The organism is Hyalangium versicolor, from assembly GCF_020103695.1.
Taxonomy (GTDB): domain Bacteria; phylum Myxococcota; class Myxococcia; order Myxococcales; family Myxococcaceae; genus Hyalangium; species Hyalangium versicolor.
The window spans coordinates 230,180-275,570 of record NZ_JAHXBF010000020.1; the positions used below are offsets into that span (position 1 = coordinate 230,180).

Annotated in this window: 31 protein-coding genes, 2 tRNA genes and 1 pseudogene (1 of these 34 only partly in view); 18 read left to right on the forward strand and 16 right to left on the reverse strand. The window is 67.0% G+C overall.

What is annotated here, in order from left to right; genetic code table 11:
* From gltE to KY501_RS36285, 10 genes are all read left to right on the forward strand, one after another.
* Positions 1-124, forward strand: the 3' end of a protein-coding gene (gltE, locus tag KY501_RS36240; protein ID WP_373691679.1) for an adventurous gliding motility TPR repeat lipoprotein GltE. Its footprint begins 1,307 nt before the window's first position; only the last 124 of its 1,431 coding nucleotides appear in the window; its start codon lies beyond the left edge, outside the window; the stop codon is at positions 122-124.
* Between the two features lie 126 nt (positions 125-250).
* A complete protein-coding gene (gene cglF / locus KY501_RS36245) occupies positions 251-517 on the forward strand; it encodes an adventurous gliding motility protein CglF (protein ID WP_224368439.1) in 267 nt (88 codons plus the stop codon).
* A 72-nt stretch (positions 518-589) separates the two neighbouring features.
* Positions 590-2,557 (forward strand): adventurous gliding motility protein GltG, encoded by a 1,968-nt coding sequence (gltG, locus tag KY501_RS36250; RefSeq protein ID WP_224368440.1) that lies wholly within the window; start codon positions 590-592, stop codon positions 2,555-2,557.
* Positions 2,558-2,668: 111 nt separating this feature from the next.
* Positions 2,669-3,304 carry an adventurous gliding motility protein CglE gene (cglE, locus tag KY501_RS36255; protein WP_224368441.1) on the forward strand — a complete coding sequence of 212 codons (636 nt, stop codon included), beginning with the start codon at positions 2,669-2,671 and terminating at the stop codon, positions 3,302-3,304.
* Between the two features lie 12 nt (positions 3,305-3,316).
* Positions 3,317-5,278: a DEAD/DEAH box helicase gene (locus KY501_RS36260; protein ID WP_224368442.1), complete on the forward strand. Its 1,962-nt coding sequence runs from the start codon at positions 3,317-3,319 to the stop codon at positions 5,276-5,278.
* Between the two features lie 115 nt (positions 5,279-5,393).
* Positions 5,394-17,660: a tetratricopeptide repeat protein gene (locus tag KY501_RS36265; protein WP_224368443.1), complete on the forward strand. Its 12,267-nt coding sequence runs from the start codon at positions 5,394-5,396 to the stop codon at positions 17,658-17,660.
* Between the two features lie 136 nt (positions 17,661-17,796).
* Positions 17,797-19,845 (forward strand): adventurous gliding motility protein GltJ, encoded by a 2,049-nt coding sequence (gene gltJ / locus KY501_RS36270; RefSeq protein WP_224368444.1) that lies wholly within the window; start codon positions 17,797-17,799, stop codon positions 19,843-19,845.
* Positions 19,846-20,073: 228 nt separating this feature from the next.
* On the forward strand, positions 20,074-21,042 hold the full coding sequence (locus KY501_RS36275; RefSeq protein ID WP_224368445.1) for a hypothetical protein: 969 nt from the start codon (positions 20,074-20,076) through the stop codon (positions 21,040-21,042).
* Positions 21,043-21,257: 215 nt separating this feature from the next.
* The gene (locus KY501_RS36280) at positions 21,258-21,758 is read left to right on the forward strand and encodes a toxin-antitoxin system YwqK family antitoxin (protein WP_224368446.1); all 501 of its coding nucleotides are present in this window, start codon (positions 21,258-21,260) and stop codon (positions 21,756-21,758) included.
* 105 nt (positions 21,759-21,863) lie between these two features.
* Positions 21,864-22,964: a TIGR04552 family protein gene (locus KY501_RS36285; RefSeq protein WP_224368447.1), complete on the forward strand. Its 1,101-nt coding sequence runs from the start codon at positions 21,864-21,866 to the stop codon at positions 22,962-22,964.
* A gap of 85 nt (positions 22,965-23,049) precedes the next feature.
* Here KY501_RS36285 and KY501_RS36290 read toward each other — a convergent pair whose 3' ends face one another.
* The gene (locus KY501_RS36290) at positions 23,050-24,384 is read right to left on the reverse strand and encodes an Ig-like domain-containing domain (RefSeq protein WP_224368448.1); all 1,335 of its coding nucleotides are present in this window, start codon (positions 24,382-24,384) and stop codon (positions 23,050-23,052) included.
* A 192-nt stretch (positions 24,385-24,576) separates the two neighbouring features.
* Complete coding sequence (ffh, locus tag KY501_RS36295) at positions 24,577-26,214, reverse strand: signal recognition particle protein (protein ID WP_224368449.1); 1,638 nt, start codon at positions 26,212-26,214, stop codon at positions 24,577-24,579.
* A 100-nt stretch (positions 26,215-26,314) separates the two neighbouring features.
* Here ffh and KY501_RS36300 point away from each other — a divergent pair.
* A tRNA-Leu gene (locus KY501_RS36300) sits at positions 26,315-26,400 on the forward strand.
* 213 nt (positions 26,401-26,613) lie between these two features.
* On the opposite strand, the gene KY501_RS36305 is transcribed toward KY501_RS36300, so the two are convergent.
* From KY501_RS36305 to KY501_RS36320, 4 genes are all read right to left on the reverse strand, one after another.
* Positions 26,614-29,781, reverse strand: coding sequence for an efflux RND transporter permease subunit (locus KY501_RS36305; RefSeq protein ID WP_224368450.1), 3,168 nt, complete (start codon positions 29,779-29,781; stop codon positions 26,614-26,616).
* A gap of 15 nt (positions 29,782-29,796) precedes the next feature.
* On the reverse strand, positions 29,797-31,047 hold the full coding sequence (locus KY501_RS36310) for an efflux RND transporter periplasmic adaptor subunit (protein WP_224368451.1): 1,251 nt from the start codon (positions 31,045-31,047) through the stop codon (positions 29,797-29,799).
* Positions 31,044-32,276, reverse strand: a complete 1,233-nt coding sequence (locus KY501_RS36315; protein ID WP_224368452.1) for a TolC family protein — start codon at positions 32,274-32,276, stop codon at positions 31,044-31,046. The genes KY501_RS36310 and KY501_RS36315 overlap by 4 nt, the downstream gene beginning before the upstream one ends.
* Positions 32,277-32,638: 362 nt before the next feature.
* The gene (locus KY501_RS36320) at positions 32,639-32,968 is read right to left on the reverse strand and encodes a hypothetical protein (RefSeq protein WP_224368453.1); all 330 of its coding nucleotides are present in this window, start codon (positions 32,966-32,968) and stop codon (positions 32,639-32,641) included.
* A 287-nt stretch (positions 32,969-33,255) separates the two neighbouring features.
* Here KY501_RS36320 and KY501_RS36325 point away from each other — a divergent pair, with 287 nt between their 5' ends.
* The 3 genes from KY501_RS36325 to KY501_RS36335 all read left to right on the forward strand — a co-directional run bounded on the left by KY501_RS36325 (position 33,256) and on the right by KY501_RS36335 (position 35,106).
* The gene (locus KY501_RS36325; protein WP_224368454.1) at positions 33,256-34,437 is read left to right on the forward strand and encodes a bactofilin family protein; all 1,182 of its coding nucleotides are present in this window, start codon (positions 33,256-33,258) and stop codon (positions 34,435-34,437) included.
* Positions 34,438-34,564: 127 nt separating this feature from the next.
* A complete protein-coding gene (locus tag KY501_RS36330) occupies positions 34,565-34,864 on the forward strand; it encodes a hypothetical protein (protein WP_224368455.1) in 300 nt (99 codons plus the stop codon).
* A 168-nt stretch (positions 34,865-35,032) separates the two neighbouring features.
* Positions 35,033-35,106 (forward strand) — tRNA-Arg (locus KY501_RS36335).
* A 232-nt stretch (positions 35,107-35,338) separates the two neighbouring features.
* Here the strand turns inward: KY501_RS36335 and KY501_RS54395 are convergent.
* The 10 genes and pseudogenes from KY501_RS54395 to KY501_RS36385 all read right to left on the reverse strand — a co-directional run.
* Positions 35,339-36,445 (reverse strand): annotated as a pseudogene (locus tag KY501_RS54395) (tyrosine-type recombinase/integrase); the annotation flags it as partial.
* Positions 36,446-36,676: 231 nt separating this feature from the next.
* The gene (locus tag KY501_RS36345; protein WP_224368456.1) at positions 36,677-36,904 is read right to left on the reverse strand and encodes a helix-turn-helix domain-containing protein; all 228 of its coding nucleotides are present in this window, start codon (positions 36,902-36,904) and stop codon (positions 36,677-36,679) included.
* A gap of 2 nt (positions 36,905-36,906) precedes the next feature.
* Positions 36,907-38,178, reverse strand: coding sequence for a DUF3987 domain-containing protein (locus KY501_RS36350; RefSeq protein ID WP_224368457.1), 1,272 nt, complete (start codon positions 38,176-38,178; stop codon positions 36,907-36,909).
* Positions 38,179-38,312: 134 nt separating this feature from the next.
* Positions 38,313-38,633 (reverse strand): hypothetical protein, encoded by a 321-nt coding sequence (locus KY501_RS36355; RefSeq protein ID WP_224368458.1) that lies wholly within the window; start codon positions 38,631-38,633, stop codon positions 38,313-38,315.
* Positions 38,634-39,394: 761 nt separating this feature from the next.
* A complete protein-coding gene (locus tag KY501_RS54400) occupies positions 39,395-39,814 on the reverse strand; it encodes a helix-turn-helix transcriptional regulator (RefSeq protein WP_373691680.1) in 420 nt (139 codons plus the stop codon).
* The gene (locus KY501_RS36365; protein ID WP_224368460.1) at positions 39,705-40,340 is read right to left on the reverse strand and encodes a hypothetical protein; all 636 of its coding nucleotides are present in this window, start codon (positions 40,338-40,340) and stop codon (positions 39,705-39,707) included. Before KY501_RS36365 ends, KY501_RS54400 begins: the two co-directional genes overlap by 110 nt.
* A 143-nt stretch (positions 40,341-40,483) precedes the next feature.
* On the reverse strand, positions 40,484-40,678 hold the full coding sequence (locus KY501_RS36370; RefSeq protein ID WP_224368461.1) for a hypothetical protein: 195 nt from the start codon (positions 40,676-40,678) through the stop codon (positions 40,484-40,486).
* 35 nt (positions 40,679-40,713) lie between these two features.
* Complete coding sequence (locus tag KY501_RS36375) at positions 40,714-40,992, reverse strand: hypothetical protein (RefSeq protein WP_224368462.1); 279 nt, start codon at positions 40,990-40,992, stop codon at positions 40,714-40,716.
* Positions 40,993-41,085: 93 nt separating this feature from the next.
* Positions 41,086-41,391 (reverse strand): helix-turn-helix domain-containing protein, encoded by a 306-nt coding sequence (locus KY501_RS36380; protein ID WP_224368463.1) that lies wholly within the window; start codon positions 41,389-41,391, stop codon positions 41,086-41,088.
* A 112-nt stretch (positions 41,392-41,503) separates the two neighbouring features.
* Positions 41,504-41,818, reverse strand: coding sequence for a helix-turn-helix transcriptional regulator (locus tag KY501_RS36385; RefSeq protein ID WP_224368464.1), 315 nt, complete (start codon positions 41,816-41,818; stop codon positions 41,504-41,506).
* A gap of 178 nt (positions 41,819-41,996) precedes the next feature.
* Between KY501_RS36385 and KY501_RS36390 the strand changes: the two genes are divergently transcribed.
* The 4 genes from KY501_RS36390 to KY501_RS36405 all read left to right on the forward strand — a co-directional run.
* Positions 41,997-42,437, forward strand: coding sequence for a hypothetical protein (locus tag KY501_RS36390; RefSeq protein ID WP_224368465.1), 441 nt, complete (start codon positions 41,997-41,999; stop codon positions 42,435-42,437).
* A 216-nt stretch (positions 42,438-42,653) separates the two neighbouring features.
* Positions 42,654-43,238, forward strand: a complete 585-nt coding sequence (locus KY501_RS36395; RefSeq protein ID WP_224368466.1) for a hypothetical protein — start codon at positions 42,654-42,656, stop codon at positions 43,236-43,238.
* Positions 43,239-43,469: 231 nt separating this feature from the next.
* Entirely contained in the window at positions 43,470-44,978 is a 1,509-nt protein-coding gene (locus KY501_RS36400; protein WP_224368478.1) for an EVE domain-containing protein, read from the forward strand.
* 84 nt (positions 44,979-45,062) lie between these two features.
* Positions 45,063-45,391: hypothetical protein (locus KY501_RS36405; protein WP_224368467.1), on the forward strand; the 329-nt coding region annotated here is incomplete at its 3' end.

Below are 45,391 nucleotides of genomic sequence, written 5' to 3' on the forward strand. Positions count from 1 at the left end.
CGCGCCCGAGGATCCCACCGGCGATCTGCCGCCTCCGGACTCCGGCGCTCCGGCTCAGAAGAACGCCCCGGCGCAGAAGAATCCAGCCAAGGCGGATCCGAACGAGCCGACGGACGAGTTCTAGTCATCAGTCCGCGGTGTGGGAGCGGCTCGGGGGTAGCGGGGCCGCTCTCAATGATGCGAATCTAGGAAACCTGATTTACTGGAAGTGGTGGACGAGCGGGGCCTTCTGGCCCGCGAGGAGATGGTGATGCGGAACCTCTTGATGGTGTGCGTGATGCTGACGGTGGCCCCGGCCTTTGCGCAGGATGAGGCCAAGGGTGGTGGGGGAGGCGAGGGCAATGTGCGCTACAACAAGACGCAGACCATCGACTTCGAGGACGACACCATCGAGGGCGACCTCACCAAGCCGGATGGCGAGTACGTGGAGGCGCGCAAGAAGGTGAAGCACTCCAACCTCATCCGTGTCCGCGAGGACTTCCAGGACAAGGTGATGCAGTCGGTGGGCGAGCTGTAGGCCGGAAAATTCGCGGAACCTTCCGCCACGCACGCTGTCAGTCATCACGGGAAAGTCTACCGGGAGCCGTAAATGGCCGTTCCTCTGACACTCAAGGTCTTCAAGGGCGAGAGCCTTGTCAGCTCGAAGGATTTCGAGCGCGACATCATCAAGATTGGTCGTCTGTCCTCGGCGCACCTGTGCCTGGATGACGAGAAGGTCAGCCGCATCCACTCCGTCATCGAGGTGTCTCCCGACGGCTCTCTGTCGATCATCGACATGGGCAGCGTCGAGGGCACGTACGTCAACGGCAAGCGCGTCAACAAGGGCAAGGTCACCTTTGGGGACGAGATCCGCGTGGGCGGCACCACCATCAAGCTGGAGAACCCGGCCGCCGTGGCCGCGGTGAACCTGGCCGCCGCCGTGTCCAGCACGGACGTGACGACGAAGATCCAGCTGCCCGCGAGCGATGCGCCGGTGGCCGCGCAATTGGCGCAGGCCGCCGCGGCGCCGGTGCTGCCTCCCGCTCCGGTGACGGCTCCCTCCGCACCTGCCGCTCCGGTGGCCGTGGCCGCTGCCGCTGCCGCTCCGGCGATGGATCCCTCCTTCGCATCCACCGAGCAGAACGCGGTGGTGGCGCCGGTGGCCGAGGCTCCCGTCGAGGAGGCTCCTCGCGTGCGCACGGTGCGCCGCTCGAAGGACAGCGGCCCGCTGGGCGCGTCGGTGCGCTTCATGTGGGGCGACCAGCGCGTGGGCGAGTTCTTCCTGGCCCCGGGCAAGAAGGGCTCGCTCACGGCGGGCAGCGCCGCGGGCGTGGACTTCGTCATGGGCGACGCGAAGCTGGGCAGCCCGCGCATGGAGGTGGCGCGCACGGATGGCCAGGCCTTCACTGTCTGTTTCAACGGGAAGATGAAGGGCGAGCTCATCCGCAAGGGCGAGACGCTCGAGCTCAACACCGTCATCGAGTCCGGCAAGGCCAACAGCGACGGCGGGGCCTACTCGCTGACGCTGGAGACCGAGGACTTCTTCTGGGTGGACCTGGGCGGCGTGACGATGGAGGTCGTCTTCCAGCCGACGCCCAAGCGCGTGTACGTGCCGCTGGCGGACTCGGTGGACTACCGGGTGCTCAACATCTTCCTGATGATGTTCTTCGCGGGGACGATGTTCGTCATCAGCGCGATGAACCGCAGCGGCGACGATGAGTTCGCCGACGAGCTGAACGGCACCGACTCGCGCCTGGCCAAGCTGATCATCAAGCCGCCCGAGACGCAGAAGAACAAGTTCCTGGAGCAGCTCAACCAGCAGAAGGAGAAGAAGAAGGCGGGTGAGCAGGCGGCCAAGCAGCGCAATGAAGAAGGGCAGATGGGCAAGAAGGACAACACGCCCAAGACGCAGAACCGCACCGCGCCGCAGGGCCAGAAGGACAAGAAGGACGAGGCTCGCGCCCTGACGCAGAAGATCTTCGGCGGCGGCAAGGGTGGCGTCTCCACCATCTTCGGCAGCGCGGGCCTGGGCGGCGAGCTCAAGAGCGCCATGGGCAACATGTTCGGCGCCAAGGTGGGCAACTCGGGTGGCTTCGGCGGCCTGGGCATCAAGGGCAGCGGCGGCGGCGGTGGCGGCACGGGTGACACCATCGGCATCGGCGGCATCGGCACCAAGGGCCGTGGCGGCGGCACCAGCGCCTACGGCTCGGGAGTGGGCGTGCTCGGCGGCAAGCAGAGTGTGGACGTGGGCATCACCTCGTCCGAGCCCATGGTCATGGGCTCTCTGGACAAGGAGCTCATCCGCCAGGTCATCCAGCGCAACCGCAGCCAGATCCGGTTCTGCTACGAGAGCCAGCTGACCAAGTACCCGAAGCTGAACGGTAAGGTGGCCGTCAAGTTCGTCATCAACGCCGAGGGCAAGGTGGTCTCCTCCGAGGTGGCCCAGTCCTCCGCGGGCAATGCCGAACTGGAGAGCTGCGTGGCCGGTCGCGTGCGCACCTGGCAGTTCCCCAAGCCCAAGGGCGGTGGCGTGGTGATCGTCACCTATCCGTTCATCTTCAAGGCTTCCGGCGAGTAACGCGGGGCGGATGAAAAATTGTAGTAAGGCAGCGGGCGGGCTCGGCATCGGGTCCGCCCGCGTCGCTTTTTAGGCGCCATCCCCGTTTGGCGCGATAACGTGAAGAACTGCATGAAAGCTCTTGCGTCCCTTGCCTTGTTCAGCGTGCTCGCCGTGCCGACGCTGGCGCGTGCTCAGACTTCCTCCAAGACGGCCAACCCGGTGAAGGATCGGCCCGCCGAGACGTTCGACGAGATCGAGCGCGGCCTGTACTTCTCCGTGCAGGGCGGGCCTTCGTTCCTTGTCAATGCTCCCGCGGATACAGGCCCGCGGCCCTTCTCCACGGGGCAGGGCGCCCAAATAGAGGTGGGCATCGACATTGGCGAGCGCCTGTCGCTGGGCTTGTTCGTGCTGGGTACCCAGAACCGGGCCGGCTCGGACTACGTCGGCAACTCGGGCGGCGCGGCCTCTGGAGACTTCTCCACGCTGGTGCCGGGCGTGACGCTGAGGGCTCACCTGGTGGGCTTCCCGGACAGCCAGGACGTCAATCGGACCTTCATCTATGCGCGAGTGGGCGCGGGCTACGCGCTCTTCTCGCCCAAACTGCTCCTTCCGGACTCCGACATTCTGGTGTTCGCCGGGCCGGGAGTGGAGTACTACACGCGTTTGCGCCACTTCTCGGTGGGCTTCGAGGTGACAGGTAGCTACCTGGTCTCCTCGGGAACAGTTGGGTTCGCGCTCATGCCGAGCCTCAAGTACGCGTTTTAGCGGGAGACACACGTGCCTCAGGAGAATGGAAGCGGTGGGCCGCGCGGCGGTGGGCGCGGCCGGGACGGGGGGCCTGGCCAGGGCCCACGCCGTGAGGGTCCGGGTGGCTTTGGCGGTCGTGAAGGGGGCTTCGGAGGCCGCGATGGCGGCCGTGGCCGAGGCGATGGTCCTGGCCGTGGCCGCGGGGGCCGGGGACGGGACGACGAGCGGGCCAGTGGCCCGGGCCAGCGCGTCATCGTCGAGCTAGGCGTCCTCGAGAAGGCGCTGTCCAAGAACGACTTCGCGTCGCAGAAGGGGCCTCTCGAGGCCATCGTCCGCTCGCTGCGCCCCATGCGGCTCAAGTCGCTGGAGGATCTGGATCTCAACACGAAGGGTCGGCTCATCACCACGCTGCTGCGTGTGCAGCGCCAGCCCAAGCCGCCCGCGCCCGAGGCAGCGCCTGCCGCTCCGGCCGAGGGTGCACCCGCGGGTGAGGCAGCGGCTCCGGCTCCCGAGGCGGCTCCGGCGGAGGCTGCGGCTCCTGCCGAGGGTGCGGCTCCGGCCGAGGGCGCAGCGCCTGCCGAGGGTGCGGCTCCCGCGGCTCCTGCCGAGGGCGCGGCTCCTGCGGCTCCTGCCGCGGACCCGGTGCGCGAGAAGTTCGTCGCCTATTCGGATGTGATGTTCCTGGTGGGGCAGGTCTGGCGCGCCGCGGGGGATCGCGAGCGAGCCGAGGTGGCCTTCGCTGCCAGCGGCCGTCAGCCGGGCCCCGAGGCAGAGGAGCCCGTGCGCGCCGAGGCGGAGCGCCGCGAGCGTCCCGAGCGAGGCGATCGTCCGGAACGCGGTGAGCGTCGCGAGCGCGGTGAGCGCCGTGAGCGAGGCGATCGTCCCGAGCGCGGTGAGCGTCGCGATCGTCCGGAGCGAGGCGAGCGCCCCGAGCGGGGTGAGCGCCGCGAGCGTCCGGACCGTGGAGAGCGAGGCGAGCGTCCCGAGCGCAAGCCAGTGCCGGAGCTGACCGGTGACTGGTCCGAGCAGGCCAAGCAACTCGAGACCATGGGCCGCACGCGCGATGCGGGCCGGCTGCACGAGCGCAACAACTCCTTCACCGAGGCCATCCGGCTGTTCGAGGCGGGTGGGGACGTGAAGAGCGCGCTGCGGTGCGCCGTGGAGGGCAAGGATCTGGATGCGGCTCGACGCCTCGTGTCGGGGCTGCCCGCGGACCAGATTGCTCCCACGCTGGAGAAGGCCGGGGCGTACGAGCTCCTCATGGAGCACTACGTCGGCAAGGCGGACTTCGAGAACGTGGCGCGGCTGTACGAGCGGGCCCGGCAGTTCGACCAGGCCGCGCTCGCGTACGAGCGGGCCAACAAGCTGACCCAGGCGCGCAAGTCCTACGAGCGCGCTCGGGACATGGCCAGCGCCAACCGCGTCCGGGGCCTCGAGGTGAAGTCCCTGGTGGAGCGTGGCGATCGGCTGGGGGCGGCGACGCTCCTGGTGGCCGCGGGCCAGAACAAGGAGGCTGTGGAGGTGCTGAGCCCTCTGCCTCCGCCCAAGGCGTTCCACTTCATGCAGCGGCTCAAGCTCGACGAGGAGGCCAAGGCGCTGGCGAAGCGCGAGCTGGCCCGCGCCGAGGAAGAGAAGAAGCCGGCCGGGCGTGCACGGTGGCTCGAGCTGCTGGGGGAGGCGGCCGCCGCCGCGGAGGCCTGGGAGCAAGCAGGCCGCAAGGAGAAGGCGCTCCCGCTCCATGAGCAGTTGGGCAACCTGGCGCGTGCGGCACAGCTCGCCGAGGAGCTCCAACAACGGACCAAGGCCATCGAGCTCTACACGCAGCTCAATGATGCTGCGGGCTTGGAGCGGGCCAAGGCTCTCCCCGAGGCACCTCCGGCGCCTGCCCCTGGCGCTCCGAAGGATGCTGGCTCCGACTCCGAGTCTGGCTCCGATTCTCCTGCTGAGTCTGCTTCTCCTGCCTCCTCGCCTGGGGAGCAGGAAAGTCAATAGTTCTCGCCGGTTGGCGAGCTTTGCGCGATTGCCCGGGGACGCTCACGATCGCTAGAGTCGCAGGCTCTAGCGCCTCCGTGCGGTTGCGCTCCCTTTCCCGCGAGGCCCGCTCTTCATGGAACCATCCTCTTCTCCGCGCCCCTCTGTGCGTGCGACCGATGACCGGTCCTTCCTCGAAAACGAGGCCACGTTGGAGAAGGCCGGTCGTGTCGAGGACCTCATCCGGCTCTACGAGAGCCGGGGTCGTGAGGTCCCTGCTCCCGAGGCCGCGCGTCTGCTCGGCCGTGCCGCGGAACTCGCCCTCGAGCGACTCCGCAATCCGAACCGCGCCGAGGAGCTGCTGCGCCGCGCGCTGTTGCTGGCGCCCGAGCCGCTCCCCGTCCTTCGAGGGCTGAAGACGCTCTACGAGGCCAAGCAGGACGCGTCCGCACTGGCCGACATGCTGGAGCGGCTGGCCGGGGCCACCACGGGCAAGGAGAGCGCTGGCTTCTTCTTGAAGGCGGCAGATCTCTACGAGACGAAGCTCTTCCGGCGGGACCGGGCGGTGTTCTGCCTGCAGCAGGCGGCGCGAGCGGTGCCGGATCGGGCCACGTACAAGCGCCTGCGTCAGTTGTTGCTGGCCGAGGATCGCTTCCAGCCCGTCTTCGAGGCGCTGGAGCGCGAGCGCGAGGCACTGGGCCCCGAGGGCATGGCCGAGGAGTACGCGGCGGTGGCCGAGCGGCTGGTGGAGGATCCCACCGAGCACCCGCTGGCGCAGAAGGTGCTCGACGTGGCGCGCACGTTGGATGCGCAGAACGCGCGGGTGGAGAAGGCGCAGAAGTCGCTGCAGCGCTTCGAGCAGACGTGGCGCGATCGCGTGCGGATGCTGCGCAGCATGTCGCTGGAGGAGCGGGACCGGAAGAGCGCGGCGCGGCTGTCGCTGCTCGTGGCGAAGCTGTTCGCCTGGTACGAGCCGACGGCGGCGGCGAAGGTGAAGGAGGCGCTGGATCGGTGCTTCCTGCTGTGGCCGGGGATGCCCGAGGCGCTGAACCTCATCGAGCGGCTTGCCGAGCGCAGCGGGGACTTCGCCCCGGCGATCGCCCAGTTCGAGACGATGGCCACCGAGGCCAAGGATCGCACGGCGCAGGTGGATCTGTGGCTGCGCGTGGGCACGGGCCGGCTGACGCGGCTCAATGATCCTGCGGGAGCGCTGGCGGCCATCGAGAAGGCGGCGGCGGCGGATCCGTCGCGCGCGGACGCGGTGAACCTGGCGGCGGAGACGCTGATCGAGCAGGGCCGGGCGGCGGATGCCGTGGCGGTGCTCGAGCGGCATGCGGGCACGGTGAAGGAGCGCCAGGCGCAGGCCTCGCTGCGGATGCGGCTGGCGGAACTGTGCCTGGAGCACCTGAAGGACGGGGAGGCGGCCCGCGGACACCTGGAGGCGGCGCTCAAGAGCGATCCGTCGAACGCGCTGGCGGCCTTCCACCTGGCGCGGCTGTTGGCGGACGCGGAGCAGTACGACGCGATGGAGCCGCTGCTGGATCTGGCCATGCTGGCGCCGCGCCCGAAGGCCGAGCGCATTGCGTTCTGCGAGGCCCTGGCGCTCACGTTCGAGGAGAGCGGGGACGCGCGGCGGGCCTTCAGCGTGCTGGCGCGAGCGTTCGTGCTGGATCCGGCCCGGCCGTTGCTGCTGGGCACGGTGGTGGAGCACGCGGAGAAGGCGCAGGCGCAGCACGAGCTGGCGCTGGCGCTGAAGCGCGCGGTGTTGGTGGCACCGGAGCAGGTGGCGCTGGCCATCTGGCGGCAGTTGGCGCAGTTGCTCCAGGGTCCGTTGGCGGATCCCGTGGGTGCGGAGGCGGCATGGCGCGAGGTGCTGGCGCGTGCGCCGGGAGACTCGGTGGCCGAGGAGGCCGTGAAGTCGCTCAAGGCGGCGGCGGCGCTCGCGGACGATCCGCGGGTGAAGCTGGAGGGAGAGATCAGCCGCAAGGAGAACGCGAGCGCGCCTCCCGAGGAGATCGAGCCGCTGGTGCGTCAGTTGGTGACGATGGCGCCGGAGGAGCCCGGTCCGCTGCTGCGGCTCCAGGCGCTGTGCGTGTCGCTCTCGAAGTTCGAGGAGGCCGCGACGCTGGCGGGCAAGCTGTCGACGCTCGCCGAGACGCAGGTGGAGCGCAGTGACTGGAAGGCGCGGCAGGCGAAGCTCTACGCCGAGCGGTTGAACAAGCCGCAGGACGCGGCGCAGATCTTCTTGAAGCTGCTGGCGGAGAACGTCTCCACGGGCCTGGTGGTGGGCGGGCTCGAGCGGTTGGCGTCCGCGAACATCCGTACCGGGGAGATCGCCGAGGCGCTGGCGAACCACTACGGCCGCACGGGCGATCACCAGCGGCAGGTGGCCGCGCTCCAGCAGCAGTTGGATGCGACCACGGATGCGGCGGCGCGGCAGAAGCTGTTCACGCTGCTGGCGACGATCCACGAGAAGCAGCTGGCCGACAGCCGTGCGGCGTTCGATTGCCGGGTCCGCGCGCTGCGCGAGAACCCGAAGGACGAGCTGAGCCGCACCGAGGCGCTGCGGCTGGCGCATGACTTGTCCGCGCAGGCGGAGCTGGTGCGAGTGCTGCGCCGGCTGGCGACGGAGACCGAAGAGCTGGCGGTGGCGGTGCAGCTGCTCTCGGATTCGGCGGCGCTGGCCGAGCAGGTGGGAGCCCTGCCGGATGCCATTGACGCGCTGCAGGCGGCGCTGGGTCGAGCGCCCGATTCGCCCGAGTTGCTCCAGCGGCTGCTGCGGTTGCTGTGGCGTGCGGGGCGCGTGGCGGATGCGGAGAGCATGCTCCGCAAGCGCATCCAGACGGCGAAGGGCCCGGAGCGCTTGAAGTTGCTGCTCCAGTTGGTGGAACTCAACTCGCAGACGGGCCGCCCGGCGGAGGCGGCGGACGCACTGCACTCCGCGATCGCGAGTGGCGCCGAGGAGGGCAAGTTCCTGCCGCGGCTCGCCGAGCTGTACGAGAAGGCGGGGCGCACGAACGAGCTGAACGAGACGCTCGCGCGCATGGTGGAGCTGGCGGAGACGGCCGGAGACACCGAGAAGGTGGCGCGGCTGAAGCTCAAGCGCGCGCAGTTGCTCCAGGGAGCGCCGGGAGGCGATCAGTCGGAGGCGGTGCGCAGCTACGCGGACATCCTGCGCCAGCGCCCGTCCGATCCGGACGCCCTCACCGCGCTGGAGGGCATGCTCGCCTCCGGGTCGACGCGTGAGGAGGCAGCGCGGGCCCTGCTGCCGGCGTACGAGCTCACCAAGGATCACCGCAAGCTGGTGGCGGCGCTGGACGTGCTCGCCGAGGTGGCGAAGGACGACTCGGCGCGGGCCCAGGCGTTGCGGCAGGCCGCGCATGTGCACCTGACGCACCTGCGCCAGCCGGAGCTGGCCTTTGCCTCGCTGGCTCGGGCGATGCGCCTGGCGCCGGGGGACGCCGCGCTGCGGGCCACGGCGCGCCAGGCGGCCGAGGACGCGGACTCGCTCGACAGCTTCGCGGAGATCCTCGAGGAGCTGACGGAGGAGGGGAACGTCGGTCCGGCGCGCGGGGCGATCCTGCGCGAGCTGGCGGACGTGCAGGAGAAGAAGCTCGACGACAAGGCGGGGGCGATCAAGGCGCTGCACGCGTTGTTGGCGCTGGAGCCTGCCAACGTCGACTGCCTCAAGGCGCTGCAGCGTCTGCACCGTGCGGGCGAGCAGTGGGCCGAGGTGGCCGAGGTACTCGAGAAGCTGGCTTCCGTGTCGACGGAGACGGCGGAGCAGGTGGCCTACCTGCGCGAGGCGGCGCTGCTGCACGAGAGCAAGCTGGGCAACAAGGAGCGCGCGGCCGCGGCCTGGCGCGCGATCGCCGAGCGGGATCAGCTGCAGCGTGAGGCGGCCGCTTCGCTGGATCGGCTCTACACGGAGCTGGGGCTGGCGCAGGAGCTGTCGTGGGCGTTGGCGCTGCGGCGCAGTCAGGAGGGCCAGAGCCCGCAGGGGCGCGAGGTGTCCTTCCGGCTCGCGGAGCTGCTGCGCACGACGCTGAACAACCCGACCGCGGCGCTCAAGCTGTACGAGCGCATCCTGGCCGAGGATCCGGGGCACCCGGGCGCGCGCACCGCGCTGGAGGAGTGGGTGAAGTCGGCGCTGCCCACGAGCCGGGCGGCGCTGGAGACGTTGGATCCGGTGCTCCAGAAGCTGGGAGACCATGCCCGCCGCGTGGCCTTGCGCGAGGCGCGGCTGGAGTCCGCGCTCACGGTGGAGAAGGCGCAGCTGGCGGCGGAGATCCGCCGCATCTACGAGCAGGAGATGCAGCAGCCGTCGCTGGCCTTCATGGCGGCGGTGAAGGCCTTCGCGGCGGGAGTGGATCGCGAGGCGCTGCAGCCGGATCTGGAGCGGCTGGCGCGCGAGACGGGCTCGCACGAGACGCTGGCGGAGATCTACGAGGACGCGGCCACGGATCTGCCCTCGGGCGACGCGGCGGCCCTGGCGTTGCTGCGGCGCACGGCGGAGCTGCGTGAGCAGCTCAACCAGCCCGAGGAGGCGGCGCGGCTCTGGAAGAACCTGTTGCAGGAGGCGCCGCAGGATCGCCAGGCGCTGGAGGCGCTGTCCCGGCTGTACGAGAAGGGGCAGAACGCGAAGAACCTCTCCGAGGTGTACGCGAAGCAGGCGCAGCTCTCGACGGATCCGGAGGCGCGCCGGGGCCTGCTGCTCAAGGCGGGTGACGCCTTCGCGAGCGCGGGAGACGACGCGAAGGCCATCGAGGCCTACCGCTCGGCGCTGGCAATCAAGAAGACGCCCGAGGGGCTCGTTGCGCTGGACAAGCTGTTCGCCAAGGGGCACCGCGTCCAGGAGCAGGCGGACGTGCTGGCTCAGCTGGCGGAGCTGGCGCCGGAAGCCGAGTCCCGTCGAGGCTTCATCCTGCGCCGGGCGCAGTTGCTGGAGCTGGCGGGGAACACAGCCGAGGCGCTGATCGGCTACCGTGGGCTGTTGGAGCTGGTGCCGGGAGATCCGCAGGGCATCGCGGGCCTGGAGCGGCTGTTCTCGCAGGAGGGGCAGCGGCTGGAGGCGGCTCGCCTGCTGGAGCCCGTCTACCGGAGCATCAACGACACGCGGAAGCTGGTGGAGGTGCTGGAGGTGCTGCTGTCCTCTGCGCCACCGGAGCAGCGGCTGGAGCGCATCCAGGAGATTGCCGTCCTGCGCGAGGCGCTGGGGCAGACGTCGTTGGCGTTCGCCGCGCGCCTGCGGGCCTTCAACGAGTTCCCGCAGGAGCAGAGCGTCCTGGACGAGCTGGAGCGGCTCGCGGCGGACTCGGGCTCCTTCGAGGAGGTGGCGGCGTCGTACGAGGATGAGATCGACCGCGGGGTGAAGGAGCCTCTGGCGGGCGAGCTGTGGCGGCGTCTGGCGGCCATCTACGACGGGCGCATGAAGCGCTACGATCTGGCGGCGCGGGCGTTGGAGGAGGTCAGCCGACGCGACCCGTACAACAAGGACGTGCTGGAGTCGATCGCGCGGATCCACCGCAGGACGGGAGCGCACCGCGATCTGGCACTGGTGATGCGGCGGCAGGTGGCGGCGGACTCGAATGTCAGCTCGCAGATCAACCTGCTGTTCGAACTGGGCCATCTGGCGGAAGAGACGCTGTCGGACAAGGCGCTCGCCGCGCAGGCCTACCGTGAGGTCCTGGATCGCAGGCCGGAGAACGGCAACGCGCTGAAGCTGCTGGCCAAGGTGCTCACGGAGATGGAGCGCTGGCCGGAGCTGGCGCAGCACATCGAGCGGGAGATCCAACTGGCGGACGCGCGCAACGCGGTGGAGGAGGCGTCGGAGCTGCGCGTGCGCCTGGGCCGCCTGAAGTTCACGCGTCTGGATGATCCGCGCGGGGCGTTGGATCTGTACCAGGCGGTGCTCGCGCGCCGGGCGGGGCATGCGGGAGCAGTGGGTGCGCTGGAGGAGATGGCGCGCTCGGAGAGCCCGCTGCGAGGCGCGGCGGCCAGTGCGCTGGAGCCGGTGTTCGCGGGGGTGGGAGATCACCTCAAGCAGGTGCAGATGCTGGAGGCGCGGGCGTCGGTGGAGCCGGTGCCCCAGGAGCGCGCTGCGCTGCTGCGTCGCATCGCGGAGACGTACGCCGGGCCCATGCAGAACGCGGAGCTGGCGTTCGTGTACGCCGTCCGCGCGCTGCAGGATCTGCCGGATGAGCCGCGTTCGCTGGAGCTGTGCCTCTCGCTGGTGGAGCCGGCGGGGACGGCCGAGGAGCTCATCGAAGTCCTGAGCGGCATTGCTCCGAAGGCGAGTGATGCGGGGCGCGCGGAGCTGTACCGGGCGCTGGCGCGGCTGCAGGCGCGCATGGGCGAGGACAACGAGGCGCTGGCCGCGTGGCGCAAGGTGATGGAGGTGCGGCCCACGGACGAGGAGGCGCTCGAGAGTGTGGGTCGCCTGCTGGTGTCCGAGGGCAAGCCCAGCGAGCTGCTGGAGGTGCTGCGCCGGCAGTTGGCGATGGCCGAGGATCCCGTGCGCCGTGCCGGGGTGCTCTTCCAGATCGGCGTGCTGCAGGAGGATCAGCTCAAGGACAACCTGGGAGCTCTGGCGACGTTCCGGCGCTTGATGGAGCTCAAGCCGGACGACGCGGCGGCGCTGGCTCGGATGGAGAGCCTCTGCCAGAAGCAGGAGCGGTGGCCGGAGCTGGCGGATGTGCTGGCGAAGCGCATCGCGCTGATGCCGCCGGAGCAGGCGCTGGAGCTGAAGTTCAAGCTGGCGACGGTGCGCGAGGCGAAGCTGCTGGACAAGACGGGAGCGCTGTCGCTGTACGGCGAGGTGCTCGCGTTGCAGCCGAACCATGCGGGCGCGGTGGCGCGCATGGAAGCGTGGGTGACGCGCGAGCCGCAGAACCTGCTCGCGGTGGAGACGTTGCTGCGTGCGTTCCGGGCCAGCGGGGACATCGCCAAGCTGGCGCAGTACATCGAGACCCGCGTGGGCGTCTCGACGGACGCCTTCGAGAAGAAGGCGTTGTTGGGAGAGCTGGCCACGCTGCGCGAGACGCAGGGCGAGGCGGAGCTGGCGTTCCTGGCGCTCTTCCGGGCGTTCAAGGAGGACCCGAACGACGGCGAGCTGCGTCGGCGGCTGGAGAGCGCGACGGATGCCTCCAACACGTATGACGAGCTGGTGGCGGCGTACGAGGAGGCCCTGCCGCGCGTGGCCGAGGCTTCGGACGCGGCGGAGGTGTGCCTCAAGCTGGGTCAGATGTTGGAGACGCGGCTGAGGGAGCCGGAGCGCGCCATCACGTACTACGAGCGTGCGCGCAGCATGCACGCGTCGGTGGCGGAGAAGGCGTTGCTGGCGTTGGACCGGCTCTACGTGGAGCTGGAGGCGTGGCCTGAGCTGTCGGGCGTGCTGGAGCAGCTGGCTGCGGGAGCCACGGCGCCCGCGGACAAGGTGGGCTTCCTGTTCCGCGTGGGTCAGATCTTCCAGGAGCGGTTGGACAGCCTGGATCGAGCGGCATCGGCCTACGAGCAGATCCTGACGATCGATCCAAACCACCTGGCATCGGCGCGGCTCCTGGAGAGCCTGTACGAGCAGGCGGGAGCGTCGGACAAGCTGTACGCCATCCTCCAGCACGAGTTGGAGCGCGTCACCGGGCCTGAGAAGGAGCGGGTGCTCGGGAAGATGGCGCAGGTGTCGGCCGAGGGGCTGGAGGACCTGGGCCGGTCCATCGAGCTGTACCGCGAGCTGTTGGCGAAGAACCCGCGCAACGAGCAGGCGTTCAGCGCGTTGGAAGGGTTGCTGGAGCGAGCGAACCGTCCGGAGGAGCTGCGCACGTTGCTGGCGGATCGTTTGGCGCAGACGTTGGATCCGCGCGAGGTGGTGCGCCTCAACGAGCGGCTGGGCCGGGTGGTGTACCGGCTGTTGAAGCAGCCCGAGGCGGCGGTGCCGTACTTCAAGGCGGCGCTGGATCGCGACCCGCGTCACCGCGGCGTGCTGGACACGTTGCGCGAGCTGTACGAGGAGACGGGGCAGCGCGACGAGTTGGTGAGCGTGCTGCGTCGGCTCGTGCCGCTGCAGGAGTCCTCGGAGGGCGTGAAGGCGCTGCGCCTGCGCCTGGCCGAGGTGCTGGCGGAGATGAACCGGCGCGAGGAGGCGCTGGACGCGGCTCGCCGGGCGTTGGAGGTGGAGCCTCACACGGTGCCGGATCTGGACCGGGTGCATGCGCTGTTCGTCTCGCTGAGGGCGTACAACGACGCCGTGCGCGCGCTGGAGCTGAAGGTGCAGGTGCACTTGGCGGCCGAGGAGCGTGAGCAGGCGGTGGACGCATACTTCGCGGTGGCGGACATGTGGGAGGGCCCGGGTACGAAGCCCGAGCTGTCCGCGGGCGCGCTGGAGAAGGTGCTGGAGCTGGATCCGGCGAACCGGAAGGCGTTCGAGCGGGTGTCCACGTTGTACCGGGGCCACAACGACTGGCGTGCGTACGCCGGAGTGGTGGATCGGTACATGCCGCACCTCGTCACGGACGAGGAGAAGCTGTCCTGGCTGCGCGAGCTGGCGCGGGTGCAGGAGGAGCGGCTGGGGCAGAAGGACGTGGCGTTCCTGGCGCTCTGCCGTGCGCTGCAGATCGACGCGGCGGACGACACGCTCCGCGAAGAGGTGGAGCGGCTGGCGAACGAGACGGGTTCGCACGAGGAGCTGGCGGCGGTCTACGAGGAGGTGGCGGAGTCGCTGCCGAAGGGGCCGCTGGCCGAGCGGATGTACGCGACGCTGGCGCGAGTCCACGACGAGCGGTTGGACGACGCGCCTGCGGCGGAGGCGGCGTTCCGGAAGATCCTCGAGTTCGATCCGACGAACGCGACGGCGCTGGATGGGCTGTCGGCGATGTTCCACCGTCGCGGGCGGGACCGCGAGTACGTGGTGGCGTTGGAGCAGAAGCTGGAGGCCGCGGCGTCAATCGAGGCGCGCAAGGGCATCCTGAAGGAGATCGCTCGGGTCTACGACGAGACGATCGGGGATCCGCAGGAGGCGGCCACGGCGTTGCTGCGAGCGTTGGAGCTCGAGCCGGACGTGGAGACGCTGGGAGTGCTCACGGCGCTGTATCGGCGTCAGAATGCGCACCAGGACGTGGCCGCGACGCTGCTGCGGACGCGAGATCTGGCGGGGACGACAGAGGAGCGCGCGCGCATCCAGGTGCAGGTGGCGGGCGTCTACGAGCGGGACATCGGAGACGACGAGGCCGCGGTGGTGGCCTACCGGCAGGCGCTGGAGTTCGATCCGGAGAACCGCGAGGCGCTGGAGTCGCTGGAGCGGCTGCACACGAAGCTGGACCAGCCGGCGGAGTTGCTGGCGGTGTACGAGCGCATGCTGGAGTTGAGCACGGACTACCGCGAGCGGGTCCGTGTGCTGTTCCGGAGCGCGGGCATCTGGGAGGACAAGTACCAGAACCCCGCGAACGCGGACGCCTGCGTCGAGGCCATCCTGGCCATCGATCAGACGAACATGCAGGCGATCAAGACGCTCATCCGCCTGCGGCGCATGCAGGAGCGGTGGGAGGACCTGATCGTCGCGTACGAGCGGCAGCTGGCGCTGACTACGGAGCCGCAGGAGCAGGCGCAGCTCTACGTGGAGATGGGCACGGTCTACCACCAGCAGATGAAGGCGGTGGACCGCGCGGTGGACAGCTACGGCTACGCGCTGCAAGTGGATCCGAGCTGCCGGCCGGCGATGCACGCGTTGGGCAACCTCTACGAGCGCAGCGGCAACTGGCCGTTCGCGTTGGAGATGCTGCAGCGTGAGGCGCAGGTGGCGGGGCAGACGCAGGAGGCGGTGGAGCTGTTCCACCGCATGGGCAAGATCAACGAAGACATGTTGATGGACACGGGGAGCGCCAAGTCGAACTACCAGCAGGCGTTGGTGATCGACTCGGGGTACCTGCCCAGCATCCGAGCGTTGAAGGGCATCCAGGAGCAGGAGAAGGACTGGGGCGGTTACGAGCAGACGCTGTTGCAGGAGGCGCAGAGCTCCGAGGATCCACAGGCCAAGGCGCGGGCGTTGTTGGACGTGGCGAAGTACCACGTGGAGACGCGGCAGGATCAGCAGACGGCGACGCACTACTTCGAGGAGGTGCTGAAGCACGTGCCGGACAGCCTCGAGGCGGCGCGTCCGTTGGCGGACGTCTACATCGCTCGGGAGGACTGGCCGCTGGGCGAGAAGATGTTGGACATCGTCGCCCGGAAGATGGCGGAGAAGGCCATAGCGGAGAAGGACGGCGCGCTGACGGTGGAGTTGTCGCGGCAGCTGTACCGGCTGGGCTACGTGGCGGAGAAGCTGGGCAAGCGCGAGAAGGCGCTGGACGCGTACGAGAAGTCGTACGGCCTGGACTCGAGGTACCTGGCGAACCTGGAGAGCTTCGGCAACCTGCTGGTGCAGGCGAAGCGCTATGACGACGCCCTCAAGGTGTTCCAGGCGATCCTCATCCACCACCGCGAGAGCCTGACGGATCTGGAAGTGGTGGAAGTGTACTGGCAGCTCGGTGACGTGCTGGCGGCGCTGGGCCACGCGGATCGTGCGCAGAACCACTTCGAGAAGGCGCTGGCGATCGATCCGGGCCACGAGCCGTCCCTGCGGGCCTTGGTGGCGCTGATGGACAAGGCGGGCCAGTACGAGAAGTCCGCGGATATCCGCCAGCAGCTCGTCAACGTGCTGGACGGAGAGGCCAAGGCGCGCGTGTACCTGGAGTTGGGACAGATCGCGCGGGACAAGCTGAAGGATCCGTACATGGCGATCGACGCGTTCACGGGTGCTCTGAGGGAGCAGCCGGACGCGCTGGACGTGATGGACTCGCTGTACGTGCTGTTGCGAGAGACGCGCCAGGGTCACAAGGCGGCGGACGTGCTGCAGAAGATGCTGTCGCTGCCGACGCTGGCCGCCGAACCGCAGAAGGCCAAGCGGGTGTGGTTCGCGCTGGCGGAGATCCGCCGGGACGAGGCCAAGGACGTGGATGGCGCCGCCGATGCGTTCAACCGGGCGCTGGATCTGGATCACCGCTTCGTCGAGGCCTTCAGCGCCCTGGAAGCGATGCTGGGAGCGGCGGAGCAGTGGAAGGCGCTGGAGAACAACTACGCGAAGATGCTCTCGCGCATCCCGAAGACGGCGGACACGCACGTGGCGCGCATGGCGCTGTGGCGAGCGCTGGGAGACCTGTACCTCCAGGTGTTGAAGAACACGGAGGGCGCGATGGCGGCCTACGGCGTGGTGTCCAAGGGCCTGCCGGAAGACTCAGTGGTGCAGGAGACGTACGCGGAGATTGCCGGGCAGGTTCCAGGCAAGGAGGAGGAGGCCATCGCGGCGCTGCGCCGTGCGCTGCCGAACACGACTGATCCGCGCAAGGTGTGCGGAAACCTCGTGCGGCTGCTGGCGCTGCGCAAGGACTACGACGGGGCGTGGCTGGCGGCGCAGGCGGTGGCGGGGCTCGTGGGCGAGGCGGGGGATGACGAGAAGGAGATCCTCACCAAGCTGGGGCCCTACGCGAAGCGCAAGGAGGTGGCGCAGCGTCCGCTGACGGATCGGCTCTGGCACGCGCACCTGTTCCACCCGAAGGTGCGTACGCTCGCGGAGCTGATGGGGATCTTGTTCGAGCAGGTGGGGCACCTGTACGCGGTGGCCTTCCAGCAGTACCAGATCGTCCCGAAGAAGCACCGCATCGACGCCGGCACCTCGCAGGAGTACCACGTCCACCACTACCGCTACGTGGCGCGGCTGTTCGGCATGGAGGCGGTGGAGCTGTACTCGCCGTTCCTGGTGGCCACGCGCGAGCGGCTGAGCCGTCGCACCAACGAGCCGGCACCCGAGCCGATGGTGAACGTGGATCTGCTGCAGACCCACCCGGCCTGTGTGCGGGTGGGCGGCAAGTTCTTCGCGGAGCAGGGGCAGAAGGAAGTCTATTACCTGCTGGGCCGCACGTTGGCGCTGGCGCGCCCGGAGCTCGCCTTCAGCCAGCGGTTGGCACCGGATCGCCTCGAGGCGCTGCTGCAGGCGGCGTTGTCGCTGGTGAGTCAGATCCATCCGACGGCGGACATGCGCCTCTTCGCGGAGGCGAGGCAGCTGCTGGAGAGGAACCTGAGCGAGCCGGCGCGAGGGGCGCTGATCAAGGTGGTGCGGGCCTACCTGCCCACGGCGACGCCGACGGATGTGCGCACCTGGCTGGAGGGCGTGGAACTGACCGCTGCTCGAGCCGGCCTGTTCGCTGCGGGAGAGATGGAGCCCGTCAAGCGCATGGTGACCGGGGAGACAGGCTCGACCTTCCGGGTACCCCCTCGCAACAAGCTACGGGATCTATTGGTATTCGCTACATCGGAGGACCTGCATGATCTGCGTGTCGCCGTAGGGACGCACGTGGAGGTGCAGGTGAGGAAGTAGTGGTTAGAACCCGAGTAGGGGTTCAGGCGTTGAACGGTGAGGGGGCAGTCTTGGGACGCATCCTTGACCCCCCCGGACAGCACCTCTACGATTTTGGCGGGATTTCTGCCGTCTTTTCTGTGACTTGCGGGGAACGATGCGCTTCGTCTGCGACAGCTGCCGCGCGCAGTACATGATCAGCGACGACAAGATTGGCGCCAAGGGCGTCAAGATTCGTTGCAAGAAGTGCGGCCATGTCATTGTGGTTCGTCCTTCCGGTGCCTCGGCGCCGAAGGACGAGGGAGCTCCGGCAGCGGAAGCCACTGCTGCTGCGAGCAATGGGGCTGCGGGCTCCAACGCTGCGGGAGGGCTCGCATCGCTGGGGACTCCTCCCGAGGGTGGACTCTTCACGGACGTCGAGGAGGACGAGATCGGCGCGGTGTTCGATCAGGTCCTCTCGGGTTCGCAGAAGATGCCCGGCGGAGAATCGGCGCGTGAGGCGAAGCCGACCACGCCCGAGGCCGTGCGAAAGCTGGCCGAGGCCGAGGACGAGCCGGACGAGCCGAAGGCCGAGGCGCCCCCGAACGACTGGTACGTCGCCATCGACGAGAAGCAGGTAGGTCCGCTCTCGGTCGAGAAGGTGAAGGAGCACTGGGAGCGTGGCGAGGTGGGGCCGGACAGCCTGTGCTGGCGTCAGGGCTACGGGGACTGGATCCCGCTCTCGGAGGTGAAGGAGCTGGCCTCGGTGCTGTCGCCGCGTCCGGCCAAGCCGGTCATCGTCGCGCCCTCGCCGGTGTCGACTTCGGTGCCTGCGGTGTCCGCGCCGGTGGAGTCCGCCTTCAGCGCGGGGGCTGCCCCGAAGAACACGCGTCCCGAGATTCCCGCCGCACCGGCGCTCGGCGTGGAGCCGGTGTCGTCGGGCTGGAAGCCGTCGGCGGCGAGCGTGCTCGCCTCGCTGGTGAAGGAGGAGAATGAGGCGCTGTCCAAGCCGCCTCCGAAGCCTGCGGCCGAGGAGAAGCAGGCGCCGGGGCTGCTTGATCTGCCGCCTCCGGAGCCCGCGCCGGCTCCTGCCCGGGCGTCGCCGATGATGGCAGCCGCGGCCGAGCCGATGCGTGCGCCGCAGCCTGCGGCCATGCCGTATGCGCCTTCGCCCGCGCCTGCGTATGCGCAGCCTGCGCCTGCATACGCGCAGCCCGCGCCTGCATACGCGGGGTACCCGCAGCCTTCATACCCGGGCTATCCGCCGGCGGCGGGAGCTGGGCAGCAGGGTGGGGGCAACAAGACGGTCATGATCGCGGGGATTGCGGTAGCGGTCGTGGCATTGCTGGGAGTGGGTGGGTTCCTGGTCTTCGGGCGGTCTCCTCCGCCGGCCGAGCCGGTGGCCGTGGCGGACGCGAGGCCCACTCCGCCGGCGCCAGCACCGACACCTGTTTCGCCTCCTCCAGAGGTGAAGGCGCAGCCTGCGGCGAATCCAGCGACGCCACCGCCTGCGGCTGCGCAGGGCACGACGCCGGGGGCTCCGGGGACGGCTGCTGCTCCTGGGACGCCGGCTGCTCCTGGGACGCAGCCTGGGGCGACGACGCCTCCGGCGGTTGCGGCGGCGACGCCTGCTCCGACTCCGGTCACTCCGCCTGCGACGACCCCGACTCCGCCTCCCGCGACGGCCGAGGCCACGAAGCCGAACTCGGGCACTCGCACCGAGCGGCCTGGCTCGTCTTCGCGTCCGTCCTCCAGCAGCCGGCAGGAGTCCAAGACCGAGGCGGTGGCCAAGCCCGAGCCGGCCACGAAGAAGTCGGATGACGGTCTGGACGACGATTTCGACGATCTCTTCGGGAAGAAGGAGAAGAAGGAGACGAAGTCGAACAGCGGCTCGTCGTCTTCCGTGTACATCCCGCCCGAACCTGGGAGTGGCAGCAATGTCCAGGACAAGCTGGGTCAGTCAGACATCATGGCGGTGGTGGTGGCGAACAAGCCAGCCATCATGAAGTGCGTGGGCGAGCAGAGGAAGCGCGACCCGGACATTTCAGGCAAGCTGGTGATGCACTGGACAATCCAGACAAGCGGGAAAACGTCGGGTGTGAGTGTGGTTTCGGACGAGTTCAAGAAAACCTATATGGCGAGCTGCATCACGGGGCTCATCAAGGGATGGACCTTCCCGAAGCACAAGAAGCAGGGCGACCCCATCGATTTTCCCTTCACCTTTTAGTGTGAGAAGTGTGTGAGCGGACGGTGTCGCGGCGATGAAAAATGCCGCGGTGCTGTCCGCTTTTTCACGTGCTGAATTTCTCAATAGGACTCTCGTCGAGGGTGCGTCGACATTCGTTGACACATCCAGACAGGCGGGGCTAAAGCCAGCCTCGCTCGCAAGGATGGATGGAGGGGGCTTGTGAGGCCGGAAGCCCCATGCGAGAGGCACCCAAGGAGGAAGTCCAGCATGCAGCTTCGGAATACGGTGATGATGCTCACGGCGCTGAGCGCCCTGAGCGTGGTGATGACGGCTTGCGGTGACGATACGACGACGAGCACCTCGTGCTCGTCAGACGCGGACTGCAGTGGGACTGAGGATGTGTGCCACCCGACTGGGAAGTTCTGTGTCCAGTCGTGTACGGCGGCAGCGGATTGTCCCGCAACGGAGAAGACGTGCGCGCCGTTCACGGGGGCGAGCAAGAACATCTGCCAGTGCTCGACGGACCAGCTGTGCAACGGAGTGGGGAGCACGTCGACCGACCTGGTCTGCTCGACTGTGGACAAGGTGTGCGTGGAGCGGTGCACCTCGGACGCCTCCTGTGGAACGGGCCGGACCTGTAACACGGGAACGGGCCAGTGCTCGGCGAGTGGTCCGAAGGCCTGCACCCCGGCCTGCACCGGCAACCAGGTGTGCGATACCAGCACGGGCACCTGTGTGAACAATGGTGCGACCTGCAGCGGCGAGGGGCAGTCGACGTGCGCCTACGGCTCGCAGTACTGCGGCTCGGGCACCTGCCAGGCGCTCCCGGCTCCTACCTGCCAGAACTACACGAACTTCACGAACAAGAGCTCGCTCGGCACCACGGGGACGATCATCTACAAGGCCACGGTGGATAGCTCGACGACTGACACCGCGTACTGCGGCAGCACCAATCCCAAGCGCGTGAAGATCGCGCTCTCCGCGTACTCGAGCACCCCCTTCCCGCAGACGAAGCAGGAACTCAGTGGCTTCTTCTACGTGGTCGTCGAAGGAACGCAGGACGACGCTGTCAAGTCTGTGAGCACCTCGGCTGGCAACTATACGGTCTCGGGGACGAACCGCGAGCGTGCGGAGATCGTGTACAGCCTCTGCCGCCCGGCCAACAGCACGACCACCTCAACGGGCTTCTACTTCGTCAACGGCAACTTCCTCTGCTTCCAGGCTGACTACCTCTAGTCCTGGATTCAGTTGACGCCGTCTTGTTTCACGACCCTGTCTGGCTTCACGCCAGGCAGGGTTGTTTTATATGGTGTGTGGAAGCATGCGTGTCGTCTCTACCATGCCCTGGTAGGGTAGCGAACTCGCGGTAATTCATGGTGAATGTGGCAGCCGGGTGCGCGTCTTTCTTGGTGCGCGCACGGGAATCCCGGCGGCCTTCAAAAGGAGAGTCCATGCTGTCTTCGAAGCTGATGCGGGCCTTGACCCTGGGTCTGAGCCTTGCTGGTACTGTAGCGTTTGCTGGGGATGCCACGGGGAAGTCCGCAGCGTCCACCCAGCTCGCCTGCCCCTCGGGGACCAAGCAAATTGGGACTCCGGAGGAGGGCCTGTACTGCCGTAAGTCGGTGTCCGTGAACGGCCTCAACTTCGCTCACGGCCCAGCCGTCTCCTACTTCTCCAACGGACAGAAGCGCTACGAGGGGCAGTACTTCGAGGGCTTCCGCACGGGCACGTGGGTCTTCTACGACGAGTCCGGCAAGGAGACGGGGCGCACGGAGTTCAGCGGCAACAGCTACCACGGCAAGCGGGTGCAGTACTTCGCCAACGGCAAGCCGCGTCTCGTCGAGGAGTACGTGAACGGCAAGCGGCACGGCCTGACTCAGGAGTTCTCCGAGGACGGCAAGTTGGTTCGCGAGGCGCAGTACCGCGACGACAGGCTGGCCGACGCCAAGTAGCTCTCCTGGTCCCTGTAGTGCCGAGGGCCCCCCTCTATGCGGAAGGGGGCCCTTTCTTTTTCCCTGCGTTGCTCTTGGCCTGGGGGCTCGGCTAGAAGCGCCGTCGTGAAGGCCGCGTCGCTTGTCCCACAACTTCCAGATCTTCCCCTCTGCACCGTCGCGGAGATGGGCCTGCGCGAGCTGGAGCGTCTCCGCCTCATCCTGAGGGGCGGATCGGTCATCGACTGGCGGCGCATGCACTTCCAGTCCCGCGACGAGGTGGACCACTTCCTCAGGCTCTGTCAGCTGGACACCTCACGCCCAGACGACGAAACCTGGGCGCGCATGGTTCTTGCCGACGCCGTGGAGTACCTCCGGAAGACCTTCGACTACCGGGTCGCGGATGCGGTCGCCAGCCCTGCTGAGATCCACGATCTCTTTCTCTATGCCTCGGGTGCCAAGGGCCTGCCCAAGTACCGCCGTATCGCCTGCATTGTTTTGAAGGTCATGCACGTCATCCAGCACATCGAAGGTCGGGACCTGCTCTTCCGGTTGCCCGTCTCCGAGGCGGATCTGGCCGAGTTGGTGACGGCAAAGGTGATGGGGGTTGCGCAGGAAATGGATGCGCGAGGACTTCCGGTCGTTGAGTTCGCGCATTCCATCAAGACACGCGACTCGTTGGTCACCAAGCTGATCGCGAAAAAGGAAACCGTGGCAGCACAGGTCTACGACCGGACGCGGTTCCGAATCATTACCAAAGATCGGAGCGATATCCTTCCTACGCTCTATTTTTTGACCCAGCGCTTGTTCCCCTTCAACTTCGTCGTCCCTGGGCAGACGGAGAACTCGCTCATCTCCTTCAAGTCTGTCCTCGCGGACTACCCCCACTTCGAGCAGTTCGCCGCGCAGTTGCATCTGGATCGTGACTACGAGGATCGTGAGGACCACGGCGGCAATCAATTCTCGGGTAGCACCTATCGGGCGCTCAACTTCATCGTAGATATGCCTTTGCGGATGGATGCATTTCTCCCTCCTCCCGAAGAGGACCAGCGCTCGCGGAAGAGTCGCCTCGTCTTCACCCTGGTGGAGTTCCAGATCATGGACGAGCAGACAGCCCGTATGAACGAGGAGGGAGAGAATGCCCACAAACTCTACAAACGGCGGCAAAAGCGCCGTGTGCTACGCCGACTTGCTCGTGGCCTTGTAGTCCCCAAGCGCAAGGGCTGAAGTGGTCTCAATCCCTTCATCATAAGCTCGCTCCCTTGCACGTCGACGCTCAGGGAGAGGCGCGATACGACGCAATGTCGCAGAGTCACGGGTGCTCGTAGGTGATTTCGAGTTCCGCTAGTTTTGGGGTTTGTGAGACGTATGAATATATTGCGTCACGACGACCGTCGTTATCGCTCGGCGTGTTGAATCGGATCCTGAACTGAGACCTCTTGGTGTTTCGGTTGATCCTTGCGGACCAGTCAAGTGCCACAAATGAGGTCACGTCGAATACTTCGACCGACTTCAGGATATCGATCGTAATAATGATGGGAGGGCTCACAGCAGATGACTCATATTGAATCCTTGCATCGAGATTCACTGATTCCGTGCTGGAATATGCAATGCTCTCGCCAATATACACTCGCTCAAGGAGTGGTGTGCCCAGATCGATAAAGGGGTCGCCGGTCATGCCGGTGACATACCATTTGAGCGTGGAGCCAGTAATGGCTGTCAATTCCTCTGGCAATGCATCAAGTTTGAAGCCAATAAGGAGGCGAGACTGGGTATTGTCGCTCAAGTCGCCAACGGCTTCCGAATCATAAGCAAGGTGATTTCGCCAGTAGTCTGGGGCTGAAGCGGAGCCGCTTGTTCCGGGATCGAAGTCGACAGTAATAGTGCTCTTGCGGATGGTGTGGAAAGTGGCCGTCCAGGTGCTATCCAGGGAATTGGCGGATAGATCATTGGCCGCTGCGGTGACACTCCATGTCACGTCGGTGTCGTAGGGAAAGTCAGTGTCCGGATTGAATGTCATCTCGGTTCCTGCTGCATTCCAAGCGAAGACCCCCGAGGTGAAGCCTAGCGGCGAGGTGATGGCGAAGGCTGACTGCGCGGAAGCTTTGTCCATGGGTTCGGAGAACGCCACGGTAATGATGGCATTTCGGGCCACCCCGATCGCTGCAGAGGTCGGGTTAGATTTGAGAATCGTCGGAGGCGTGGTGTCCGGAGCGGGCCCTGTCGTGCTGAAGGAGAATACCGTCCGTTCCGTGAGCGCGTTTCCTGCGAAGTCCTTTCCTTCGACGACGAGCGTGTAGGTGGTGTTCTCTGTGAGCAGTGCTGTCGGTTGCAGCGAGAGTTGAGTGTTCCCGTTCGCCCAGGTTGAACTGCCGAGCGTCACGCTCGGGGTGATGCTGACCTGTACGCTGCTCGCACTCATTGGTTCAGAGAACGTGAGGATGAGCAGGGTGCTTGTGGCGACCTGGGTCGAGCCGTGGAGGGGAGTTATCTGGGTGAGGGTCGGGGGCGTGGTGTCGGTCGGAACTCCCGAATCCGGTTGCGAGCCCCCATCGGGTGTTTCGGGGCTCTCCACCTCGGGAATATCGATGCAGGCGGAGATCAACACCGCCAGGACCAGCGGGACGATACGATTGAATGAGGACATGCCGCTTCTCCAAAGCAAAAGGCGTTCCATGGTCCTGCGCGGACACGCCTTGCGCTCAAATAGCAGGAGAAAAGACGGTTCTGCCCTCGAATGCCAGTGGCTTTCCCCGGAGGCTCGCGGGCACACCGTCCACGCTCTTGGACTCAGAATCCCGGCGGAGAGACGGTGTGCTCCTGGCAGAGCAGGGGAGGGCTACTTCTTCTTCCGGTTCTTCTTCCGGTTCGCCTTCTCGCGCTTGCGGCGCTCCTTGATGGCATCCCGATCCTCGGGCTTGCCTGTGGCCGAGGGTGGCGCGTAGCCCATCAACCGGGCCTTCGCCATCGCCGCCTGGCTCATCGGAGGCGTGTAGCCCGGCGCGATCTGGGGCATCTGCATGGGCATTCCTCCGCCCATGCTCCCCAGGGCCTGCTGCATCATCTTGTCCTTCCCCATGATGCTCGACAGGTCCATGTTCTTCAGCTGCGACAGCTGCCCCAACTGCTTGAACCCCGGGATTCGCCCCAGCAGGCCCGGGTTCTGGCCGATGGTCCCCATCACCTGCTGCATCATCCCGAACTTCTGCAGCAGCTCGCGCACGTCTTCCACCTTGCGGCCACTGCCCTTGGCGATGCGCTCCACCCGGCTCTGGTTGATCAGATCCGGACGCAGGCGCTCCTTCTCCGTCATCGAGTCGTACATCGCCTCGATCTTCGTCAGCTCCTTCTCGTCCGGGTTCAGCTGATCCGTCAGGTCCCCGAACAGCGGGAACTTCTCCAGCAGATCCTTCAGCGGCCCCATCCGCCGCACCATCCGGATCTGCTCCACGAAGTCCTTCATCGAGAAGTTGCCCGACAGGAGCTTGAGCGCATCCTCCTCGGCCTTCTTCTCGTCGACGACCTTCTCGAAGTCCTTCATCAGGCCGACGATGTCGCCGAAGCCCAGGATGCGGCCCGCCAACCCGTCCGGACGGAACTCCTCCAGCTTGTCCATCCCCTCGCCCATGCCGAGGAACTTGATGGGCTTGCCCGTCACCTCCTTGATGGACAACGCCGCGCCACCACGCGCGTCACCGTCCAGCTTCGTCAGGATGAAGCCGTCCAGCGTCAACCGCCGATCGAACTCGGCCGCCGTGCGCACCGCGTCCTGGCCAATCATCGCGTCGCAGACCAGCAGGATGTTGTCCGGGTGCACCTTGCCCTTGATGGACTCCAGCTCCGCCATCAGCGCTTCGTCGATGGCGAGCCGGCCCGCGGTGTCGATGAGCACCACGTCGCACTTCTGGTCCCTCGCCGCCGCATATCCGCGCGCGGCCAGCTCCGGTGGCGGCACATTCGGCTCGAAGTACACCGGCACCTTCAACCGCTCGCCCAGCACCTTGAGCTGGTCCACGGCGGCCGGACGGTAGATGTCCGCGGCCACCAGCAGCGGCTTGCGCCCCTCCTGGAGGAGCTTGTTGGCCAGCTTGCCCGTGGTCGTCGTCTTACCCGAACCCTGCAGACCCACCATCATGATGCCGCTCAGTTGCCCCTTGGGCTTGAGCTTGATGCTGGTGTCCACCGGCCCCATCAGGGCCTCGAGCTCGTCGTGGCAGATCTTCACGAAGTAGTCCGCCGGGCTCACCTTGCGCTTCTGGCCCGACTTGTCCGTGATCGTCGTCTGCACCACTTCGCCCACTGTCTTCTCACGGACACGGGCGACGAACTTCTTCACGACATCGAAGGCCACGTCGGCCTCGAGCAGGGAGACGCGGATATCGCGGAGGGATTCGTCCACCACGTCCTGCGTGAGCTCGCTCTTGCCGGCGAGGCGGTTCTTGGCGGAACGGAAGCCCTTGGTGACTGTCTCGAGCATGGCGGGCGCTTTATACCAAGGGCGGGCCGGAATCGACCGTTGAGCGCATTGCGGCCGTCCAGCAGTTGAGAGAAGGTCCCGACACCGGGCAGGTGCTCGGGCACGAGTGGCGAAATTGGTAGACGCAGCGGACTTAAAATCCGCTGGCCTGAAAGGGCCGTCCGGGTTCGATCCCCGGCTCGTGCATGCTTAACCGCTGGAGGTTACTGGGAAATTCGCTCTTCCCCCGCCCAGTGAGACCCCCAGTGTGTCCCTCGCGTGGCCAGGCGGCTGGCGAACGTATGCCAGCCGATGGGCCGCAAGCCCGCCCGCTTGCAGGCCCGGAGGAAGGCGCTTCGGCAGGCGTCCAGACGTTCCGCGCCACCCGAACGATGCTCTGGAGCACGCCGGTGACCGCGCTCAGCTCGAAGGGTTCGAACTGGCGGCGACAAGCGGATGCTCCACGACCAGGGGGGACTTCTCAGGAGGAGAGGGAGCTGCCTCCGGCTCGCCGCGGTCGAACCAGGTGTAGACGGTGGGTAGGACGAGCAGCGTCAACAGCGTGGAGCTGATGAGCCCGCCGATGACAACGGTGGCCAGCGGCTTCTGCACCTCCGCACCCGCCCCGGAAGCGAACGCCATGGGAATGAAGCCCAGGCTCGCCACGAGCGCCGTCGTGAGCACCGGCCTCAGCCGCACGTGCGCCGCATCGTGGGCGGCCTGGGCGGGAGTGCGGCCCTCCTGGCGCAACTGGCGCATGTAGCTCACCAGCACCAGGCCATTGAGCACCGCCACGCCAAAGAGCGCGATGAAGCCCACCGCCGCGGAGATGGAGAGCGGCATCCCGCGCACCAACAGCGCGAGCACCCCCCCAGTCACCGCGAACGGGATGTTCAGGTAGATGAGCGCCGCAGGCCGCACCGCACCAAAGTTGCTGTAGAGCAGCACGAAGATGAGGAAGAGGGTGAGTGGCACCACGATGGCCAGGCGCCGGCCGGCGGACTGAAGGTTCTCGAACTGACCGCCCCACTCCAGCCAGTAGCCAGGCGGCAGCTTCACCTCGCGACCAACCACGGCCTGGGCCTCGGCGACGAAGCTCTGCAGGTCGCGCCCTCGCACGTTGCCCTCGATGGTGATCCGCCGCTGGATGTTCTCCCGGCTGACCTGTGCGGGCCCCTCCTCCACCACCACTCGGGCCAGCGCCGAGAGGGGGATGAGCTGCCCGGTGGGGCTTGCCACCTTGAGGGACTCGAGCTGCTCCACCGTGGCGCGAGCGCTGGGCGCGAAGCGCACCTGAAGGGCGAAGCGCTTCTGGCCCTCCAGCACGGTGCCGGCCTCGCGCCCGCCAATGGTCTCGATGGTGTCGAGCACCTGGCGGACGTTGATGCCATAGCGAGCGATGGCCTGGCGATCCACCTGGATGCGCGCCACCGGAAGCCCCGCCACCTGCTCGGCTTTCACGTCGGCCGCACCGGGGACCTTCGAGAGCGCGGCGACGAGCCTGTCGCCCGTCTTCTTCAGCGTGTCGAGATCCTCGCCATAGAGCTTCACGGCGAGATCCGAGCGCACCCCGGAGATGAGCTCGCTCACGCGCAACTCGATGGGCTGCGAGTAGCTGAAGAGGTTGCCCGGCACCTCCTTCCCGAGTGCTTCGTCGAGGGCTGCGATGAGTCCCTCGCGATCCTTCGCCGTCGTCCACTCCTCATGCGGCTTGAGCATCACGAAGATGTCGGAGATCTCGATCCCCATCGGATCGGTGGCGATCTCCGCTCTGCCCGTGCGAGAGACTACCGTCTGTACCTCGGGGAAGCGCTTGAGCACCTGCTCGATGAGCGTGGTCTGACGCACGGACTCCTCCAACGACACCGAGGGCACGCGCCAGGCTTGGAGGGCAAGGGCCCCTTCGTCGAGCCGCGGGATGAACTCCGCCCCGAGGAACGGAAGGATGGAGAGGCTCACCGCGAGCACTCCCAGGGCAATGCCCACCACGGCCTTGCGGCGCCGCAGGCACCAGCGCAGGGCGGGCTCGTATACCTTCCGTGCGCCCGCGATGATGAAGCTCTCCTGCTCCTTTACCTTGCGCGGCAGGAAGAGCGAGGCCAGCGCGGGCACCAGCGTCAGCGAGAGCACGAAGGCCCCCGCGAGCGCGCAGATGACGGTGATCGCCATGGGGCGGAACATCTTCCCCTCGATGCCCGTGAGGCTGAGGATGGGCAGGTAGACGACCGCGATGATGCCCACGCCGAAGGAGGCCGGCCGCACCATCTCGATGGCGCTGCGGTACGTCACCTCGTCGCGCTCCTCGCGGGTGAGCGCGCGGCCGAGCTCGTGGTTCTTCTCGGCCATCTGCCGCACCGCGTTCTCGATGATGATGAGGGCTCCATCCACGATGAGGCCGAAGTCGATGGCTCCCAGGCTCATCAGGTTCCCGGAGATGCCCAGCTCCCTCATGCCGATGAACGCCGTCAACATGCAGAGGGGGATGGCGCTCGCGACGATGAGGCCGGCGCGCAGGTTCCGGAGCATCAGGAACAGCACCACGATGACGAGCAGGCCGCCCTCGATGAGGTTCTTGGCCACCGTCTGGATGGTTTTGCGCACCAGATCGGTGCGGTCGTAGAACGTGTCGAGGGTGACGCCCTGAGGCAGGGTGGGGCGGATCTCCTCCACGGCGGCCTTCACGTTGTTGACCACCTCGCGAGAGTTCTGGCCGATGAGCATCATCACGATGCCGGTGACGGCCTCGCCTCGCCCGTCGCGCGTGACGGCTCCCTGGCGCACCAGGGGTGCGAACTTCACCTCGGCCAGATTCTTGATGTAGACGGGGACCCCCTGCGCGGACGTGGAGACGACGATGTTGCCGATGTCCTCCAGCGTCTCCACCAGGCCCTCGCCGCGGATGAGCACCTGCTCCTGGGCTCGCGCGATGTAAGCGCCGCCAGCATTGGCGTTGTTCTCCTCCAGCGAATGGAAGACCTGCTCGAGGGACAGGCCGTAGGCCGCGAGCCGCGCCGGATCGAGCTGCACTTCATAGGTCTTGAGCTCCCCGCCGAAGGCGTTCACCTCCACGACGCCAGGCACGCCCCTCAGCCGCGGAGAGATCTGCCACTCGAGGATGGAGCGCAGCTCCATGGAGCTCTTTCCCTCGCCCTTCACCTCGAACTGATAGATCTCGCCGAGTCCGCTGGAGATGGGCCCCATCTCCGGGCTGCCGTAGCCCGGCGGGATGCTCTCCTTGGCGGTGGTGAGCCGCTCCTGGACGAGCTGGCGGGCGAAGTAGATGTTCACCTCGTCCTTGAAGACGATGGTGACGACGGAGAGGCCGAACTTGGAGACGGAGCGGATCTCCTCGGTATCCGGCAGCCCGCTCATCGCGGTCTCCACCGGCACGGTGACGAACTTCTCGACCTCCACGGGGCCCAGCCCCGGGGAGGTGGTGAGCACCTGGACCTGCACGTTGGTGACGTCCGGAACGGCGTCGATGGGCAGGTGGCTCAGGGCGTTGAGGCCGAAGCCGATGAGGACCGCCGTCAGGACGAAGACGAGGAAGCGGTTCTTGATGGAGAAGTGGATGATCTTGTCGAACATGGTGCGTGCCCGGTGCTAGTCGGAGTGGCCCTCGCCCATGCTCTCCTTGGAGAGCTCGGACTTGAGGATGAATGCCCCCTGCGTCACGACGGATGTGCCCGGCGCGACGCCGGCCAGCAGTTCGATCTCCGTCGCGGAGGATGCCCCTGTTTTCACTGCCACGGCCTTGAATTGGTTGGTGCCTTGCGGGACGAAGACGAGCTGCTTCTCGCCCACCTTCTGGACCGCCTCGCGCGGGACGACGAGGCGCTGCGGATGGGTGTCGTCGCTCGCCGTGGTGCCCGTGAGGATCTCGGCGGTGGCGAACATGCCAGGCTTGAGGCTGCCGTCCGTGTTGGGCAGGACGACCCGCACCGGCGTCGTGCGTGTCTTCTCGTCGACGAGGGCGCCCACGTAGGCCACCTTGCCCTGGAAACGCTTGTCGGGCAGCGCCTGGACGGTGATGGCCACGGGCTGGCCGGGCTGAACCGTCGCCAGTTGTACCTCGGAGACCTCCAGGAGCGCCCACAACTCGGAGAGGTCTCCGACGGTGAAGAGCGGGGTGGTGGCTTCGATCTCCTGTCCCACGGTGCCCCGGATCTCCACGACGGTGCCATCCAGTGGACTGCGTGCTGGGAAACGGCTGCTGTAGTGCTCGCCTGCCTTGAGCGCGGTGATCTCCGGGTCCGTGAGTCCCAGCGCGTGCAGCCGGGCATCGGCGGCGTTGCGATCCGCCTCGTTGGAGGTGAAGGCGCTCTCCGCCTCGCGCATCTCTCGCGCACTGGTGATGCCCTTGGTGAACAGCTCCTTCTCGCGCCGGAAGTTCTCCGCGGCCACCTGGGCCTTCGTTGCGGCCGCTAGGTAGTCAGCTCGAGCCCGTCCCAGCTCGGGACTCTCCAGGTAGCCGAGAACCTGGCCCTTCTTCACGCGATCCCCCAGGTTCACCTCGATGCTGGCAAGTCTTCCCGGCACGCGACCCGCTACCTGGGCAACGCCGCTCTGTGGGAAGGCGAGGCGAGCGGGAGCGGTGAGGCCAATGGCCAGGGGCTTGCGCTGGATCTGGGCCGACTGGAGACGAGCGTTCTTCAACGCCTCCGGTGTCAGCGTGACAACCTCCGAATGTTCGGAGCCTTCTTCACCATGCCCACCCTCGGCTTCCTCGGTGCCCACCTCCCGGACTGCTTGCGACTGGGAGGTAGCGGCACTGGCGGCTGGGGGGACCTCCTTGTTGCACCCGGTCAGGACAGCAACCACCACCACGGACGACAGCAGATTTCGCACGTTCATTGGATGCTCCCGATCACTCGCTGAAGTTGTGCCTGGGCCGAGCCGAGTTCCTCGAGCGCTTCGATGTAGTCGCGCCGCGCGTCGAGGGTCTCCCGCCGGATGACGAGCAGCTCGAGGAAGTCCATCTTCCCGGCGCGGTAGCCCTCGGTGGCCAGCTCCAGGTTCTCCTGGAGCGCAATCAATGCGTCCTCGCCGAAGATGCTGACGGCCTTCTCGGCGGCCTGGTAGCGCGTGAGGGCGAGCCGCACCTCCGCGTGTGCGGCACGCTCCAGCGCTTCGCGTTGACGCTCGGTCTCGGCCACGCGTGCGGTTCCTACTCCTCGCGCGGCCTGGTTGCGGTTGAAGACGGGCAGATCCACGGCAAGCGTGCCCTGGATGATCTGGGCGTCTTCTTCGCGGCTGTAGGTGGCGCCGATGCGGGGGCTGGGCAGGGCCTCGCGTGCGGCCAGATCCCGCTCCGCCTGGGCGGCAGTGACCTCTGCTTGAGCCGCTCGGAGATCCGCGCGCTGGCGGAGTGCCTGAGCCAGCAGGGCCTGGAGGGACAGCTCTGGGGTCTTCCCCGGTTGGAGCGACCCGTCGAGCCTCACCTCCTCATCAGCCTGCAGGCCCAGCAGCAAGCGCAGCTCGCTGAGGGTGCTGGACTGACGCTGGTACGCGCGGGTCTGCTCGCGCGCCGCCCGTCCGGCCTCGACTCGCGCCGTGTTGACCTCGAGACGCGAGGCAGCTCCCGCAGACAGGCGCTCCTCGGCTGCCGTGAGGGCTTGGATGGCCAAGGTCTGCGCGTCCTGTGCCAGAAGCGCCACCTGCTCGGCAGCCAGGGTTCGGGCAAACGCCTCGCGGACCTTCGCCGCGAGCTCGACTCGGCGCGCCTGGAGCCTCGCCTCGCTCGCTTCGACAAGGGCCTGCGCGGCTTCGCGTCGGGCACCACGCTGTCCGAAGATCTCCAGGCGTTGGCTGACGCCCAGGCCCAGATCCAGGCTGCGGCCCTCAGTTCGCAGGCGGGGACCGGCTGCCGCGGAAAGCTCCGGATTGGACTGGAGGAGGAGGGATGCGCCTTGGGCCTGAGCCCGGGCGCGAGCCAGCTCTGCTTCGAGTGGGATGAGGGCCGGGCTGCGTTCCAGGGCGAGCGCGATGGCTCGTGCGAGGGTCAACGGTGCGGCTGCGGCTGCGGGCTGGGCAGCAAGCAGCCCCAGGAGGAGCGGAAGATGAAGCGGGACAGGTGAACTCATGAGCGCATGGCAAGGCAACGGCGCGCGTTCGCGCGACAAGCACGTCGGGCACGCCTGGGAAATGGAGAAGGACAAGGCTGTCCCCGCGACACCCGCTGCATGCGAGTGCGGAGGAGAGCCCGATGTTGGGGAAGAGCACCCGGGCGCTTCGCGGTTGTCAGTCAGGGCAAGGGGCGGTCGCAGCGCTCCCGATCAGGGGATGTCCCCTCGGGTGACGCCGCGACGCGATCCCTTGTTCCCTCGAGGAGGGAATGGAATGCCCTGGCACGCGCAGTCCTCGAGCGGACGGGCGCCACGGTTCCAAAAATGACAGTGCGGGCGAGCGAGTGCTCGGAGTGGCGCACGACAGGCGTGTGCCGGCCTCAGCCTGCTATGGGCGGCCGCAACAGCCGGTGGTGGACGCCAGAGGCCACTTTCTGCTCTGGGGCACGCAGCGGGTCGTCTGAGGTCCAGGTGCGCGCCGCTTCCCCGTGGCTCACGGGAAGCACGGCCTGCAAGCTCGCGCAGCAGCGGCAGTGGTGAGCCGTGGGGCTGCAGCCATGCTCCTTGCCGACATCGCCCAGATCCGACTCGTTCTCTTCGGAGTGCGCGAAGTGCCCGGAGCTGGCGTAGTGAACGACCAGCTCGACAGCCTCCCCGAGGGAAGGTGCCAGGCCATTCACCAGCACGATGAGCAGGAGCAGGCGCAACACAGTCCTGTCGTAACCCCTCGGCTGGAGAATGGCAAGGTGTGCCCGGGCTCGCTCCGGTATCCGGTTATCGATCAGTGAGGGGCGGCTGCTCGCAGGGACGCTCGGCTTCCCCGATCAGAAGTTGTCCTGTGTCCAGCAGACCTGGTGGCATTGCCGCAGGGCTGCCGGCAACGCGGTATGGCCGCTGGCGCCGGTGGTGAAGGAGGGGTATCCGTCCTGATGAGCGCTGGACCTTCTTGGCGGGGAGTGCTGCTCCTGCCCACCTTCCCAGGCAGGAGGTATGCGCCATGTCCACTGGCACGCGTCGTTCACTGCACCCCTGGAGATTGTCAGGCTGGCTTCCGCTCGTAGCGCTGGCCGTGTTGCTGCCGGCAGGCGCCATGGCCGCTGAACTCCGTCGGGGAGACCAGGTGGTCATCGCGCCAGGCGAGGTGCTCAACGAGGATCTCTACGCCTTTGGCGGCACCGTCTTGATCCAAGGCACCGTGCGGGGAGATGTCGTGACGGCAGCCGGGAACGTGGAGATCTCGGGCACTGTGGAGGGGGATGTGCTGTCCATGGCGGGGGAGACGCGCATCTCGGGCACTGTCGGGGGGAGCGTCCGCGCCGCCGCTGGGACGCTCTCCATCTCCGGTCCTGTGGGAGAGGACGGCGTGCTCGCTGGCGGGCAGGTGCGTCTCGATCCCGGCGCTCGGGTCGGGCGGGACGTGCTTCTGGCCGCCAGAGAGGCGCAGCTCCAAGCTCCGGTGGAAGGCCAGGTGAAGGCAGCCGCGGAGACTCTGGTGATGGAGGCACCCGTGGGGGGCGATGTCCGCGCGGAGGTGGAGACGCTGCGGCTCACGGATGGAGCGAAGATCGGCGGAAGCCTTCACTACCGCAGCACGAAGGAGGCGATGATCGCCAGCGGCGCCACGGTCACGGGCCCTGTGGAGCGGCTGAAGCCCGAGCCGCATCAAGGCAGGGGGCCCCTCCTGTACGTGATCGGCTGGGCACGCTCGCTGGTGGGGCTCTTCGCACTGGGGTTGCTGCTCGTGCTCGTCACTCCGGACTTTGCCCGGCGCTTGCCCGTGACGTTGCGACAGGCTCCGTGGCGCAGCCTGGGCTGGGGCGCCGCGGTCTTCGTGGGCGGGCCTGTCCTCGCGGCGCTCGTCTTCCTGGTGGGCGCGCTGCTCGGAGGCTGGTGGATTGGCCTGATCATCCTGGGGCTCTACGCGGCTGCGCTGGCGCTGTGTTTCCCGGTCGTGGGGATGTTCATCGGACGGTGGTTGTTGGACCGTTTCGGGAAGGCCGGAACCCCCCTCCTGGTGGCGTTGCTGCTGGGAGTGGCGCTCCTGACGCTGGTGGGCAGGGTGCCCGTGCTGGGGGCGTTGATCGTGCTGGCCACGGTCCTCTTTGGACTCGGTGCGATGGTGCTCACGGCGGCGCGCGGGCGGCGGCCGATGGGGCACACGACACTCCAGCCCACGTGAGTCCATGGCGGGACGGACGAGCGGGGCTCCGGCCCATCGATTCCTCCCTGCTGGCCGGGGAGGGCTTCATCGCCCAGCTTGAACCGGGGTGCCCGCGCTTCGCGCCTGCCCTGGAATGGAGCCGACCATGCCCGTCCTGCTGGGGGTCTTCGCGATCTTCGTCCCTCGTCTGGTGATGCTCGTCCTCTGGTTCTTCACCGGATGGTTCCGGGGCCTGTTCGATACCCTGCTCTGGCCCATCCTGGGCTTCCTCTTCCTGCCCACGACGCTGCTTTGGTACTCGGTGGTGCAGCACTGGTTTGGTGGGCAGTGGACGTTCTGGCCCGTGGTTGGACTGGTCTTCGCGTTGCTGCTCGACGTGGGGCAGGGGAGGGGACGGAGCAGCGCCCAGGCCCCGCCGCGCTCGCGTCTGCGCGCACACGCCTGAGGACGGTTGGGGTTGCCTGCTCTCGCGGGGGGCAGGGGCTCCTGGGGCCAGGGAGGCAGAGAAGGCGTCCGAGCCCGGAAGCGGTGTCCCCTTGTCACCGGTTGTGGGATTGCGTGCTTGCGTCAGCCGGGGAAGTCGGCTACTTGTGCCCCCGGTTGCACGCCTCCTGCGCGATTAGCTCAGCTGGATAGAGCGTTGGCCTCCGGAGCCAAAGGCCACAGGTTCGAATCCTGTATCGCGCGCTGGTTGAAGGGGCTGGAATCCCTGGGGAAATCGCCCGGTGGTTCCAGCCCCTTCGCTTTTCCCGGACGGGGCTTGCAGCACGGGTGCAGCAAACGCGATCGGGGCCTGCCCCACCGCAGCCGCCTCCAGGGCCCTGCCCGCTTGGGTGGCCCGCTGGCTGTCGAACTCGGCCCGCAGCCCCAGGTTCAGACTGTCCACCTCCTGCCGGAGATAGTCCGGGGTCAGGTGGCCGTAGACCTCGACGGTGATTCGCGGGTCCCGGTGCCGCAGGAGCTTCTGGACGCTGGCCAGCGGGACGCCCGCCCGGAGGAGGAGGGCAGCGGTCGTGTGCCGCAGGTCATGGAACCGGATGCGCCGCACCTGGGGCTTGGGCCAGAGGCTCATGGTGCAGGTGGGGCACTTCCGGGGAGCGGCCTCGGGCGCCACCTCGGAGTGACCGCAGCCCTTCCGACGGCAGACGTGGCGGTAGCCGGTCACGATGCCTGCCCGCCCGAGGGCCCGGCGTAGCACGTCCTCGAGCGCCACATCCCGCCGCATCATGGTCCCGTCATCCGCTGGGAACACGAGTTCAGAAGGGGAGCGGCGGATCGCTTCCTCCAGGAACGGCACCAGCTCCGAGGCGATGGGGATCACGTCGGAATGGCCGCCCTTGGTGGTGTCGCGCTCCCATGAGCGGCAGACGGTGAGCAACCTGCTCTGCATGTCCACGTCGATCTTCCGCAGGGCCAGCAACTCCCCCTTGCGCAGTCCCGTGTAGAGAGCGGTGGCGTAGAGAGGGCGCCACCGATCCGCCAGTGCCTCGAAGAGGCGCGGCACCTCCTCCAGGCGGAGGAAGTCACCGACCCGGCGTGTCACCGTGCGCTTCTTCACGTCCGCGACGGGGTTGGGGCCGCTGTAGCGTCCGACGGCGCGGGCCTCGTTGAACGCCCGACTAACGAACCCCCGCAGGTGGTTGAGCGTCTGCGGGGAGAGTTCCTGCTCCTTCTCCTTCAAGAACGCCCGCAGCCGGGGAGCAGTCACAGCCGTGAGAGGGAGTGCGGCGAGGCTGGACGGGAGTAGGTGGCGCGTGATCTGGCTGACGTTGCTCGCGTGCGAGGGGGAATTGACCGAGCAGGTCTCAAGCCACCACTGGAGCAACTCCGCGAGCGTCCCGCCGCCATCCTCGGGGAGTCGCTCCTCCAGCCCCAGGCGTTGACGCTCGGCCTTCCTCGCCAGTTCGTCCGCGAGGCGCCGGGCCTCGGTCTTCGTGCGGGCCTGAGTCACCTTGTCGCGCCACCGACCCCCCGCATCCTTGAAGCGCAGATACCACTTGCCGGCTTTCTCGTAGACGCTCGCCATGGCTACCGACCTCCCTTCCGACGGGCCGACTTCGCGGGCGCGGCATCCTCGCTCGTGAGGTATCCCCGGGCAGTCAGCCACTCGGCCAGGATGTGAACCGCCATCCCGGAGGAGGATCGCAGGTCCTTTGCCGCCGCTTGGGCGAGTGCCTCTTTCACCGGCGCTGGCAGCCGTAGGTTCAAGGTGGAATCTCTCTTCATAGGGGCAATGTAACACAACTGGCAGCAGGGTTCACGGTTTGGGCCTCTGGGGGAGCGACACGATGCGGGCTGCGGGCAGGGGCTCTCTCCGAGCCCAGGCGCGCACGGCCTCCGGCTCGAAGCGCACGAGCCCACCGATCCGCAGGTACGGCAGCACTCCGGCCGCCGTCTTCTGGTACACCCACGAGCGGCTGACCTTGAGGAAGAGCGCCACGTCCTCCGCGTCCCACAGGCTCTCGAAAGGTAGGGAGTCGGTCATCCTCAGCCCTCCTGTTCTGAGGCGCCGCCAGTGGCAGTGCCCGGGGGATACTTCGCTTCTTTCGCTTCTTTCGCAGCACCTCCAGAGCCGTAGAACCATCGCTCGGTTGGACGGCCCCCGGTGCGCTGCATTGCCCTGTGGGCCAGCCCAGCCCCCGCGAGAGTTTCCAGACCTGCGGACAGTTCCGCGCTCGTCGCATGTCCCGTGAAGAGCTTCATCATCTCGGAACGAGTCAGCCCCTCGGGCCGCTCCCGGAGCGCGTCGAGGATGCGGTTCGCCTTTCGGTCCTGTAGTGCATCGCCGAAGATGTAGAGGGCGCTGTCGCTCGCGTACTGCCAGAGTGCCAAGGCTGCGGTGAGGTGTTCCTCATCGATAGCTTTCACCTTGTCGAGCAGCGCATAGAGCAGCGAGAGCCTCACGACCTGCGCCTCTGCGCGTGACGTGGCCTGCCCGAACATCCCGGGCCTGTCGCTCGAAAGCGTCTCGTAGACCTCGGCCCAAAGCTTCCGGGTCGCCTCCGACCGTTTCAGTTCGCCTACATCCTGAGCCCAGCGCAGAACGGACGCGAGGCGCGAAGAAAGCGAAGAAAGCGAACTATCTTCGAGGTTGCCGCCCTCTGGCAGAAGCTTGGACCGGCGCGCGAACACCCAGAGGAAGCGGTTCGCGAGGCCGTTAGACATGTCCGTCGCGGATAGCAGCGCTCGAAGCTCCGGGGCCGTGACGTGCGTTGCGACGGAGAGATGAGCGTCGGTCGCGCGTTGGGGACTGCCCTTGGTGAGAACCTGAAGGGTGCCCGAGTCCCACGCCTCGCGAAGGATTGCCGAGAGGCTGTTCCCCTCACGGTTCATGCGGCGGAGAACGATAGCGAACTCCGACTCAACGACCATGAGTCGCTTATCGGCGACCCCCGGATCTTCCTCTCCCTCTTCTTCTCTGCCGTCGCGAACGGCGTGGATGAGGCCCTCGCCCGAGCTGAGGCCCTTCTGAATGCGGGGCCCCCCTTCCGGACATGCCCTGGCCAGGACCCGCTCAATCCATGCCCAAGAAGTCCCCTTTCTGGCCTTGGAACTCTGGCCAACGATGGCCGCGAAGAGGTTGGTGTAGTGCCGCGTCGCCTCCACCTGGAAGTACGGGCCCCGTCCCAGCGCGTTGCCCCCTGCGACCAGGAACTGAATCAGGATGGCGGCGGGATCTGCCTCGGTATGAGGCTCGATGGTGCGCACAAGATCACCGGCCAAGCCATGGAGAGCGGGCGTCTGGAGGACTGGCGCCATGGGGACTCGCTCTATCCCCGCTGGGGCTTGGTTCGCGGGCTCCTGCGCTTCCTCTGCCCCGAGGTCAGGGAGATCGGCAAGAGCAGGAGGCCGCTCCCCGAAGCGTCTGCGGGCGTTTGCATCCGTGCCACCCACTATGCGGCCCTCCCTGCTCCCCGGCGCTTGAGCCTGCATCGCTCGGCCAAGGTGGCGACAATGGTTCGCGCGTACCGCTCCCCCGCTGCATCCGAGTGCGTCTCGATGGCCACGATGGTGCCGGTAGGAACTCGGGCCGCTAGGGCGGTGGTCCAACTTCCCGACAGGACACTGAGCACGGCGGGCGCCGCTTCGGCCGCCTCGCTGTAGTCCGTGGCGCGCGTGAGGAAGTCGGGCAGGCCCTCCATGACCCACAGGCCGCTTGCAGCGACCAACTCCGAGGCGTGCGAGCCGTCTGCCAGTGCCGATCCCTCAAGCATGCGTCTCCCGAGAGCATCGGCCATGACGAGGCCGCGCAGCTCCGCTCCTGCCGGGCTCGCAGCCTTGCTCCTGGGCGGAACATTCGGCCTGACGCTGCGGGCATGGAGGCTAGCCAGCGTCCCAGATGCGTCCCACATAGGCACGATCAGCCGGTGGCCGCTCCGGTTCCAGGGCTGACCCTGGAAGCGCGCCCAACGCGGCAGAGCGGTCCCCTCGGGCAGTGCCCGAGCGAGATCTCTGCCTTCTACGTCGCCCGGCTCGAGATCCCGTGAGGCGAGCCAGGCGCTCACCTCCGCGTCTTCCGTCACTGGCCGCGCGGCGTCCCAGACCTCCGCCACCTCGGTTGCGCTGGGGCGCAGGGGCCTCGGTTCCTGCTTAGGAGGTGGTGGTGCCCAAGTGCGCACCTGGACCGTAGCAACGGTGTCCTGCGGGTCCCAAATGCAGAGGCCGCGCTCTGCGCAAGCGTGGCGGAGAGCTCCCCATTCACCTCCGGCAGGTCGCCGCTTGCTGAGGACGCACCATGACGCGAGGTGGAGCGCGTCGCCGCTCTCGCCGCATTCGAAGCACTCCCAGCCGGAGTCATCAGGCCGGACACCTACGGCTCCGCGCTTGTCACGTCGGTTTGGGTGCCGTGTAACCGCGGAGCATGCAGGGCACGGCGACAGCCCATTGCGGCCTCGCTGCTCAAGCCCGAGGGCTTGTGCTGTGCGCCTCACACCCTGAGCTTTCACGTGCTCCATCCACTCTGGGAGGACGGGGCTCACGACCGGCCCTCCTGCGCTCGTGTTCTGCCGATGAGCGCCGCGATGTCCTCGGCCCGCCATGCAGTGATCCGAGGCCCGAGTTTGATGGGCTGTGGAAACCGTCCCGCGCGCACTCCGGCCCACCATGTGGAGCGGCTGACGGGGATGAGCTTGAGAATCGCCGGGAGCCGTAGGAGCCCGGGGGGTGTTCTTTCGTCCGACACAGATTGCCTCCGTCTTGTGAAAGGCGGGGGCATCGTGAATCGTCCGGCTACCCGATTACGTGGGGACGGCTGTCGGGTTGTTGAGGAGGTTGTCCCCTTGTAATCACCGGGCGCTCTGGCGGCGCCTCGTTGGTGCTCGACGTGGGGACGCGCTTGCTCGCGCTCTGCGCAGCGCCTTTTTCCATTTGTCGCGGAGCTTCTCCCAGGCCTCATCCCGGGCGTCCTTCTTGCGCGGCAGTTCCAGGCCGTTCGCTACCTCCAGGAGCGCCGCGATGTGCGGCGAGATGGATCGCTCCCCCTGCTCGGCGAAGGTGACGAGGAAGTTGGCAATGGCCCTGGTCTCGGGTTCATCGGTCTCAGCGACTTCAACCCTCGGTCTGATTCGCTCGGCCTCTGCCATGAGGTCCTGCCCCTCATGTAACCAGAGTTTCAGCCGCTCGAAGAACGCGTGCACCTCTGACGGTCTCACAGGAAAAGCCTTCAGTTCTGCTATCGAGTCCACGATGGTCTCGCGCACAGTTTCCGGCGCACGCGCAGCCGTCTCTTCTCGTTTGAGTGCCCATGAGTGCTCGACGGCTTGTTTGAGAGCGCGGAGGTTGCGCGTGAGCGCTCTCAGGCTCTCCCAGAGCACTACTGTCTCTCGTTGACGTCGTGTGCGGCGGACATTCCTCCGCAGGCCCTTCAGCACCGTCGCGAAACGTTCATCCCCGAGGAGCCGCTTGCATTCGGCCAGCGCCATCTCTGCGCTCGACCATGGCGGAATCTCCCGTGGCTTCCTGCCCATGTGCGCCCCCAGGCGCTCCCCAGCGATGGGAAGAAGCGCGGGCTGCCACGGCTGGGGGACCATGGCCGGTTGGCCGACCGTGCCCGCGCGTTGTTCTTCTACCGCGAATGACTGCCGGAGGGGCGAATCCAGAATGGAGGCTTATCCAGCGGCCGGGGTAGCGGCAGCTTGATGACGATCGCGACGCTATCCGGGGAGCGGGCCTCGAACTCGCTGAGCCATCGTTCCGCCGCTGCGTCGTCGTCGCCCTCGTACAGCGTCACCACTGCCAGGGCGGGGGCGGTTCGGCCCATGCGCCGCTCAAGGGCTTCGATTCGGGAGCGCAGATTCACCGGGCGCACGACAAGGCCCCCGCTCGACTGTGCCCCTCATGCTTCACCGACGCCTCGAGCTTGGTGAGGCGCTCCTCCAACTCGGTGCCCTGGATGATCCCGGCGAGCACTGAGTAGCCGTAGATGAGCGCCCGTGCCTTCCCGGCTTCCATGGTCCCGTCCTCCAACGCACGGATGCAGTCGGCAAGCCCGGTCTTCACGTTCCCGAGGTTCGCCAGCCGCCGCCGACGCTGCCGGGGGGAGGGGGGAGGATGCGCTTCCAGGTCTTCACGCATGATCACGCCTACTTACCCGCGCTAGGCCCCGCACCGAAGGGCCGCTTTCGCCGCAGAAAGAGGGCTTGGAACCCTCGATTGATGCACTCCGTGTCACTCGGCTGCGTCCTCCTCGCTCGCCTCGGTGAACAAGTCGCTTAGCGCCACCTCATAGGCCACTGACGCAGCAATGAGGGTGTCCACGGTGAGGTTCGCCCGGCCTGCCTCCACGCGCGGCATGTACTTGGGGTGGATCCCGATCATCTCTGCCGCCTGCTCCTGAGTGAGTCCCCGCGCCGTGCGCAGTCCTCGCAGGCGCAGCCCGAGGCGCTTGCGCTCCTTCTTGATGATCGGCGCAAGGTTCGCCGGAGCATGAGTGCTGGCGGAGCGGCGCGGACGGGGCTTCCCGATTGGGGACATGCGCCCCATCTCGCCCGGGTAAACTTTGATGCACCACACACCATAGTTTACTTGCGAGGGCTGTACTCATCTTCACAGCGGGATGGGCACTCGGCTAGCGCTAGCCGCCGAGTCACTTGGTCGCGTCCTCGGCGTATGCCTCGGGGAACAGGTCGCGGAGCGACACCCCGTAGGCCACGGATGCGGCGATCAGGTTATCGACGGTGAGGTTGGCCCGGCCTGCCTCCACGCGCGGCATGTACTTGGGGTGGATCCCGATCATCTCTGCCGCCTGCTCCTGAGTGAGCCCCCGCGCCGTGCGCAGTGCCCGCAGGCGCAGCCCGAGGCGCCTCCGCTCCCTCTTGATGATGGGCGCGAGATCCTCCGGGACCTGGATAGCGGAAGGGCCATGTGGGCGTGACTTGCCGGGTGGCGACACGCACGCCATCTCGCCCGGGTAAACTTTGATTTACCACAAACTATAGTTTACTTTCGGGAAGGCACTGAGCCACGAAAGGACGGCCGAGATGGAAGAAGAGAACGGACCTAGCAGTCACCCACCGGGGACGGTGGTGAGCCTGGACCTCGAGCTAGGCACCCTGGCCACTGCGATTCAGGGGGCACGGATGCTCGCAGACCTCCAGGCGCGGCGCGATCTGCCGGATGAGGAGATGGAGCGGGATGCCCCTGCCTGCATCGTGTCCGTGCTGGCCCTGGCTACGGAGCGCATCGGGCAACTGCGGCGCGTGGTGCGCAACGAGGAGAACCCGGCCAACTTGTGGGCCCCTCACAACGCGGTGGAGGACCCAGCGACAAGCGGCGAGTTCCCCGGGGATATCGTCCTGTTTACCTGGGGCTCCCACCGGTTGCCCCTGGTCATGTGGGGGACCCAGGGAATCGAGCACCAAGGGGACGCGAAGAAGCGCGCGAGCAAGGCGCCCAAGGGCAGGAACCGGAAGGCACGGGGAACCGCTCCCGAGCCCTCAGAGGGCCCTCAGGGTGAAAGCCCGGGGGAACCCGCGCCGTCTGCTCCCGCATCCTCCGATCCGGAGCATCAGAACGGCTGACGCGGGGACCGCCGGCTCTGGCTGGTAAATCGGTCTCCAATCAGGCGCGGGGCGGGGGCGCTACTTGCAAGGTGGGCGCTCCTGTTCCGCCAGTGTGTTGAGCCTCTCTCTCAACCCTGTGAGTCCCGTCAATCGACTTGCGGTTCCGACAACGTGCGTCACGTGCTGCACGGGTGGGCAGTGGCACCACGCGACGCGCTGCGGGAGGATCGGGGGATGCGTTCTCTGCCCCTCCTGCTGATCCTAGCTACCACAACCGCGCTCTCATCGCCCGCCTCCGAGGAATGGGTGCAGCGGGGGCGACTGGGTGAACTGCGGGTCGGCGAAATCGCCACGGCTGCTAAGGGGAAGCCTGACGACGGGGAGAGCATGCAGATGAAGATTGAGGCGGCGTTTGGCCTCCATGCTCGTCGGCCTGACCTTGTGCAGTATCCAACCTCGCCGGACGGCTTGGAGGTGTTTCACCTCGTCATCGAGGGCGCCACCCCCAAGGAGGAGTGCACCATCGGGTTCGTGTACAAGAATGGCGTGTTCAGCACATTCAGGATCGAGTCGCTCCCCACAGGCTGGGTGGTTACGCTGGCTCCCGGCAAAGATGAGATCGAACCGATCATGCGGCAGCGCTATGCCGCCGTCTACAAGGACCGCAGGACATCTCCTCGACCCGTCCTGATTCATGCAGGCGAGCAGATCCTGGTGTTCGATCTCGCGGCTCCGCTCCGTCCGTTCGCTCTGGACTACGAGCTATCTCGCCTTCGTCGCCTGGAGTCCACGAAGGCGCCGCAGGGCATCCGGCCCTGAGTCTCGCCCCTTCGGGCCAGGGCGGTTCCGGTTCCCGTATAGGGCCGGGAAACTGGGGACCACCGGCCGCGCCTCAGTGCTGCCCCCGGGAGAGGAAGGCTTCCAGGTCCGCAGGCCGGATGCGGATGGAGTTCCCCACCCACACCCGCTCCAGTTCCCCCGCTCGAGAAGCACGTAGACGGTGGCCCGGCGCCATTGGTTTTCTGCCAAGGGTCAGGGAGATTGATTCTGATGTCGAAGATTCATACGAAGAACGGGTTTGAGTATCACTGCGAGCGCTGGTGGCTGTACGGCACATGGTCCTTCACATGGTACTTCCGGCCTATAGGCCGCGAGTTGTGGACCCAGTGCTTGGTGACTGCTTCGAGCGGAACTCGCAAGGCAGATGTCGAGAAGTTGCTCGCTGACCCGCAGCAGGCGCTTGAATACTATGACAGGCAGCTTGCGAAGCGTGCCGACGTGGCAGAGGCCGAGAAGCACCTTGAGCGCTGCAAGCAGGCACACGAGCACTATGAGAGCGACGCCTTCGATCCGGGCGGCCGGCGCAACAACCCGGGAAGAGTTCGGCGCGATCTCGCCCGGGCCGCCGACAGCGGCAACGCGATCAGGCGCGCCGAGGAGGCGCTCGAAGATGCCAAGCGAGTTCGGGCGATCCTTGAGGCAGGCAACCACCAAAAGAAGTCCGGCTCCGTAGGGCTCGACGTTGCTGCAATCATGGCCGACGCATCCCCCTCCCTAGGAGCAACCGCAACTGGCTTGCGGACCTTCGAGCACCTGAGCCTCGGAACGGTGCAGGCATCACCCGCTGAACCTGCTGCGGGGCCTTCAGAGGATCGCCGCTATTGGGCGCTCATCTCCAACCCGCTCACGTACCGGACTCTCGACTCACTCCGGGACTTCGATGAGGAGGTATGGACCGTCACCCGAGGGGATATTGAGGTCGGGGATCGGGTGATCATCTGGCAATCGAAGGACAAGAGCGGCAGACGAGGCATCGTGGCGCTTGGTGAAGTGCTGACAGCGCCGACCCTCATGGAGGAGCCCCCGGAGTTCCGTCGCTACTGGGTGAAGCCCGAGCCCTGGGACAAGATGATGCGCCGGGTGTGGGTCCGGTATGCGCGCGCGCCGAAGTGCCCTCGCTGGATGCGAGAAGATGGAACGGATCCCGTATTGGAGGGTCTCTCTGTAACCCGCGCGAGGGGTGGTGGTGTCTACCGCTTGACTCCGGAGCAATGGGAAGCGGTCCTCACAGAGGTGGGTGGGTGGCCAGAGGGCACGAAAGAGCCGCGCCCGCTCCCATCCGATGACTGGCAAGCAGCGGTAGAGAAGAGCCGAGCGCGCGCCAAGGGCCAGGGCTTCTCCTCCTCTCCTGAGGTGCGACGGGCGGTCGAAAACCTCGCGATGGATCGCGCCGAGACCCATTTCGTCGCGCAGGGCTACACCGTCAAGCGTCTCGGGAAGCCCTACGATCTGCTCTGCACCAACGAGGGCGTCACGCTCTACGTGGAAGTGAAGGGCACGCAAATGGACGGGACGGAAGTGCTGCTCACCCCAAACGAAGTGGCCTTCGCCCGAGAGCACCGAGAGACGATGGCTCTCTTCGTGCTTCACTCCGTGAGCATCGAGTCCGTGGACGGAACGGTGCAGGCCTCCGGCGGGACAGTGCGTATCCTTCAACCATGGGATCCAGATGCAGGGGAACTCCTGCCCGTAGGCTTTACATGCATACTGCCGCAGTAGGCCTGCACGGCTTGCTTACTTCGCTGCGCGCGGTCGTAGAGGCAGACGGGAGGTCTCTGAGGTTGCGACGTAGTAGCTCTGAATTTGCCCATTGGCATCAGCGATGCCACAGACCATGCAGAGCAACCCTACGCACCCCTCCGTACCGAACAATGGGAAGGCCGCGAGGATGTGCTGATTGTTCACGATCCGCTCGAAAGACTCTCCGACTGCGAAGCAGATCTCTTGGACGACACCTATTTTGCCCGGCGGAAGATTCGCGAACTTCTGCGCCGCCTTTGCCTCGGCACGCCTAAGGAGCCGCGCAGAAATAAAGTTTCAGTTTGGCCGGAGGGTGTAATTCCACTCACCATGGAAGTTGGAGCGCTCAAGGTGAAGGGCGGCCATCTGCTCGCGGCTGACGTCGACGCCTA

Bases quoted from the DNA above. Each gene is read 5' to 3' on its own strand.
- KY501_RS36390 (WP_224368465.1), top strand. From the start codon at position 41,997: ATGCTCGCAGACCTCCAGGCGCGGCGCGATCTGCCGGATGAGGAGATG.
- KY501_RS36375 (WP_224368462.1), bottom strand. From the start codon at position 40,992: ATGCGTGAAGACCTGGAAGCGCATCCTCCCCCCTCCCCCCGGCAGCGT.
- KY501_RS36290 (WP_224368448.1), bottom strand. From the start codon at position 24,384: ATGTCCTCATTCAATCGTATCGTCCCGCTGGTCCTGGCGGTGTTGATC.
- KY501_RS36400 (WP_224368478.1), top strand. From the start codon at position 43,470: ATGTCGAAGATTCATACGAAGAACGGGTTTGAGTATCACTGCGAGCGC.
- KY501_RS36310 (WP_224368451.1), bottom strand. From the start codon at position 31,047: ATGAACGTGCGAAATCTGCTGTCGTCCGTGGTGGTGGTTGCTGTCCTG.
- KY501_RS36275 (WP_224368445.1), top strand. From the start codon at position 20,074: ATGCAGCTTCGGAATACGGTGATGATGCTCACGGCGCTGAGCGCCCTG.
- ffh (WP_224368449.1), bottom strand. From the start codon at position 26,214: ATGCTCGAGACAGTCACCAAGGGCTTCCGTTCCGCCAAGAACCGCCTC.
- KY501_RS36380 (WP_224368463.1), bottom strand. From the start codon at position 41,391: ATGTCCCCAATCGGGAAGCCCCGTCCGCGCCGCTCCGCCAGCACTCAT.
- KY501_RS36350 (WP_224368457.1), bottom strand. From the start codon at position 38,178: ATGGCGCCAGTCCTCCAGACGCCCGCTCTCCATGGCTTGGCCGGTGAT.
- gltG (WP_224368440.1), top strand. From the start codon at position 590: ATGGCCGTTCCTCTGACACTCAAGGTCTTCAAGGGCGAGAGCCTTGTC.
- KY501_RS54400 (WP_373691680.1), bottom strand. From the start codon at position 39,814: ATGAGGCCTGGGAGAAGCTCCGCGACAAATGGAAAAAGGCGCTGCGCA.
- KY501_RS36365 (WP_224368460.1), bottom strand. From the start codon at position 40,340: ATGGCGCTGGCCGAATGCAAGCGGCTCCTCGGGGATGAACGTTTCGCG.
- cglE (WP_224368441.1), top strand. From the start codon at position 2,669: ATGAAAGCTCTTGCGTCCCTTGCCTTGTTCAGCGTGCTCGCCGTGCCG.
- KY501_RS36395 (WP_224368466.1), top strand. From the start codon at position 42,654: ATGCGTTCTCTGCCCCTCCTGCTGATCCTAGCTACCACAACCGCGCTC.
- KY501_RS36280 (WP_224368446.1), top strand. From the start codon at position 21,258: ATGCTGTCTTCGAAGCTGATGCGGGCCTTGACCCTGGGTCTGAGCCTT.
- KY501_RS36315 (WP_224368452.1), bottom strand. From the start codon at position 32,276: ATGAGTTCACCTGTCCCGCTTCATCTTCCGCTCCTCCTGGGGCTGCTT.
- cglF (WP_224368439.1), top strand. From the start codon at position 251: ATGCGGAACCTCTTGATGGTGTGCGTGATGCTGACGGTGGCCCCGGCC.
- KY501_RS36305 (WP_224368450.1), bottom strand. From the start codon at position 29,781: ATGTTCGACAAGATCATCCACTTCTCCATCAAGAACCGCTTCCTCGTC.
- KY501_RS36330 (WP_224368455.1), top strand. From the start codon at position 34,565: ATGCCCGTCCTGCTGGGGGTCTTCGCGATCTTCGTCCCTCGTCTGGTG.
- KY501_RS36345 (WP_224368456.1), bottom strand. From the start codon at position 36,904: ATGACCGACTCCCTACCTTTCGAGAGCCTGTGGGACGCGGAGGACGTG.
- KY501_RS36265 (WP_224368443.1), top strand. From the start codon at position 5,394: ATGGAACCATCCTCTTCTCCGCGCCCCTCTGTGCGTGCGACCGATGAC.
- KY501_RS36370 (WP_224368461.1), bottom strand. From the start codon at position 40,678: ATGGGCCGAACCGCCCCCGCCCTGGCAGTGGTGACGCTGTACGAGGGC.
- KY501_RS36355 (WP_224368458.1), bottom strand. From the start codon at position 38,633: ATGCTTGAGGGATCGGCACTGGCAGACGGCTCGCACGCCTCGGAGTTG.
- KY501_RS36325 (WP_224368454.1), top strand. From the start codon at position 33,256: ATGTCCACTGGCACGCGTCGTTCACTGCACCCCTGGAGATTGTCAGGC.
- gltJ (WP_224368444.1), top strand. From the start codon at position 17,797: ATGCGCTTCGTCTGCGACAGCTGCCGCGCGCAGTACATGATCAGCGAC.
- KY501_RS36385 (WP_224368464.1), bottom strand. From the start codon at position 41,818: ATGGCGTGCGTGTCGCCACCCGGCAAGTCACGCCCACATGGCCCTTCC.